Consider the following 57671-nt stretch of genomic DNA (forward strand, 5'->3'; position numbering starts at 1 on the left):
CCGCACCCACCCCATACGACAACGTCAGCCTTCAAGACCACAACCAGGTCTTGAAGGCCGACGTCACGCCCGGCCCCGAATTAACCAACAGCGTCCCGTGTGGTTCCGGGGCCTTCGGTTGCCGTCGCGGTGGCTACGCCGGAGGCAGCTTGTCCAGCTGGGCCTGGATCCGGGCGATGTCCTCCTCCGCCTTGGCCAGCCGCGTGCGGATCTTCTCCACCACGTGGTCCGGGGCCTTCGCGAGGAACGCCTCGTTGCCGAGCTTGGCGGTCGCCTGGGCCTTCTCCTTCTCGGCGGCGGCCAGGTCCTTCGCCAGCCGCTTCCGCTCCGCCGCCACGTCGATCGTGCCGGAGAGGTCGAGCGCGACCTCGGCGCCCGCGACCGGCAGGGTCGCCGTGGCGGTGAAGGAGTCGCCCTCCGGCTGCAGACGCAGCAGCTGGCGGATGGCCGCCTCGTGCGCCACGAACGGCGTGCCGTCGAGGGCCAGCCGCGCCGGAACCCGCTGACCGGGCTGCAGACCCTGGTCGGCGCGGAAGCGGCGGACCTCGGTGATGACGGACTGGAGGCTCTCGATCTCCCGCTCGGCGCCGGCGTCCCGGAACCCGCTGTCCTTGGGCCACTCGGCGATCACGATCGACTCGCCGCCCGTCAGCGTCGTCCACAGCGTCTCCGTGACGAAGGGGACGACCGGGTGCAGCAGCCTCAGCGTGACGTCGAGGACCTCGCCCAGGACGCGCTTGGAGACCTCGGCCGCCTCGCCGCCCGCCTGGAACGTGGTCTTGGACAGCTCGACGTACCAGTCGAAGACCTCGTCCCACGCGAAGTGGAAGAGGGCGTCGGACAGCTTGGCGAACTGGAAGTCGTCGTAGTAGGCGTCGACTTCGGCGACGACGGAGTTGAGCCGGGAGAGGATCCAGCGGTCCGTCGCCGACATCTTCGACGGATCCGGTAGCGGGCCCTCGACCGTGGCGCCGTTCATCAGCGCGAAGCGCGTGGCGTTCCAGATCTTGTTGGCGAAGTTGCGGGAGCCCTGGACCCAGTCCTCGCCGATCGGGACGTCGACACCCGGGTTGGCGCCGCGGGCCAGGGTGAAGCGCAGCGCGTCGGAGCCGTACTTGTCCATCCAGTCCAGCGGGTTGACCGCGTTGCCGAAGGACTTCGACATCTTCTTGCCGAACTGGTCGCGGACCATGCCGTGCAGGGCGATGGTGTGGAACGGCGGGGTGCCGTCCATCGCGTACAGGCCGAACATCATCATCCGGGCGACCCAGAAGAAGAGGATGTCGTAGCCGGTGACCAGGACGGAGTTCGGATAGAACTTCTTCAGGCTCTCGGTCTGCTCGGGCCAGCCCAGCGTGGAGAAGGGCCACAGGCCGGAAGAGAACCAGGTGTCGAGGACGTCAGTGTCCTGGTGCCAGCCCTCGCCGGTCGGCGGCTCCTCGTCCGGTCCGACGCAGACGACCTCGCCGTTGGGCCCGTACCAGACCGGGATCCGGTGCCCCCACCACAACTGCCGCGAGATGCACCAGTCGTGGAGGTTGTCGACCCAGTCGAAGTACCGCTTCTCCATCTCCTGCGGATGGATCTTGACCTTGCCCTCGCGGACCGCGTCGCCCGCGGCCTTGGCGAGCGGGCCGACCTTGACCCACCACTGCAATGACAGGCGCGGCTCGATCGTGGTCTTGCAGCGCGAGCAGTGGCCGACCGAGTGGACGTATGGATGCTTCTCGGCGACGATCCGGCCCTCGGCGCGCAGGGCCGCGACGATCGTGGAGCGGGCCTCGAAGCGGTCCAGGCCCTGGAAGGGGCCGTGCGCGGTGATGACGCCGTGCTCGTCCATCACCGTGATGGCCGGCAGGCCGTGCCTCTGCCCGATCTCGAAGTCGTTCGGGTCGTGCGCCGGGGTGACCTTGACGGCACCGGTGCCGAACTCGGGGTCGACGTGCTCGTCCGCGACGACCGGGATGGAGCGGTCGGTGAGCGGGAGCTTGACGAGCTTGCCGACGAGGTGCTTGTACCGCTCGTCGTCGGGGTGAACGGCGACGGCGGTGTCACCGAGCATGGTCTCGGCACGGGTGGTGGCAACGACGATGGAGTCCTCCCCCTCGCCGTACCTCATCGACACGAGCTCACCGTCGTCGTCCTGGTACTCCACCTCGATGTCCGAGATGGCGGTCAGACAGCGCGGGCACCAGTTGATGATGCGCTCGGCGCGGTAGATCAGCCCGTCGTCGTAGAGCCGCTTGAAGATGGTCTGGACGGCCTGCGAGAGCCCCTCGTCCATGGTGAAGCGCTCGCGCGACCAGGCGACGCCGTCACCGAGGCGGCGCATCTGCCCGGAGATCTGTCCGCCGGACTCGGCCTTCCACTGCCAGACGCGCTCGACGAAGGCCTCACGGCCGAGGTCGTGCCGGGACTTGCCCTCCTTGGCGAGCTCGCGCTCGACGACGTTCTGCGTGGCGATGCCGGCGTGGTCCATGCCGGGCTGCCACAGCGTCTCGTAGCCCTGCATGCGCTTGCGGCGCGTGAGGGCGTCGATGAGGGTGTGCTCGAAGGCGTGCCCCAGGTGGAGCGAGCCCGTGACGTTCGGCGGCGGGATGACGATGGTGTACGGCGGCTTGTCGCTCTTCTCGTCCGCCTCGAAGTAACCCCGCTCCACCCAGCGCTCGTACAGCGGCCCCTCTACGTCGGCCGGCGCGTACTGGGTCGGCAGTTCGGTGGTGGGCGCTGGTGGCTGCTGCTGAGCGTTCTCGGTCACGGGCTCAGTTTAGAGGCGTCACGGTGCCGTCCCGAAACGCGTTTGTTCTGTAACGGTGCGCGCCCCGATGCCGAGCGCTCCCTGTGCCTGCGCCAGGATGTCAGGAAGACATAAGCATGGAGGGGAACCAGAAATGAGCTACAACCAGCCGGGCCCGTACGGCGGGCAGCCTCAGCAGCCCGGACCCTACGGCCAGCCGGGCCCTTACGGCCAGCCGCCGCAGGCTCCCCAGCCCGGCTACGGCTACCCCCAGCAGGCTCCTCCCGCCCAGCCCGGCTACGGCTACCCGCAGCAGCCTCCGCAGGGCGTCCCGCCCCAGCCGAACCCGTACGGCCAGCAGCCCCCGTACGGCCAGCAGCCCTACGGCGCTCCGCCGCCCCCGGCTCCCGGCGGCGGCAAGAAGAAGACAGGCCTGATCATCGGCGCGGTGGCGGTCGTGGCGGCGATCGCGGTGGGGGCGTACTTCGTGATCGGGGGCGGCGGCTCCTCGGACGTCGCGGACGACGGCCCGCACAAGCTGGTGCCCCCGGCAACGGTCGGCGAGTACGAGAAGGCGGGCGACGGCTCGACCTCCAACGACGGCGGCCCGGCCGGCACCAACACCGCGGCCAAGCTGCAGAAGATCGGCATCGAGAACGGTCATGTGGTGAGGGCGTCGTACTCCACCGGTGGGACCACGGGCCTCGGCAAGGCGATGGCGCTCAACGGCGCCTACGGGAAGATCAGCGATCCCGAGGGCGCGATCGACCAGGGCTTCGCCAACTCCCACAAGAACTCGCAGAACACCGGCGACAACGTGGGCGAGAAGGAGACGGTCACCTGGAAGGGCAGCCCGGAGAGCGTCCAGCCGGACGGCCTCGACGGAGCCGTCATGAAGTGCCAGATCGCCACCATCGCGGAGGGCAAGGACAGCGTCGACATGCCGGTCTGCATCTGGGCCGACCACAGCACCTACGGCGTGGTCAACGGCCTCGACCTGGCCGCCGCCAAGACCGGTGGCGGCTTCTCCCAGGACGACGTGGCCGCCTTCGCCGCCAAGCTGCGCTCCGCGGCGCGCGTCAAGGCCTGACGTCGTACACCCCAACGGTGAAGGGGCCCCGGCCGGTTGGCCGGGGCCCCTTCATATGTCTGCGTGTCGGCGGCTATGCCGTCTTCTGCTCGCCCGGTCCCCGCCCCCGCGCGTCGCGCGGGATCAGAGTCGGGTTCACGTTGGAGTGGACGACGTCCGCCGTGATGACGACCCTGGCCACGTCCTTGCGGGACGGGACCTCGTACATCACCGACATCAGGACCTCTTCCATGATGGCGCGGAGGCCACGGGCGCCGGTCTGGCGCAGGATCGCCTGGTCGGCGATGGCTTCGAGGGCCTCGCGTTCGAAGTCCAGTTCCACGCCGTCGAGTTCGAAGAGGCGCTGGTACTGCTTCACCAACGCGTTGCGCGGCTCGACCAGGATCTTGAGCAACGCCTCGCGGTCGAGGTTGTGGACCGACGTGATGACCGGGAGGCGGCCGATGAACTCCGGGATCATGCCGAACTTGACCAGGTCCTCCGGCATGACCTCCTCGAAGGAGTCCTTGGACTCCAGTTCCCGCTTGGAGCGGATCTGCGCGCCGAAGCCGATGCCCTTCGCGCCCGCCCGCGCCTCGATGATCTTCTCCAGCCCCGCGAAGGCACCGCCCACGATGAACAGGACGTTCGTCGTGTCGATCTGGATGAACTCCTGATGCGGGTGTTTGCGGCCGCCCTGGGGCGGGACCGACGCCGTGGTCCCTTCGAGGATCTTGAGCAGGGCCTGCTGTACGCCCTCGCCGCTCACGTCGCGCGTGATCGACGGGTTTTCACTCTTCCGGGCGACCTTGTCGATCTCGTCGATGTAGATGATCCCGGTCTCGGCCTTCTTGACGTCGTAGTCGGCGGCCTGGATCAGCTTCAGCAGGATGTTCTCGACGTCCTCGCCGACGTACCCCGCCTCCGTCAGCGCCGTCGCGTCGGCGATGGCGAACGGGACGTTCAGCATGCGGGCCAGGGTCTGGGCGAGGAGGGTCTTGCCCGAGCCGGTGGGGCCGAGCAGCAGGATGTTGGACTTGGCCAGCTCGATGCCGTCGTCGCGGCCCTGCGAGCCGCTGTTCTCGCCGGCCTGGACCCGCTTGTAGTGGTTGTACACCGCGACGGACAGGGCTTTCTTCGCGGCCTCCTGGCCGACTACGTATCCCTCGAGGAACTCGTAGATCTCGCGGGGCTTGGGGAGCTCCTCCCAGCGCACCTCGCTGGTCTCCGCGAGCTCTTCCTCGATGATCTCGTTGCAGAGATCGATGCACTCGTCGCAGATGTACACACCGGGCCCTGCGATGAGCTTCTTGACCTGCTTCTGGCTCTTTCCGCAGAACGAGCACTTGAGCAGATCGCCGCCGTCACCGATGCGTGCCACGGTGTGCTTCCCCTTCGCCTGGGAGACGCCTAGGTCGAGCGGCTCCTGGTGCTGCCTTATGTCCGACGGTACCTTGCCGGGCCCCCGGTTCGGGCCCCCCTTGGCACGGTTCACTTTGACGTGCACCGTGCCAAGGAGCGGCAGACGACGCCGCTTCCGCGTCAGCGGAGGGCGGCGTTGTCCATCTTCCGCGTGGTGATGATCTGGTCGATCAGGCCGTACGACAGCGCGTCCTCGGCCGTGAGGATCTTGTCGCGCTCGATGTCCTCGCGGATCTTCTCGATCGGCTGGGTGGAGTGCTTGGCCAGCATCTCCTCCAGCTGCGTGCGCATCCGGAGGATCTCGTTGGCGGCGATCTCCAGGTCGGAGACCTGGCCGCGGCCGGTCTCGCTGTACGGCTGGTGGATCAGCACGCGGGCGTTCGGCAGGGCCATGCGCTTGCCCTTGGTGCCGGCGGCCAGCAGGACGGCGGCGGCGGAGGCGGCCTGGCCCATGCAGACCGTCTGGATGTCCGGCTTCACGTACTGCATCGTGTCGTAGATGGCCGTCAGCGCCGTGAAGGAGCCGCCGGGGCTGTTGATGTAGACCGAGATGTCCCGGTCGGGGTCCATCGACTCCAGGCACAGCAGCTGGGCCATGACGTCGTTGGCGGAGGCGTCGTCGATCTGGACGCCGAGGAAGATCACGCGCTCCTCGAAGAGCTTCGCGTACGGGTCGTACTCGCGGATGCCCTGGGAGGTGCGCTCGACGAAGCGCGGGATGACGTAGCGGGACTCGGCCGCGGGGCCGGTGTACTCGGCGCGCATACGGTCGTAGAGGCCGCTGCCGGGGAAGTCGTTCACGGTGTCTCCTGGAAGGGGGCTGGGCGGTCGGCTGAAGGGCTGGCTGGGCTGCCCGGAGGGAACCTCCGTGCGAGCGGCTCACAGGGCCGTGCGGGCCCCGTGGGAGCGGCTCAGGCCCCGGTGCCGCCGCCGCCCGGCATGCCGGCGGCCGAGGTGATGACGTCGTCGATGAGGCCGTACTCCTTGGCTTCGTGGGGGTCGAACCACCGGTCGCGGTCGGAGTCGCGGGTGATCTGCTCGACCGACTGGCCGGTGTGGAAGGCGGTGAGCTCGGCCATGCGCTTCTTGGTGTGCAGCAGCCGCTCGGCATGGATCTTGATGTCCGAGGCCGAGCCGGCCAGGCCGGCGGAGGGCTGGTGGATCAGGATCTCGGCGTTCGGCAGCGCGAAGCGCTTGCCGTGGGTGCCCGCGCTGAGCAGGAACTGGCCCATCGAGGCCGCGAGGCCCATGGCGATCGTCACCACGTCGTTCTTGATGTACTGCATGGTGTCGTAGATCGCCATGCCGGCCGTGATCGAACCGCCGGGGCTGTTGATGTACAGGTAGATGTCCTTGTCCGGGTCGGCGGCAAGGAGCAGCAGCTGTGCGGTGATCTTGTTCGCGATGTCGTCGTCGACCGGCTGGCCGAGGAAGATGATCCGCTCGTTGAGCAGCCGGTTGTAGACCTGGTCGCCGAGGCCACCACCGATGGAAGGCTCGCCGGCGGCGGGGGGCATCAGATTCGTCACGTATCCACCTGCTCGTCTTACGACGGCGCCGGGCCGTCTCACGTGTTCTGCCGGGGCGTGGGACCCCGGTGCGCCACCGTCCGCGGCGGCTTCGGGGACTCCCCTGCCCTCGTATTCAAGGACCCTAACGCGCAGGCCGGGCGGTGCCATCCCGCTTCCGCGGGTGTTCGCCGGGGGCGTAGCGCCGTGGGAGCACTCAAAGGCGTGCGGCTGCGGGTTGTCCATGGCTGAGCGCGCTGTTCCCCGCGGCCCCTATTGCGGTGCTGCCCCTCCGGTCGGTGCTGCCCCTCCGGTCGGTCCGGACGGCAATGGGCCCCGAGGCGTCTCACGCCCCAGAGCCCATCGTACGTACGTCGGAGACGACCCGCAGGGATCAGGCCTCGGCCTTCTCCTCGCCCTCGTCTTCGGCGTCCTCGGCGGAGCCCTTCGCGGCCTCGTCCTCGTCCTCGTCGTTCAGGTCGACGATCTCGCCGTTGGTGTCCTTCACGGTCGCGGCCTCGACCACGACGGCCAGGGCCTTGCCGCGGGCGACCTCGCCGACCAGGAGCGGAACCTGGTTCTGCTGGACGACCGCCTGGGCGAACTGGTCGGGGGACATGCCGGAGGAGGCGGCACGCCGCATGAGGTGCTCGGTGAGCTCCTCCTGGTTGACGCTCAGCTTCTCCTTGGTGACGAGCTCATCGAGCACGAACTGGGTCTTGATGCCCTTGATCGCGGCCTCGCGGGTCTCGTTCTCGAACTCCTCGGCGGTCTTGCCCTGGATCTCCAGGTACTTGTCGAGGGTGAGCCCCATCTGCGCGAGCTGGTGGTGCTCGAGGTTGTGCTTGCGGGTGTTGATCTCGTCCTCGAGCAGCTTCTCGGGGACCGGGACCTCGACCAGCTCGAGCAGCTTGTCCAGGACGCGCTCCTGGGCCTGCGTGGCCTGGTCGTACTGCTTCATGCTCTCCAGGCGCTTGCGGCTGTCGGCCTTCAGCTCCTCGAGGGTGTCGAACTCGGAGGCGAGCTGCGCGAACTCGTCGTCCAGCTCCGGCAGTTCACGCTGGGCCACCTGGGTGACCTTGACGGTGACCTCGGCCTCCTTGCCGGCCGCCGAGCCGCCCTTGAGCTCGGAGGTGAAGGTGGCCTCCTCACCGGCGGACAGGCCCTTCACGGCGTCGTCGATGCCGTCCAGCAGCTCGCCGGAGCCGATGGTGTAGGAGACGCCCTTGGCGATGCCGTCCTCGAGGATCTCGCCCTCGACCTTGGCCTCCAGGTCGATGGTGACGACGTCGCCGTCCTCGGCGGCGCGCTCGACCGGGGTCGTCGAGGCGAAGCGCTCGCGCAGCTGCTCGACCGCCTTCTCGACGTCCTCGTCGGTCACCTCGACGGCGTCGACCTCGACCTCGATGCCGGAGTAGTCCGGGATCTGGATGGTCGGGCGGACGTCGACCTCGGCGGTGAAGTTCAGCGTCTCGCCGTCCTTCAGCTCGGTGATGTCCACCTCGGGCTGGCCCAGCGGGCTCAGCTCGGCCTCGTTGACCGCCTCGGTGTAGAACTTCGGAAGCGCGTCGTTGACCGCCTCCTCCAGGACCGCACCGCGGCCGAACCGCTGGTCGATGACGCGGGCCGGGATCTTGCCCTTGCGGAAGCCCTTCACCGTGACCTGCTGGTTGATCTTCTTGTACGCCGCGTCGAGGCTGTCCTTGAGCTCCTCGAAGGGCACCTCGACAGTGAGCCGAACCCGGGTCGGGTTCAGGGTCTCCACGGCGCTCTTCACGGTTCGGTCTCCTTGTGGCTGACTTCTTGGTTTCTGCCGGGGCCAAACAGGTCCGGCGGATTTCGCTGCCCGGAGGACTTCAGACGCTGAGACACGGGCGCGCAGCTTGCATAGTAACCGCAGCCGCTCAGCGCCCCAAAAGGCGATCACGCGTGGTGGCGCCGACCGGCGGCCGGCAGGTGGTCGGGGTGGCGGGATTTGAACCCACGGCCTTCCGCTCCCAAAGCGGACGCGCTACCAAGCTGCGCCACACCCCGTTTGGTGCGACACGTAGGGTACATGGCCGCAGGCAGTGCGGCCGCTGCATTTCACGACGCCCGGGCTTGCTGCGGCGCGGGCGCGGAGTGCGGGCGAATGCGGGGTGCGGGCGAACGGGGTGTGCGGCGACGGCGTACGACCCGCTACGATGCCTTCTGTGCCGCGGTCGCCCGACTTGTGGCGCGCGCTGTGTGCGGGCGTAGCTCAATGGTAGAGCCCCAGTCTTCCAAACTGGCTACGCGGGTTCGATTCCCGTCGCCCGCTCTGTACGGCTCAGGGCCGGGTCGGAGGATCATCCTCCGACCCGGCCCTGATCGTTTCCGGGGGCTCTGGTTCAGTCCAGTCGGCCCAGCGTGTCTCCCGCGTGCCCGTCGCGGTCGGCGCCGACGTGCTGGTGGATCAAGGCCGCCGGGTGCGTTCGGCGACGTCGAGCAGGGTGAGGCGGCGGTGGGCGGGGGTGACCTCGTCGGTGGAGGCGGGAAGCAGGGCGAGGCGGCCGTCGGCCTGCCCGGCCGACGTGAACGTGCCGCGCGGCGTGACGGTCCAGAAGGGCCGGGTGCCCGTCACGCGGCCGGTGCGGGTGAGGACGTCCGCGGCCGCGGGGGTCGACGGCGCGGGAGATGCCGCAGTCGATCACGCGGGGGGCGTCCTCGGCCGGCATCACGTTGGCCGGTTTCCGCACCGGCCGGCGCCGGCCGGGCGCCTCGCCGCCGGTCAGAAGCTGATCGAGTTGATGGTCTCCGCTATCGAGTTCAGGAACCGGTTGATGGACGGAGCCATGCCGGTGGACGCGAGGAAGAAGCCGAAGAGCATGGCGACGATGGCCGGCCCGGCCTTGATCGACCCCCCTCTGAGCAACACCACCAGGATGATCGCCAACAGCAGCACCACGGACAGTGAAATGGCCACAACTGATCACACCCTCGGTCGGTCCGCTCTCCCGGCCCGGGGGCGCCAACCCCGCGCACCCCGCCAGAACCATCGTGCCACCAACCCGACTCGCGTATGCGGCGGCTGACGCATCATCGGCCACGACCGTGTGACGGGGTCGCGCAACCGCGGGCCGGGCGCCGTCTCCGGCCGCGCCCCGTACGGCAATTCGGGGGTGCCGCTGCACAGGGCATTGAAAGACATCGTTTCCATGTCCACACATCGCGTTCACAGGTAATTCGATTTGTTGCCGCAGACGCGGCCCCATGCGCCAATTAGTCAGGACGAATCCCGACATTGAGGGTGCATATGACGGGCCTGAGCGGCCTGCACGATGTGTCGACAGTCACCGCGACAGTCACGTCGACTTCGTCAAATCCCGGGTATCCGCAGCGAATAACCAGGAATGACGTCCGGGGTTTTACGAAATCCCACGGACAACGCTAGGGTGCCTCAGATGTTCCACGCTGCCTCGTCCCCCGGCCAGAACAGATCGCCGCTCCCCCCGGCACACTCGCCGGCACCGGGAGTGCCGAGTCCACGCAAGCCCGGCGAGCAGAGCGGCAAGCCGGGCAAGCAGCGCGACGCGTTCTTCGACAACGCCAAGTACCTGGCGATCGTGCTGGTGGCCATGGGCCACGCCTGGGAGCCGCTCAAGGGCGACAGCCGCATCCTCGAGGGCCTGTACACGGTCGTGTACACCTTCCACATGCCGGCGTTCATCATCATCTCCGGCTTCTTCTCCCGCAGCTTCGACGCGCGCCCCGACCGGCTCAAGCGGCTGATCACCGGCGTCGCCGTGCCGTACATCGTCTTCGAGACCGCCTACCCGCTCTTCAAACGCGTCGTCGACCACACCCCCGACCAGGACATCAGCCTCCTCGATCCCTGGTACCTGACCTGGTTCCTGTGCGCGCTGTTCATCTGGCGGCTGACCACCCCCGTCTGGAAGCTGGTGCGTTGGCCGCTGCCGCTCGCGCTCGGCATCGCCATGCTGGCCTCCGCCTCCCCTGAGATCGGCGACGACCTCGACCTCCAGCGCGTCCTGCAGTTCCTCCCCTACTTCGTGCTGGGCCTGTCCATGAAGCCCGAGCACTTCCAGCTGGTGCGCCGCCGCTCGGTGCGGATCCTGTCGGTGCCCGTGTTCGCCGCGGCGCTGGTCGTCGGCTGGTGGGCGGTGCCGCGCATGAACACCGCGTGGTTCTACCACCGCGACGCCGCACAGGAGTTGGGCGCGCCCTGGTGGGTCGGCCCCGTCATGGTGCTGGCGATGTTCGGCTGCTCGCTGCTGCTGACCGCCTGCTTCTTCGCCTGGGTGCCGCGCCGCAGGATGTGGTTCACGGCGCTGGGCGCGGGCACGCTGTACGGCTATCTGCTGCACGGTTTCCTGGTCAAGGCCGGCGACTACCAGGGCTGGTTCGACCACGCCTGGCTGCACCGCCCGCTCGGCGAGATCCTCGTCACCACCCTCGCGGCGGCGGCGGTGACCCTGCTGTGCACGCGGCCCGTGCAGCGGGTCTTCCGGTTCGCGATGGAGCCGAGGATGGAGTGGGCCTTCAAGCAGGACGCGGCCGAACTGGCCCGCGAGCGCCAGAAGACGGAGCAGCGCGAGCGCGAAAAGGTCAGCGTCGGCTTCCTGGGTCCGTGAGACCGAGAAGTGCGCGCATCCGTGCGTACTTCTCGGTCAGTCGTGCACGGGTGGCCTCGTCGAGGACCGCGAGCCGGGCCGGGTCGGCGTTGTGCGCCAGGTCCGCCTCCTTCACCAGCAGCGCGCCGGGCGTGGCGAGGATGCGCCGCGCGTACGCCTCCGGGTCCTCCCCCGCCCGCTTGGTGACCGCCAGCACGATGTCCTTCGTACGGCGGCTCAGCGGGGCCTGGTGCAGCCACTGCTCGGAGAGGGCGTCGTCCTCGACGGAGTCGTGCAGCCAGGCCGCCGCGATCTGGTCCGCGTCGCCGCCGCGGGCGCGCACGCCCTCGGCGACGGCCTGGAGGTGCTCGGCGTAGGGCCGGCCCGCCTTGTCCGTCTGCCCGGCGTGCGCGGCACGGGCGGTGGCTTCCACTTCGGCCGGCAGGAGGGTTCGGGGCGTCTCGGTCACGCGTCCAGTGTGGGTCACGGCGACGGTGCGGCGCAGGCCGGACCTCGGCCCGCCCGGCGCCGGTTCAGCGGACCGTCGGCTGGGCCTCGCGGCAGATCAGCAGCAGTGCCCGGTCGTCGTTGACGTCCTTGGCCACCGCTTCGATGAGGTGCCAGGCGGCTCCGTGGAAGCCGCCGGCGACGTAGCGGTCGGCCTCGCCGGTGAGGCGGTCGATGCCCTCGACGATGTCGCGGTCGGACGTCTCCACCAGGCCGTCGGTGAACAGCATCAGGACGTCACCGGGGCGCAGGGAGCCCTTGACGGGGTCGAACTGGGCGCCGTCGTACACGCCGAGCAGCGGGCCCTCGGCCGCCTTCTCCTCCCAGCGGCCGCTGCCCGCGCTGAGTTGCAGGCCCGGCGGGTGCCCCGCGGAGTACAGCTCGTAGTCGCCGGAGTCCAGGTCCAGGACCAGATGGATCGAGGTGGCGAAGCCCTCCTCCCAGTCCTGGCGCAGCAGATAGCCGTTCGCCGCCGGAAGGAACGCGTGCGGGGGCAGACTGCCCAGCAGGCCGCCGAACGCGCCCGACAGCAGCAGCGCCCGCGAGCCGGCGTCCATGCCCTTGCCCGACACGTCCGTGAGGACGACCTCCAGGGTGCGGCCGCCGTTCGTCCGGGCCGCGACCACGAAGTCGCCGGAGAAGGACTGTCCACCAGCCGGGCGCAGCGCCATCTCGCGGTGCCAGCCGTCGGGCAGCTTCGGCAACTTGCTCTGCACCCGGATGCGTTCGCGCAGGTCGAACAGCATCGTGCCGCCGCGCCGCCAGGGCACGCCGACGCGGCTGCGGAACTGCGCGACCAGCAACCCGAAGAAGCCGCAGGCGGCGACCACCAGCACGACGCCCGGGGTCACCCGGGACGGGCCCTCGGTGTACGGCCCGAGCCGCACCGACTCCACGATGAGCCCCGTGGCCGCCGCCGCGTACAGGCCGAGCAGGCTCGCCGGGCGCAGCAGCAGACCGCCCGCGACGATGGGCAGGACGAGCGCGGCCGGCGAGCACCACACCGAGTTGGCGAGCGTCACGGCCGCGATCAGTGGGATGGTCAGCAGCAGGCCGCCGAGCGCGACCCAGTCCGAGCCGTCCCCGCGGAAGTAGTCGACGCCGGCTCTGCGCACGCCGACGCGGGCCCGGTGCCACTGCTTCTTCAACCGGGCCGTGAACGTCTCGGCTTCCGCGCGCCGCTCTCGTCCTGCTGCCATTAGTTCGGGACCCTATCCATCGGACCAGCTGCTTGGCACGGGAGGCCCCACTTGTCCCCCGTCCGAGGTTCAACTTCACAGTGAACTTCACAGAAAGCCGTCCCGCTGCCACCCGGGAGAAATTCGCTCGCTCGTCCCGCATTGCCCTGATAGGCGTGGCTCATGGCGACTGACCTTGCGAGCGAGCTGAGGGTGCTGCGGCGGGACGACTGGGATGCGTGGTACGACAACCTGATCCGCGCCTTCGGCGGGGTCCCTGAGTCGCCCGAGGAGAGGGAGCTGTGGAATTCCCTCACGGAGCTCGACCGTTCCCTCGGTGCCTGGGACGGAGACGCGTGCGTGGGGACGGCGGGGGCGTTCAGCTTCCGCATGACCGTGCCCGGCGGCGCGCTGGTGCCCGCCGCCGGCGTCACGATGGTCAGCGTGGCCGCCACGCACCGGCGGCGCGGGGTGCTGACCTCGATGATGCGGCGGCAGTTGGACGACGTCCGCTCCTGGGGCGAGCCGCTGGCGGTGCTGACCGCCTCCGAGCCGGCGATCTACGGCCGGTTCGGGTACGCCGCCGCGACCTTCCAGGTCAGCGCCGAGATCGACACGAGCCGGGCCGGACTGTCGGTCCCGGCCGGCACCGACGACGTACGCCTGCGGTACGCGGCGCCCGCCGACGTCCTCGACGCATGCGAGGCGGTGTACGCACAGCTGGTGCCCCGCCGGCCCGGGATGCTGGCCCGGCGGCCCGGCTGGGAGCGGGTGGGGCTGCTCGACCCGGAGAGCGAGCGGGACGGCGCGTCCCCGCTGCAGTGCGTGGTCGCCGAGCAAACCAGGGGGCGCGAAGCGCCTTCGATTGAGGGTGGTGGTGGGAGACGGGCGGGCGGCGAGGTCACGGGGTACGCCCGCTACCGCGTCAAGCTCGGCTGGGGCGTCACCGGGCACGACGGCACGGTGCTCCTCGACGACCTGGCCGCACTCGATCCCGCGACCGACGCGGCGCTGTGGCGCTTCCTGTTCGGCATCGACCTGACGACGACGCTGACCGTGCGGGGGCGGCCGGTCGACGAGTCCTGGCAGTACCTGGTGACCGACATCCGGCGCTGCCGGCCGCGGCTGCGGGACTGTTTGTACGTGCGGCTCGTCGACGTCGGGGCGGCGCTTGCGGCGCGGACGTACCAGGCGCCGGTGGACGTGGTGTTCGAGGTGGAGGACGCGTTCTGCCCCTGGAACGCCGGGCGTTGGCGGCTGAGCGGGGATGCGAAGGGGGCGTCCTGCGAGCGGACGTCGGATGCGGCGGACCTCGCCCTGTCCGTACGCGAGTTGGGCGCGGCGTACCTCGGTGGTGTGTCGCTGGCCTCACTGGCCGCCGCCGGGCGGGTGCGGGAACTGCGGCAGGGGGCGCTGGCGGAGGCGTCGTTGGGGTTCGGGTCGGCGGTGGCGCCGTGGCTGCCGCACGGGTTCTAGGCCGACGTCGGGTTTTCCGACGGCGTCAGGACTTCTGACAGGTCGGGCACCAGAAGAGGTTGCGGGCGGCGAGATCGGCGGTGCGGATCTCGCCGCCGCAGATGTGGCAGGGCTGGTGGGCCCGGCGGTAGACGTAGACCTCGCCGCCGTGGTCGTCGACGCGGGGCGGGCGGCCCATCGCCTCCGGGGTGTGTTCCGGGCGGACGGTGTCGATGCGGTTGGCGCGGACGCCGGCGTGCATGAGCTCGACGAGGTCGGTCCACATCGCGTCCCACTCGGCCGGGGTGATGTCCCTGCCCTGGCGGTAGGGGTCGATACGGTGCCGGAAGAGGACCTCGGCGCGGTAGACGTTGCCGACGCCGGCGATGACCTTCTGGTCCATCAGGAGGGCGGCGATCGTCGTACGGCTGCGGCGGATGCGGGCGTAGGCGGCGGCCGGGTCGGCGTCTGGGCGGAGGGGGTCGGGGCCGAGGCGGTCGTGTATGGCGTTCTTCTCGGCCTCGGTGATCAGTGCGCAGGTCGTGGGGCCACGGAGGTCGACGTACGAGGTGGCGTTGGCGAGGCGGAGGCGGACGGTGTCCGTGGGCGGGGGTGCGGGGGCGTCGCCGAAGGTGACCTTGCCGAAGAGGCCGAGGTGGATGTGGACCCAGTCGCCGTCGCGGAAGCCCAGGAAGAGGTGCTTGCCGTGGGCGTCGGCGGTGTGCAGGGCGGTACCGTCGAGGAGGGCGGCGGCGTCGCTGAACTTGCCCTGGGGGCTGCTGACGGTGACGCGGCCATGGGCGAACCGTGCCGCGTAGTCCTCGGCCAGCCGGTGAATGGTGTGCCCCTCTGGCACGTGCGGTTCCTTTCCCACCCGGTGTCTGACAACTCCTCGGGACTGCTCTAGGCCCCTCTGCCCACCGGCCTGCGCGACTCGGTCGGATGAGGGCTCACCCCACCCTGGGGCTTGGCCCCGGGCCCCGGCGGGAACTCCGTCCCCTGCCCCCCCTTCCCAGGACGACGTCCCGGGGCCCCGGGGGCGGCAGCCCCCGGCGAGGGCGGCACCGGCGCCGGGTGCCCCAAGAGCAACGGCAACCCCAGGCGCGGCCGGCCCCTACTGCTGCGGGTGGTGGGCCGGGATCGGCGGGAGGTCGCCCGTCGTCTCGTACGCCGACAGCATGTCGATGCGGCGGATGTGGCGCTCGTCACCGGAGAAGGGGGTGTTGAGGAAGGTCTCGACGAACTTCGTCGCCTCCGCCAGCGTGTGCATGCGCGCGCCCACCGCCACGACGTTCGCGTTGTTGTGCTGCCGGCCGAGCGACGCGGTCTCCTCGCTCCAGGCCAGGGCCGCCCGCACGCCCTTCACCTTGTTCGCCGCGATCTGCTCGCCGTTGCCGGAGCCGCCGATCACGATGCCGAGGGCGTCGGGGTCCGCGGCCGTGCGCTCCGCGGCGCGCAGGCAGAAGGGCGGGTAGTCGTCCTGGGCGTCGTAGATGTGCGGCCCGCAGTCGACGGGCTCGTGGCCCGCCGCCTTGAGCCACTCGACGAGGTGGTTCTTGAGTTCGAAGCCCGCATGGTCCGAGCCGAGATACACGCGCATGGTCCGAGTGTGACACGGCGGTTTCGGGCCAGCCGTCTCGGGTGGCGTCGTACCACAGGCGCCCGAGGAATGTGAGCCACGTTACAAACCTCAAGGAAACATCAAGTAACGATTCCATTTCGAAGGTTCACGAATTCCTTTGCCTCGGATTCACTGGACCGACTCGTACACCGCTCGTACGGGAAACCGCTCACCCGGCGCAAAGGAAATCCGTCCATGACCTCGCAGACGACCCTGTCGAAGGCTGGAAGCGGCCACGTAAGCCCCGACGGACACGGTTCAGGGCTTCAGGCCGGACTCAAGAACCGCCACCTGTCGATGATCGCCATTGGTGGGGTGATCGGTGCGGGACTGTTCGTCGGTTCCAGCTCCGGCATCGCCACCGCCGGCCCCGGCATCCTCCTCTCCTACGCCCTCGTCGGCATGCTTGTCGTCCTCGTGATGCGCATGCTCGGCGAAATGTCCGCCGCCAACCCGACCTCCGGTTCCTTCTCCGCGCACGCCGACCGCGCGCTCGGCAGCTGGGCCGGGTTCTCCATCGGCTGGCTGTACTGGTTCTTCTGGGTCGTCGTGCTGGCCGTGGAGGCGACCGCCGGCGCCAAGATCCTCGAAGGGTGGATCCCCGCGGTGCCCCAGTGGGGATGGGCCCTCATCGTGATGGTGGTGCTGACCGCCACCAACCTGGTCTCCGTCGGCTCCTACGGCGAGTTCGAGTTCTGGTTCGCCGGGATCAAGGTCGTGGCGATCGGCGCGTTCATCGTCATCGGCGCGCTGGCCGTGTTCGGCGTGCTGCCCGGCGTGCACAGCGACAAGGCGGGGCTCGGCAACCTCACCGGCCACGGCGGCTTCCTGCCCCACGGACCCGGCGCCATCCTCACCGGTGTGCTGCTCGTCGTCTTCTCCTTCATGGGCAGCGAGATCGCGACCCTCGCGGCGGGCGAGTCGGAGGACCCGCAGCGCGCCGTCACCAAGTCGACCAACAGCATCATCTGGCGCATCGCCGTCTTCTACCTCGGCTCGATCCTCGTCGTCGTCTCCCTGCTCCCCTGGAACGACAAGTCGATCACCGAGAAGGGCTCCTACGTCGCCGCCCTGGACTCCCTCGGAATCGCGCACGCCGGTCAGATCATGAACTTCATCGTGCTGACCTCGGTGCTGTCCTGTCTCAACTCCGGCCTCTACACGGCCTCCCGCATGGCGTTCTCGCTCGGCGAGCGCGGTGACGCGCCCAAGGCCTTCGCACGGACCAACAGCCGGGGTGTGCCGATGGCCGCGATCATCGTGTCGGTCGTCTTCGGCTTCGTGGCCGTGTTCTTCAACTACAAGTTCCCGGACTCCGTCTTCCTCTTCCTCGTCAACTCCTCCGGCGCGGTCGCCCTGTTCGTCTGGCTGGTGATCTGCTTCTCGCAGCTGCGCATGCGGAGGATCATCCAGGCCGAGGCGCCGGAGAAGCTGATCGTGAAGATGTGGCTGTACCCGTACCTGACCTGGGCGACGGCCGCGCTCATCGTGTTCGTCCTCGGCTACATGCTGACCGACACCGAGCACGACGGCCGCGAGACCATGCTGCTGTCGCTGCTGGTCGCGGCGATCGTGCTGGTGATCGCCGTGGTCAAGCAGAAGCTCGGCGGCCGGGTCGCGGTGCGGGCCGAGGCGGAGAAGGTCTCGGTCGGCTGACGCAGGCCGTCCACCGGACTCGAGGGAGCCCTTCGGGGCTCCCTCTTCTTTTTGCCCCGGCGCTCACAGGATCGTGAAGCCGTCCCTGACCCGGTCGTACGTGGTCAACGCGTGCGGCTACGTGACGTCCTGCCGCTGGGCGCGGCCGGCGCGGCGCTGATCGCGGCGGGCGCGGCCGGGCTGTGGTGGTCGCAGCGGCGGCCGCGGGAGCGGCAGGGCTGAGCCGGGGCCGGGAGACGGGGCGGCCGGGGTGCGGGAGCCACCCCGGCCGCCCCCGAAAACCTGACGGTATGCGTCAGGAAATACGAGCACGATGAGGGCCATGAACTTCGCCGGCAACACCGCAGAACTGCTCGTCCTCCGCCCCGGCGACACCGGCTACCAGGAGGAACTCGCCGGTTTCCAGCTCGGGTTCACCCAGCGGCCCGCCGTGGTCTTCGCCGCCTCCCGCGCAGACGACGTGATCGCCGCCGTGCGGTACGCGGCCGGTGCGGGGCTGCCGGTCGGCGTCCAGGCCACCGGGCACGGGCTGCCCGGTACGGCGGAGGGCGGCGTGCTCGTGACCACCAGGCGCATGGACGGGGTGACCGTCGATCCCGGGGCCCGTACCGTCCGCGTCCAGGCGGGCGTGCGCTGGGGACAGGTCGTGTAGCCGTACGGGCTGGCGCGCCTCAACGGCTCCGCGCCGGGTGTGGGTGCCGTGTCGTACACCCTGGGCGGCGGACTCGGCATCCTGGCCCGCGAGTTCGGGTACGCCGCCGACCATGTGCGCTCGCTCGACGTCGTCACGGCCGACGGGCAGCTGCGGCACGTCACCCGGGAATCGGAGCCCGAGCTGTACTGGGGGCTGCTCGGCGGCGGACACACCCTCGGCGTCGTCACCGAGCTGGAGATCGGCCTCGTACCCGTGGCCCGGCTGTACGGCGGCTCGCTCGCCCTCGACGGGCGCGAGGTCGACCCGGCGGCCGTCCTGCGGGCGTACGAGGAGTGGACGCTACCGTGCCGGACGGGCTGACCTCGTCCTTCGCCGCCGTACCGTACCCGGACGTCCCGGGGCTGCCGCCGCACCTGCGCGGCCGGTACGTCATCTCGGTGCGGGTCGCGTACACGGGTGCCGACGGTGACGAAATCGTCGCGCCGCTGCGGGAGATCGGGCCGGTGCTCGCCGACTCGTTGCGCGAGATGCCGTACGCCGAGAGCCACACGATCCACAGCGACCCGGACTTCCCGCACGTTTACTACGGGGACAGCGCGGTGCTGCGCGGCCTGGACGTGGGGCGGGGCGCCGAGCTGCTGGCCCGTACCGGGCCGGACGCGCCCGCCATGTGCGTCGTGCAGGTCAACCACCTGGGCGGCGCACTGGCCGAGTCCGCGCCGAACGCGGTGCCGTACCGCGAAGGGCGGTACCTGGTACGGCTGTTGACCATGGGTGAGCGGGAGAAGGCCCGTGAGTTGCTGGACCCCGCCTTCGCGGTGGTCGCCCCGGACACGATCGGCCGGGCGCTCAACTTCGCCTTCGGGGCGGGTGACCGGGGCGAGGGGCTGTACGACGCCGGGACGCGCGCGAGGCTCGCCGGGCTGAAGTCGCAGTACGACCCGGCGAACCTCTTCCGCAGGAACTACGGCGTCAGCGCCGGATGAGCTTCCAGGCGGTGGGCAGCGCGCCCATCGCCAGGGCGGCCTTCAGCGCGTCGCCGATCAGGAACGGGGTCAGGCCGGCCGCGATCGCCGCGGACGCGGACATGCCGGTGGCCAGGGCCAGGTAGGGCACGCCGACGGCGTAGATGATCGCCTCGCCGAGCAGCATCGTGCCCGCCATGCGCCAGGCGGAGCGGTCGGCGCCGCGGCGGGCCAGGGCGCCGACGACGGTGGAGGCGAGCAGCATGCCGAGGATGTAGCCGAACGACGGCGCGGCCGCGCCGGAGCTGCCGCCCGCGAACCACGGCACGCCCGCGATGCCCGCGAGCGCGTACAGCGCGAGGGAGAGAAAGCCGCGGCCCGCGCCGAGCGTGGTGCCGACGAGCAGGGCGGCGAAGGTCTGGCCGGTCACCGGCACCGGGGAGCCCGGCACGGGCACGGAGATCTGGGCGGCGAGGCCGGTGAGCGCGGCACCGCCGAGCACGAGCGCGATGTCCCGGACACGGGACGCAGGCAGCAGGTCGGCGAGGACCTGCCCGGTACGGGCGGGGGCGGCGGCAGCGGTGCTCATGGGGACTCCGCGGGGCTGAGGGCAGTTCGGAACAGGGTGACGCTATCCCAGCGCCCGCGAGCCGATCACCGTCAGCGCTCGACAAAGGGCGCAACAGGGGCTTGGTGGGCTCCGCACAAAGAGTGCGGGTTACACGTGACGGGGCGTGATGCCGGTCACTGAGGTGGAGTGGTTTCACCTACGGGGACCGGGCGGGCCCCCTCTGTAGGGTTTCGCCAAACGGGTCGTTTGCCTGTGCCGGTGCCGTCTCGCCCGTCGGTCACCACCTGGGCAGCGGTGGGCCGTTTTGCTAGCTTCGAGCGCATGGTTGCCCAGGCCCGGAACTTCTCGTCGCGTCGTTACGTCGACCTGCGACGCCAGGGCACGGCCACCTGTCGCCGCCCGGTGTAGGGGCGGGCTCCGGCACGCCCCGACTCACAGGACGGCGCAGTGTCGGACCCGTTCCCCAGGGAGATCTCCCATGCCCCGTACCGCGGCACCCACCCTGATGTCCCCCATCCCCCGTGTCGCCGACCGCGACCGGCGCCGGACCAGCGCCAGCGTCGTGCTGCGGTCGGTGCTGGAGCACGGGCCGGTGGCGCGCAGCACCATCGCCCGGCTGACCGGGCTGTCCCCGGCCTCCGTGACGGACTACTGCGCCCGGTTCGCCGAGCTCGGGCTCATCCGCGAGGCCGCCGCGCCCCGGCGGTCCAACGGGGTGGGGCGGCCGCACGTGCCCGTCGATCTGGACGACTCACGCTTCCTGGTGGGCGGGGTGCACGTGGCGGTGCCGTACACCACGGTCGCGCTGCTCGATCTGCGCGGCCGGGTGGTGGCCGAGCGGCGGCTGAAGCACACGCGCACCGAGCCCTCCCCCGTGCTCGCCCGGGCCGCCGACGGCCTGGGGGAGTTGCTGGCCGACGCCGCGGGCAGCGCGCCCCTCGGCGTCGGGTTCGCGGCCGGTGGCTGGGTGGAGCGGGACTCCGGCACCGTCGTCGAACACCCGCTGCTGGGCTGGCGGGACGTACCGGTGCGGGAGGTGCTCGGCGCCCGCACCGGACTGCCGGTCCACGTCGACGGGCATGCGCGGGCGCTGGTCAACGCGGAGCGCCTGTTCGGACGGGCGCGGGGCAGCCGGAACGTGCTGCACCTGTTCGTCGGCAACGTGGTCGACGCGGCCTTCGCCACGAACGACGAGGTGCACCACGGGCCGAGGTCCCAGGCGGGGGCGATCGCGCACCTGCCGTTGCGGGGCGGCACCGAGCCCTGCGACTGCGGACGTGTCGGCTGCCTCCAGGTCGAGCTGAGCGAGCGGACGCTGTGCCGGCGGGCGCGGGAGGCCGGGGTGATCGACGGGGCAAATCCGATGGACGTGGTGGCCGCCGCGGCCGCCGGTGACGCGGCGGCCGTACGGCTGCTGGTGGAGCGGGCCCGGATGACGGGGCGGGCGGCGGGGCTGCTGTCGGACGTGCTCAATCCGGAGACGGTGGTCGTCACCGAGGTCGGAATCATTCACCGGGAGGACTGTCTGACCGCGATGCGGGGAGCGGTCGGGCCCGACCGGGCGGCGGATGTCGTGCCGATCAGTTTTCCGGATTCCGTACTCGCCGTGGCGGGCGGATCGGTGGCCCTGGACGTGCTCTACCGGGATCCGTTGGGTGTGTCACCTGAGCTGAATTAATTCAGAAACTCCGAATGTTGACAGGGGTTGTGCGGGGCCGGGAACATCCTGTTGATGAGCCCGCTGACGAGCTGTCGCATCCTTTGTTGCTGACACGTTGACGCGCCCCGGAGCGCCTTTCCCCTCCGGCTCTCTTTCCTGCGTGAATTCCCTTCCCTGGCTTTCTCCTGCCCGCAATTTCGCACGCTTTCCTGCCTTGTGAACCCAGGGAGTCCTCCCATGCCCGTGTCCGGTGTCGACCGGCGTCTTTTCCTCTCCTCGGTACTCGGCGTCGCCGCCGCGGCGGCCGGACTGAGCGGCTGCGCCGGATCCAGTGCCGCCGCCGCCAAGTCGTCCGCAGGCCTGGCCGCCCCGCTCGCCGACAAGGTCCCGGCGGGTACGAGCCTGAAGATCACCTCGTACCAGGACGCCCAGCAGTTGCAGCTCAAGCTGGCCGGTCTGCCCGAGTTGCCGTTCACCGTGTCGAGCTGGCTGAACATCGGGGCCGGTCCCGACGTCATCAACGCCTTCCGCGCCAAGTCCCTGGACCTGGCGAACAACGCGGGCATTCCGCCGATCCAGGCGCACTACCAGGGATTCGACGCGAAGATCGTCGCGATCGACATCACCCGCAAGCTCAACTACCTCTTCGCCACCAAGCCCGGCAGCGACATCCGCACGGTCCAGGACTTCAAGGGCAGGAAGCTGGCGTTCTCGCAGGGCCAGGCCCAGGGCGTCGTTCTGCTGCGGGCGTTGAAGACAGCCGGACTGAAGTACGACGAGGTGAAGCTGGTCCCGCTGACCAGCAACCAGTTCCTCACCGCCCTGCAGTCCGGTCAGGTGGACGTGGCGCCGCTCGGCAACAGCCAGGTGCCGGCGTACCTGAAGCAGTACGGGTCCAAGGGCGCCCACACCATCCCCACCGACGTCGTGGACCTGCTCAACCTGCTGTGGGCGCCGACCTCCGTGCTCGCCGACTCCGCGAAGGCCGCCGCCGTCGCCGCCTACATCCCGCAGTGGGCCAAGGGCCAGGTGTGGCGGTACGAGCACCCCGACGTCTGGAACAGGGAGTTCTACGTCAAGACGCGCCGCGCCAACCACTGGCACACCGACGTCACCTTCGTCCTCAACCCGCCGCAGGCCAGCACCCTGCGCAGCATCACCGTCCCGCCGTACGGCGGCGAGACCCTGATCGCGAACGCCGCGGCCGCCTACCGCGACCTGCCCGAGCCGCTGCGCCGCCGGCGAGCGCGGGCTGTTCATTGGCGGGTTCGCGCAGCGGATCGTAGGCCTGTCGGTGCCTGAGTCCCGCACGCTGCTGGACCTGCTCCAGTCGTACGTCACCCGCCCGGAGAACATCCTGCGCTGGCGCTGGTCCCCGGTCCGGCATCACCCAGCACTACGCCATCGACAACTACGACGGCCTGCCGCGCCGCCTGAACCGGGTGACGGTCGCCAGTGACGTGCCGGTCGGCATCGAGGGCAAGGAGAGCTACTCGATCGAGGGGGACGCCTCGCACTACACGACCGTCGCCGGGTAACCGGAACATCACGCTCCGCACTGCGGACGTCCGGATGGTGAGCAGTCTCTCCGCCGGAGCGGAGAGACTGCCCAGACTGTGGGGGTTTTTGCCCATCTCCCGTACTGGACGAGCCGCGCCATGCCCAGCAACACCACCTCCCCCAAGCTCTCGGCTCCGCTCGAGCAGGGGGGACCCCCATCGCCGCCCCCCGGGGCGGACGACGTCTCCCTGTCCCACGGCCTGAAGCAGCGCCACCTGTCGATGATCGCCCTCGGCGGCGTCATCGGCGCCGGCCTGTTCGTCGGCTCCGGCGCGGGCATCGCCGCCGCCGGTCCCTCGATCGTCGTCGCCTACACCCTCTCCGGCCTCCTGGTGATGCTGGTGATGCGGATGCTCGGCGAGATGTCGGCCGCGTACCCGTCGTCGGGCTCCTTCTCCGCACACGCCGAGCGGGCGCTCGGCCCCTGGGCGGGCTTCACCGCGGGCTGGTCCTTCTGGGTCCTGCTGTGCACGGCCGTCGGCCTGGAGGGCATCGGCGCCGCGAAGATCGTCACCGGCTGGCTGCCGGGTACGCCCGAGTGGGCGTGGGTGGCGCTGTTCATGGTGGTCTTCTGCGCCGCCAACCTCGCCGCGGTGAAGAACTTCGGCGAGTTCGAGTTCTGGTTCGCGGCGCTCAAGGTCGGAGCGATCACGCTGTTCCTGGTCCTCGGCGTGCTGGCCATCGCCGGCGTGCTGCCCGGCACCGACTCGCCGGGGACGAGCAACCTCACGCACTTCCTCCCCCATGGCGGCGAGGGCCTGGTGATCGGGTTGCTCGCGTCGGTGTTCGCCTACGGCGGCCTGGAGACGGTCACCATCGCGGCGGCCGAGTCGGAGAACCCGGTCAAGGGCGTGGCGAGCGCCGTGCGCACCGCGATGTGGCGCATCGCGCTGTTCTACATCGGCTCCATGGCGGTCATCGTCACCGTGGTCCCCTGGGACTCGAAGGAGATCGTCGAGAAGGGCCCGTACGTCGCCGCCCTCGACCACCTCGGCATCCCGGGCGCCGGGCAGCTGATGAACGTGGTGGTGCTGGTCGCGCTGCTGAGCGCGATGAACGCCAACATCTACGGCTCCTCACGCATCGCCTACTCCCTGGTGCAGCGCGGCCAGGGCCCGAAGGCGCTGGCCAGGGTCTCCGGCGGCGTCCCGCGGATCGCCGTCCTGGTGTCGTGCGTCTTCGGCTTCGCGTGCGTGCTGCTCAGCTACTGGCGGCCGAACGACGTCTTCCCCTGGCTGCTGAACATGATCGGCGCGGTGATCCTGGTGGTCTGGATCTTCATCGCCGTCTCGCAGCTGCGGCTGCGGCGCAGGCTCGAACGGGAGACACCGGAGAAGCTGGTCGTGCGGATGTGGGCGTTCCCGTGGCTGACGTGGGTCGCGATGGCCGGCATGGCCGCGATCTTCGTCCTGATGGCCCGGGAGGCCGACACGCGGGTGCAGCTGTACTCGACGGGCGGCATGACGCTGTTCCTGGCGGCGGTGGGATACGTCTGGCAGCGAACGCGCGCCAGGAGCTGACGCACCACACCTGCCTCGGGAAGGCCCTCACGTGGGACACGTGAGGGCCTTCTTGTTGCTCGGGTCCACCTTGTAGTTGCAAGCCTTTTGCAATAAAAGGTCGGAGGGGACCCGCCATGCCCGTCTACACGCTGCCTGAACTGCCGTACGACTACACCGCGCTCGCCCCCGTGATCAGCCCCGAGATCATCGAGCTGCACCACGACAAGCACCACGCGGCCTATGTGAAGGGCGCCAACGACACGCTGGAGCAGCTGGCGGAGGCACGGAACAAGAAGCAGTGGGGATCGGTCAACGGCCTGGAGAAGAACCTGGCCTTCCACCTCTCCGGGCACATCCTGCACTCGATCTACTGGCACAACATGACCGGTGACGGCGGCGGCGAGCCGCTGGAGAAGGACGGCGTGGGCGAGCCTGCAGACGCGATCGCCGAGTCCTTCGGCTCCTTCGCCGCCTTCAAGGCGCAGCTGTCCAAAGCCGCCGCGACCACGCAGGGGTCGGGCTGGGGCGTACTCGCCCACGAACCGCTCAGCGGGCGGCTGATCGTCGAGCAGGTCTACGACCACCAGGGCAACGTCGGCCAGGACTCGACGCCGATCCTGGTCGTCGACGCCTGAGAGCACGCCCTCTACCTGCAGTACCGCAACCAGAAGGTGGACTTCACCGAGGCCATGTGGCAGGTCGTGGACTGGCAGGACCTGGCGAAGCGCTACGCGGCCGCCAAGTCCCGCGCAGACGTGCTGCTGCTCGCGCCGTAAGGCGTCCCGGAGCGTCCTGCCTCGTGATCGTCGACTGGCACGTGCTGCTGCTCGCGCCGTAAGGCGTCCCGGAGCGTCCTGCCTCGTGATCGTCTTCCCGTCCTTCACGCGGGCAGGCGGAAAGAAGGAAGGGCCCCTGCGAGACCGGCCCGCAGGGGCCCTTTCCCTCCATCGCGGGACATGTCCGAAAAGTCGCCCTGGTGTGACGCATTCCGGACTGCCCCGATCGTCGCGGGTGCCCCTACGCTCCCGATGCGGTCACCGCCGCACCGCCCCATCGGGAGGCCATCGTGATGGACGACAAGTACTGCCCCACCTGCCCCGGCAACAAGCCCCAGCGGTTCCGGCCGGCCACGAAGAAAGAGCTGGAGTACGTCGCGGCTCACGGCGGGGGCAAGGACACGCCCAGCTTCTGGCGCTGCGGCAACGACGGCTGCCTGTGGGTGCAGCCCTACTTCAACCGCAGCAAAGGCTTCAGCCTGCCGGAATCGTTCAGGTGACCGCGGTCAGAGGTTGCTGAAGTCCGGCCCCACCGTCCGCGTCCGCTTGAGCTCGTAGAACCCGGGGATCGACGCGACCGCGAGGGTGCCGTCCCAGAGGCGGGCCGCCTGCTCGCCCTTGGGGGCGGGGGTGACGACCGGGCCGAAGAAGGCGATCTGCTCGCCGTCGGGGCCGGGGACCGCGATGACCGGGGTGCCGACGTCCTGGCCGACCTTGTCGATGCCTTCCTTGTGGGAGGCGCGCAGTTCGGCGTCGAACTCGAAGTCCTCCTGGTCGGCGTACTCGATGAGGTCGGCGGGCAGGCCCACCTCGTCCAGCGCGGCCGCGATGGCCTCGCGGGTCGGACCCTCGCCCCGGTTGTGGAAGCGGGTGCCGAGCGCGGTGTAGAGCGGGCCGAGGACGTCCTCGCCGTGCTTCTGCCAGGCCGCGGTCACCACGCGCACCGGGGCCCACGCCTCGGTGGTCAGCAGCTCACGGTACGACTCGGGCAGCTCGTCCAGCTTGGGCTCGTTGAGCACGGCCAGGCTCATGATGTGCCAGCGGACCTCGATGTCCCGTACCTTCTCCACTTCCAGCACCCACCGGGACGTCATCCAGGCCCAGGGGCACAGCGGGTCGAACCAGAAGTCGACGGGGGTCTTGCCGGACGCGGTCGCGGTCTCGGACATGGCTCTCCTTGGAATACGGCCCATGCGGTCTTTGAACGGGCAACATCGCCCTCCCCCGTCCCATTCCCGGGTGCCCGGTGTCAGGGGCGCATGGCAGGATCGGTCCTGTTCCATCGTGTCCGACATCCGAGACGTGCTGAGGGAGTGCCGCCCGTGCCCGGTGAGAATCTGTCCCGCGACGAGGCCCGGGAACGGGCCGCCCTGCTGTCGGTCGAGGGCTACGAGGTGTTCCTCGACCTGCGTTCCGCGGTGGGCGAGTCCGCCGCCGGCGAGGACAGCGCGGACGGGCCGCGGACCTTCCGCTCGGTGACCACGATCCGCTTCCGCTGCGCCGAGCCCGGCGCCTCGAGCTTCGCGGACCTGATCGCACCGGCCGTCACGGCCGTCTCGCTCAACGGCAAGGACCTCGACCCGGGCGAGGTCTTCGACGGCTCCCGCATCCGGCTTGAGGACCTCGCCGCCGACAACGAGCTGGTCGTCGATGCGCAGTGCGCCTATTCGCGCACCGGGGAGGGCCTGCACCGCTTCGTCGACCCCGAGGACGGGGAGGTGTACCTCTACACCCAGTACGAGCCGGCCGACTCCCGCCGTGTCTTCGCGAACTTCGAGCAGCCGGACCTCAAGGCCCCGTTCCGCTTCGAGGTGCGGGCGCCGGAGGGCTGGACGGTGTGGAGCAACGGGGTCGGTGAACTGCACGACGGGGTCTGGCGGTTCGCGGAGACGAAACCGATCTCGACGTACATCACCTGCGTGGTGGCGGGCCCGTACCACTACGTGACGGACACCTACGAGCGGGTCCTCGCGGACGGCACGCGGCTGGAGATCCCGCTCGGCGCCCTGTGCCGCAAGGGCCTGGCGAAGCACTTCGACGCCGACGACGTCTTCCTGGTCACCAAGCAGGGCCTGGACTTCTTCCACGACCACTTCGACTACCCGTACCCGTTCGGCAAGTACGACCAGGCGTTCGTGCCCGAGTACAACCTCGGCGCGATGGAGAACCCGGGCCTGGTGACGTTCCGGGAGGAGTACATCTTCCGCGGGAAGGTGACGCAGGCCTCCTACGAGGGCCGGGCGAATGTCGTGCTGCACGAGATGGCGCACATGTGGTTCGGCGACCTGGTCACCATGGAGTGGTGGGACGACCTGTGGCTGAAGGAGTCCTTCGCCGACTTCATGGGCGCGTTCGCGCTGGTCGGCGCGACCCGCTTCAAGGACGGCTGGATCACCTTTGCCAACCGCCGCAAGGCGTGGGCGTACCGCGCGGACCAGCTGCCCTCCACGCACCCGATCACCGCGGACATCCGCGACCTGCAGGACGCCAAGCTGAACTTCGACGGCATCACGTACGCCAAGGGCGCGTCGGTGCTGAAGCAGCTGGTGGCGTACGTCGGCCAGGACGCGTTTCTGGAGGGCGCGCGGCGCTACTTCAAGCGGCACGCGTACGGCAACACGCGCCTCGGTGACCTGCTCGCGGTGCTGGAGGAGACCAGCGGCCGCGACATGGGCGCGTGGGCGCGGGCGTGGCTGCAGACCGCCGGGGTCAATTCGCTGACGCCGCAGGTCCTGCTCGGCCCGGAGGGCCGGATCACCGAGCTGGCGGTGCTCCAGGAGGCGCCGGAGACGCATCCGGAGCTGCGGCCGCACCGGGTGGCGGTGGGCCTGTACCGGCGGACGGACGAGGGGGCACTGGAGCGGTACGCGCGGGCCGAGGCGGACGTCGACGGCCCGCGGACGGTCGTGGCGGAACTGGCCGGTGCGGACGCCCCCGAGCTGGTCCTGGTCAACGACGACGACCTGACGTACTGCAAGACCCGCTTCGACGACACCTCCCTGGCCACGCTGCGGGAGCACCTCGGCGCCCTCACCGACCCGCTCGCCCGCGCGCTGTGCTGGTCGGTGCTGTGGAACCTGACGCGGGACGCGCTGCTGCCGGCGCGGGACTTCATCGACCTGGTGCTGCGGTTCGCGGGCCGCGAGTCCGACATCGGCGTGCTGCAGATGCTGCACGCGTGGGCCGGCTCGGCGCTGGTCCACTATGTCGCCCCCGAGTGGCGGGAGACGGGCGAGCGGATGCTGGCCAAGGGCGCGCTGCGCGAGCTGCGGCAGGCCGAGCCGGGCAGCGAGCACCAGCTGGCCTGGGCCCGCTTCTTCGCGACGGTGGCGTCGGCCCCGGCCGATCTGGAGCTGTTGCAGGGCCTGTTGGCGGGCACGGCGGAGATCGCCGGACTGGACGTCGACCAGGAGCTGCGCTGGGCGTTCCTGGAGCCGCTGGCGGCGCACGGGGTCGCGGACGAAAAGGTGCTCGCGGACGAACTGGCCCGGGACGACACCGCCTCCGGCAAGCGCCACCAGGTCCGCTGCCTGGCCGCGCGCCCCTCGGCCGCCGTCAAGGCGCAGGCGTGGGCGCAGGTCGTGGAGTCGGACGCCCTCTCGAACGCACTGGTCGAGGCGACGATCGCGGGCTTCGTGCAGTCGTCGCAGCGGGAGCTGCTCGCGCCGTACGCGCCGAAGTACTTCGCGGCGATCGAGCGGGTGTGGGCGGAGCGGTCGATCCAGATCGGGATGGACATCGTGCGGGGTCTGTTCCCGTCGCTGCAGGACTTCCAGGAGACCCTGGACGCGACGGACGCGTGGCTGGCCGCCCACGAGGGGGCCGCTCCCGCCCTGCGCCGCCTGGTGCTGGAGGCACGGGACGACCTGGCGCGGGCGCTGCGGGCGCAGGCGTGCGACGCGGCGGCGGCCGGTGCGGCCGATCGCTAGACCACACCTTTGGCCAAAGCTCCGGCCTTCGGTAACCGTTACGGAATTCAGGCAATAGACCCCGTAACCCCTGGCCCCCACCCGAACGGACCAGGTGCTTTCGGCACCCGAACACGCGTGCTTTAGGGCGGCCTTGTCCGGGTTCGTCGACGGGCGTGTAACAGCGGTTAGAGGGTGGATCGGGCGCGGGAACTCCCGGGGCATGAACCACAACACCCCGCTCTCCCCCCGCCCCCTCCGCCACCTCGCCAAGGTGCACCGCCGGGTCCTGACCGCCGCCCAGCTGCGCGCGCACGGCGTCTCGGCCGCCGAGAGGGACGAGCAGTGCCGCCCCGGCGGACCCTGGCAGCAGATCCTCCCGGGCGTCTTCCTGCTCCACCCGGGCCCGCCGACCAGCGAGGAGCGGCTGCACGCGGTGCTCATGTACGCGACACGCGGACCGCTCCCGCAGACGGCACCCGGGGTGCCGACCCAGCCGACCGCGCAGGAGCCGCACCGGCCGGTGTACGCGGAGGTGATGATCACCGGCCTGGCGGCCCTGACCCTCCACGGCTTCGCCTCCGCACCTGCCCTGCTGTCGCTGGAGAAGATCGACATCCTGGTGCCCCGCATGCGCCGGCTGCGCTCGACGGGCTGTGCGCGGATCGTCCGCACGGCCGCCCTGCCCACCCCCGAGCCGGTCACCGGCCTTCCGGTGGCGCCGGTGCCGCGGGTTTTGGCGGACGCGGTGGCCGAACTGGCGGACGCGGGCGTGGTACGGCGGCTGCTGACGGAGGCGGTGCGCGGCGGCCACTGCGAACCGGCGGCCGTGGTGAAGGAGTTGACCCAGGCCCGGCTGCTGAGCCGGCCGCACGTGGTGGACGCGGTGGACTCGCTGCTGGCCGAGGGGCGCGCGATCGCGGAGAACCGCCTGTACCGGATGGTCCGGGAGTACGGCCTGCCCGACCCGGTGTGGAACGTGGATCTACGCCTGCCGGGCGGCCCCCACCTGGGCGGTCTGGACGCGTACTGGCCGGAACAGGCGGTGGCGGTGGAGCTGGACACCCGCGCTCCGCGCCAAGGCCACCGGCAGGACGACGACGCCCTGTGGTCGGAGTACACCCGCAAGCGTGAGCACCTGGAGCGCCTCGGCATCACGGTCGTCCACATCACGCCCAAAAAGCTCCGCGACGCGATGGAGCAACAGGCGACGGTGGTCCGCACGGCGCTGATGGCGGCGGTCGACAGGGATCCGGCCGCGTACGTCGTGGTGCTCCCGCGGTAGTGACCCGGGGAGGCATCAGGAGGGGAGAGGAGGGGCCACCGGTGCTGCCGGCGGCCCCTCCTCGTGCGTCGGCCGGTGACCCGCACCTACGTGCCGCAGAACTCCGCCTCGATCACCGCGCCGCTGTCGCCCGTCCAGTCGGCGTTGAAGTTGAAGGAGAGAGCGTGGTGGCCGTCGGCCGTCGTCACCGCGGAGGACGTCGAGCCGTGGATGCCTCCGTCGTGGCCCCAGACGTGGACGCCGCAGGAGAGGGTGTGGTCGATGAGACCGAGGCCGTATGCGGAGTTCGGGACGCCGTCGATCTCCACCGTGGTCTTCATTTCCTTCAGCTGGTGCGGCGGCAGCAGCCCGCCGCGGAGCAGGGCCGTGTAGAAGCGGTTCAGATCGGCCGAGTCCGAGATCATCTCGCCCGCGGAGGACGCCAGCGAGGGGTTGAGGTCCGTGACGTCGTACGTCGGGCCCGTCGTCGTCTCCGCCAGTTTCGAGTAGGCGCGGCGGCTGGGGTGAGGGACCGTGACCCTCGTGCCGGGGAGGGACGTGGCCTTCAGGTGCAGGGGGTCGATGATGCGCCTGCGGATCTCCTCCGTGTACGCGTGGCCCGTCACCCGCTCGATCACCATGCCGGCCAGGACGTAGTTGGTGTTGGAGTAGTTCCAGGACGTACCCGGTGCGAAGTCCGGCTTGTGGGACATGGCGGCCTCCACCAGGGCCTCGGGCTTCAGCGTGTCGTAGCGGTGGCGGAAGAAGCCGTCCTTCAGGAAGTGGGTACGGGCGAAGGTCTCGTCGGCCGTGTAGTTGTAGATGCCGCTCGTGTGGTTCAGCAGTTGGCGGATCGTGATGCGGCGGCCGTCGTGGCCGTGGCCCCTCACCGCCCCGGGCAGCCACTTGTCCACCGTGTCGTCCAGCGACAGCTTGCCCTCCGCCTCCAGCTGGAGCAGCACCGTGGACACGAAGGTCTTGGTGATGCTGCCCACCCGGTACCGGTCGTCCGCGCTGCGCGGCGTGCCCGTCCGCACGTTGCCCAAGCCCGCCGTCGCCGACCAGGTGCCCCTGCCGTCCTGCGCGGTCGCCGTCACCCCGGGCACGCCGTCCCCGACCGCGGCCCGGACGGCCGCGCGGGTCGCCTCGTGGTGGCCGCCTCCGGCGGGAACCGCCGCCAGCGCCGGCCCCGCCGGCACCGCGGAGAGGACCACGGCCGCCGCTCCCACCAGTGCCGTTCGTACCGTCATCGCCTTCCCCCTTCTCGTCGTCGAGCTCGGTCGCGGGGGACTCGGGCGGTGTCCGCGAAGGTTGCGCCACAGTCTGCCAGTTGAGTGAGTTTCGGTCCTTTGCCGGCCGGCCCTCAGCCCTTCTTCAGCACGAGCTCCGTGTTGCGGTCCGCCGCGTTGCCCGCCAGCGTCTTGTTGGCGCCCGGAGCGTTGAAGGACAGTTCGCGGTAGAGGGCTGCCAGGCCGGTCTGGCTGAGGTCGGCGAAATCCGTGCGGTGCGGGGCTGCAGACTCCACCAGCGTGGTGAAGACCGACAACGTGCCGTCCTTGTTGTCCACCAGCTCGATGACGCGGGCGAGTTGGGGGTAGTCGACGTGCGAGGCGGTGGAGATCTCCCAGAAGGAGCGGCCACCGGGCGCGGAGTGCGGGGTGATGACGTTCTTGTGGATGTGGCCGTTCACCCAGGCGAGCACGTTGCTGTGGCTGCCCAGGAGGGCGATGACCTCGGAGCCGTTGTGCCGGCGTTCGCCGGGGCGGGCCGGGTCGGGGCGGGTGTTGGTCATCGTCTTGCTGGTGTGGTGGCTGAAGACCACCGCGTACGAGTCCTTGTTGTCGCGGAGGGTCTTGTCGAGCCACTTCAACTGGGCAGTCCCGATGGACCCTTCGTAGTGCCCGCCCGGGTCGGTGGTGTCGAGACTGATGCCGATGACGTCGTCGGCGATGCGGAAGCTGTAGTACTGGGTGCCCGCGTCGAGGTTGGCGGAGGAGTAGCCGTGGCCGACCGGGCCCAGCCCGGTGTAGGCCGGGTCCAGGTGCGCCTTGAGGTAGTCGGCGGGGGTGTACGGGGCCCGCTTCTCGTCGGGGGTGACCGAGCGCATGTCCCGGGCGTGGGCCTTGAGCAGTTCGCGGAACTGCACGCCCTTGGGGTCCTTGGCGTTCTTGATGGCGGTCTGCAGCTTCCTGGCCTCCGAGGCCGACAGGCTCATCAGCTTCTTGCCGCCGATCGCGTACTCGGCGAGGTAGGGGTCGCCGTGCGCGTAGCAGCCGAGCGGCAGGGCGTCGTGGTTGCCGACGGTGGAGTACCAGGGAAGGTTGAGGCCGGGGCTGCGCACCTCGCGGATCGCGGCGGCCAGGAAGCCGTGCAGATGCGGGAAGCCGAGCTGCTTGTCGGCGTCGCGCAGGGGCGAGTCGGGCTGCCAGTACAGCTTGAGCCCGCTGTTCTGGACGCCCTCGTAGTGCCGCGGGTCGCCGGAGTTGGGCGTGATGCGCCCACCGCTCATGATCTTCATGAACCACTCCAGCTCGGAATGGGCGTTGTTGTCCGTGTTGTCGCCGGTGGTCATCACGAAGTGGAGCGGGGCGCCGGTGACGGGGGCGCCCCGCAGCGCGTTGACCCGCTCGACGAGCGAGACGGCGCCCGGCACGGTGAGCGCCTCGTGCGGCCGCCAGGCGTGCTGGTCGGTGGAGCGCAGGTACTCCAGGCGGAGCGGGTGCTGGCTGTCCATCAGGTGCAGGTCGGTGAACTGCACGAACGCGGCGAGCGCGGTACGGCGGCCGGCCCGGCCCGACTTGGGCGCCGCCAGCTCGCTGCGCACCACGCGCTTCCAGCCGGGGCCGTCGCCGAGCCGGCGGTAGCCGGAGCCGGTGCGCGGGGCGGCGACGGAGGCGAGGGTGGTGCCCTTGGTGTACGGAGCGAGCGGGGCGGCCGGCGCCATGGGGGTCCCCCCGGTCGAGCGCGTTCGGGACTGGGGGAGGGACGACGCGATCGGCGCCTCGCCGGAGCCGGAGCCGGAGGCGGAGGTTCCGTCGGCGGTGGCGGCCTGGCTGTCGGTGGGCCGCAGGGCGTATCCGACGCCCACGGAGAGGGACACCGCGCCGGCGGCGGCGAGGACGGTACGGCGGTTGACCCCCAGCGCGGAGCTGGTGACAGAGCGTATGCGCGACATGGCGCGATCTCCCCGGGTGCGAAACGCGTCGGCAGTGGTCGCGGGCGGTCGCTGACGCGAACGTCCCGCTCGTACCGGATGCTTGGCACCGGGAGTGACCTGCGCGTGAACGCGGCGGCAACGCGCAGCGCCGATCACCGTACGTCGATCTTGGACTACCCTGTGCGTCCACGACCGCTCGTCGGACGGCCGGGGCGCGGTTACTGCTCGTTCATCTTTCGGGGTACGGGAGCTATTCCTCCGGGAGTGCCACCCGCGCCGCGGGAGGCCGCTCGCGCCACAGCGTGAGAGCCACGCCGACCAGGCCGACCCGGGCGAGCGAGGGCACCTCGCCCAGCGGGTGCCAGGCCGCCATGTCGGTCGAGCCGTTGGTCTCGTGGCGCAGCTCGCCGCCCACGACCCGGCCCTCGTAGACGAGCCGTACGCCGTGGTGGTCGACGGAGCGGCCGAAGCGGCGCGGGAAGCGGCGGCGGACGGAGTCCACGCCGAGCAGGCCGGTGACCTCGACGCGGTAGCCGGTCTCCTCCTCCAGCTCCCGCAGGACGGTGTCGTGGGGGTCCTCGCCGTGTTCCATGCCGCCGCCGGGCAGCGTCCACTCGGGTGCGCCGCGCTTGTCACGGCCGCGGGCGAGCAGGAGCCGTCCGTCACGGACGCAGACGGCGTAGGCCGCCACCCTCAAGTTCTGACGCACACAGGGACGTTAACCCGCCGGGTCCGGGTTGGCAGGTGAGTACGCGGGAGCGGACCAGCGCAACAGCACCTGGAGGCGGGCAGCGCCCGCGCTGCTCGGCGATCGAGCGGACCGGCACGTCGGCGTAGAAGCGCAGGACCAGGACCTGCCGCTGGGGGTCGGGCAGCTCGTCCAGGCCCTGGGCGACGGCGAGGGAGAGCAGGTGGGTGTCCTCGCCGGAGGCGTGCTCGGGCTGCCGCAGCGCGGCGAGGCGCTCCCCGAGCTTCCCCCACTGCCCAAGGGCGTGGGGGTGCCCCCACCTGGCGGCGCGTGGCCCGGTGCCAGTCCATCGCCAGGTGGGAGGCGACGACCGCGGCCCACGCCGAGACGTCGCGCGGCGCCTCCATGCCGTTCGCCGCCCGCTCCAGCAACCGCAGGCGGACCTGCTGCACCCGGACCTGCTGCACCCCGTCCAGCAGTCCGCCTGCGGCACCCCGTCCAGCAGTCCGCCTGCGGCACTCCGCCGAGCGCGAGCACCGCCCGCACCCGGCGCTCCTGGGCCGCGTCCAGCGGATCGTCCAGCGGATCGTCCGCACCGGGGTCCGCCCCCTGGCCACGGCGCACCCTTCTGCGCAGCACAAGCGACCCCCTCACCGCGTTTCTTCTACGACGCCGCAGCCGCCGGAAACGTTCGGCTCCGTTTCCCGGTTCGAGGCAGAGGCGTACGTCACACCGCCGTATGCGCCGGCAGCGGGCGGGCAGGCACGAGGCAGCACAGCTTGCGGCACGGAGGCCTCACCGAGCGAATTTCTGCAGCTCACCCGGTGTGGACGCCGGAGGACCGCATCCGTGCGCCGGGTCGGCTCGTCCCATTCCTCGGGCACGCCGCGCAAAGAATTGGACACGTGGGCCGGGGTCGGCCGCATGATGGAAAGGCCTCGGCCGAGAACACGCACGTACAGAACACGCAGAGGGAGTCACCGTGAGGGTCGGAATCGTCGGAGCCACCGGTCAGGTCGGCACGGTCATGCGCAGGATCCTCGCGGAGCGGAACTTTCCCCTGGACGAGCTGCGCCTGTTCGCCTCGGCCCGCTCGGCGGGGACGGTCCTCGACGGCGTGACGGTGGAGGACGCGGCGACGGCCGAATACACCGGCCTGGACATCGTGCTGTTCTCGGCGGGCGGCGCGACCTCGAAGGCGCTGGCCGAGAAGGTCGCCTCGCAGGGCGCGGTCGTGATCGACAACTCCTCGGCCTGGCGCAGGGACCCGGACGTACCGCTGGTGGTGTCCGAGGTGAACCCGCACGCGGTCGTGAACCGCCCCAAGGGCATCATCGCCAACCCGAACTGCACGACGATGGCCGCGATGCCGGTCCTGAAGCCGCTGCACGCGGAGGCGGGCCTCGAGGCGCTGGTCGTGGCGACGTACCAGGCGGTGTCCGGCTCAGGCCTCGCGGGCGTCGCGGAGCTGCACGGCCAGACCCAGAAGGTGGTCGCCGACGCCGACAAGCTGACCCACGACGGCGAGGCGGTCGACTTCCCCGAGCCGGCCGTCTACAAGCGCCCCATCGCCTTCAACGTGCTCCCCTTCGCGGGCAACCTCGTCGACGACGGGCTGAACGAGACCGACGAGGAGCAGAAGCTCCGCAACGAGTCCCGCAAGATCCTCGAGATCCCGGACCTGAAGGTCTCCGGCACCTGCGTCCGCGTCCCGGTCTTCTCCGGCCACTCCCTCCAGGTCAACGCCCGGTTCGCGCGCCCGCTGTCGCCGGAGCGCGCCACGGAGCTGCTGGCCGACGCCCCCGGCGTGGTCCTCACCGACATCCCGACCCCGCTCCAGGCGGCCGGCAAGGACCCGTCGTACGTCGGCCGCATCCGCCGCGACGAGACCGTGGACAACGGCCTCGCCCTGTTCGTCTCCAACGACAACCTCCGCAAGGGCGCGGCTCTGAACGCCGTCCAGATCGCGGAGCTGGTGGCGGCGGAACCGCGGGGCTAGTCCCTGCGCACCTCGTAGAGGAAACACCCGTACTCGACGGCCCGGACGTGCACGAGCGCCACGTCCGGGTCGTCGAACGCGTCGTGAAAGGCCGCACGGAACTCCTCGGGCCGCTCCACGAGCCGACCGCCGAGGATCCTGCCGTCGGCGGAGTAGCGGCGGACGGCGCGGTGCGCGTTCGTGAACGGGTGGGCACTCCCGTCGCCCGGGCCCGCGCACTCCTCGGCGTGGATGAACACGGGTCCCTGCTCGTCGTACGCCCCGGGATCGGCGCCCGTCTGCGCCGCCCAGCGCCGCAGGGGCGCATACGACACGAGGGCAATCCGCTCGCCCGCCTCACTCCGGCGCAGACAGCAGCGAAGGGGCGCGCCGCCTTCGCCGTCGGTGACGGGGACCATCGGCCGCCCGGCGTCATCGAGAGCGCGCAGTTGCCGCAGGACCGCCGGGGGGATGGGCCGGGCGGTGTACGTCGTCGTGTCCGCAGTCGTGTCCGCAGTCGTGTCGGTCGTCATGCGTCCAGGCTTGCCCCCGCCGACTCCGTTCACCGGCGGGATCCGGACATCGCTTTCCGTGGACGTCACATGGAAGGATGGCGCAATCCACACATCACGAGGAGATGACCGCGTGCCTGGCACAAACCTGACTCGCGAAGAGGCGCAGCAGCGGGCGCAGCTGCTCACCGTTGACTCGTACGAGATCGATCTCGACCTCTCCGGCGCGCAGGAGGGCGGTACCTACCGGTCCGTGACCACGGTGCGCTTCGACGTCGCCGAAAGCGGCGCCGAGTCCTTCATCGACCTGGTGGCCCCGACCGTCCACGAGGTGACGCTCAACGGCGACCCCCTCGACCCCGCCGAGGTCTTCAAGGACTCGCGTATCGCCCTGCCGGGCCTGCTGGAGGGCCGCAACGTCCTCCGCGTCGTCGCCGACTGCGCGTACACCAACACCGGCGAGGGCCTGCACCGCTTCGTCGACCCCGTCGACAACCAGGCGTACCTCTACACCCAGTTCGAGGTTCCGGACGCCCGCCGGGTCTTCGCCTCCTTCGAGCAGCCGGACCTGAAGGCCACCTTCCAGTTCACCGTGAAGGCACCGGAGGGCTGGACGGTCGTGTCCAACTCGCCCACCCCGCAGCCCCAGGACAACGTCTGGGTGTTCGCGCCGACGCCGCGCATCTCTACGTACGTCACCGCGCTCGTCGCCGGCCCGTACCACTCCGTCCACAGCGTGTACGAGAAGGACGGGCAGAGCGTGCCGCTCGGCATCTACTGCCGGCCCTCCCTCGCCGAGTACCTCGACTCGGACGCCATCTTCGAGGTGACCCGGCAGGGCTTCGACTGGTTCCAGGAGAAGTTCGACTACGCCTACCCGTTCGAGAAGTACGACCAGCTGTTCGTGCCGGAGTTCAACGCGGGCGCGATGGAGAACGCGGGCGCGGTCACCATCCGCGACCAGTACGTCTTCCGGTCCAAGGTGACCGACGCGGCGTACGAGGTGCGCGCGGAGACCATCCTGCACGAGCTGGCCCACATGTGGTTCGGCGACCTGGTCACCATGGAGTGGTGGAACGACCTGTGGCTGAACGAGTCGTTCGCCACCTACACCTCCATCGCCTGCCAGGCCTACGCGCCCGGGTCGCGCTGGCCGCACGCGTGGACCACCTTCGCCAACTCCATGAAGACGTGGGCGTACCGGCAGGACCAGCTGCCGTCCACCCATCCGATCATGGCCGAGATCCGCGACCTGGACGACGTCCTCGTCAACTTCGACGGCATCACGTACGCCAAGGGCGCCTCCGTCCTGAAGCAGCTGGTCGCGTACGTCGGCATGGACGAGTTCTTCCGGGGCGTGCAGGCGTACTTCAAGCGGCACGCCTATGGCAACACGCGCCTGATCGACCTGCTGGGCGCCCTGGAGGAGACCTCCGGCCGCGATTTGAAGACCTGGTCGAAGAAGTGGCTGGAGACAGCGGGCATCAACATCCTCCGCCCGGCGATCGAGACGGACCATGACGGCGCCGACGGTGTCATCACCTCCTTCGCCATCCGTCAGGAGGCCCCCGCTCTGCCCGCCGGCGCGAAGGGCGAGCCGACCCTGCGCCCGCACCGGATCGCGGTCGGCCTGTACGACCTCGACGACGCGAGCGGCAAGCTGGTGCGCACCGAGCGCGTCGAGCTGGACGTCGACGGCGAGCTGACCGCCGTACCGCAGCTGGTCGGCAAGCGCCGCCCGGCGGTGATCCTGCTCAACGACGACGACCTGTCGTACGCGAAGGTCCGCCTGGACGAGCAGTCGCTCGCCTTCGTCACCGAGCACATCGGCGACTTCGAGTCGTCCCTCCCCCGCGCCCTGTGCTGGGCGTCGGCGTGGGACATGACCCGGGACGGGGAGCTCGCGACCCGCGACTACCTGTCCCTGGTGCTGTCCGGCATCGGCAAGGAGTCCGACATCGGTGTCGTGCAGTCGCTGCACCGCCAGGTGAAGCTGGCCATCGACGTGTACGCCGACCCGGCCGCCCGCGAGGCCCTGCTCACCCGCTGGACCGAGGCCACGCTGGCCCACCTGCGCACGGCCGAGCCGGGCAGCGACCACCAGCTGGCGTGGGCGCGCGCCTTCGCGGCGACGGCCCGTACACCGGAGCAGCTGGACCTGCTGGAGGCCCTGCTGGACGGTTCGCAGACGATCGAGGGCCTGGTCGTCGACACGGAGCTGCGCTGGGCGTTCGTGCAGCGGCTGGCGGCGGTCGGGCGGTTCGACGAGGCGGAGATCGCGGGCGAGTACGAGCGCGACAAGACGGCGGCCGGCGAGCGCCACGCGGCCACCGCCCGCGCCGCCCGTCCGACGCCGGAGGCCAAGGCGGAGGCCTGGGCGTCGGTCGTGGAGAGCGACAAGCTTCCGAACGCCGTCCAGGAGGCGGTCATCGCGGGCTTCGTCCAGACCGACCAGCGGGAGCTGCTGGCGCCGTACACGGACAGGTACTTCGAGGTGGTCAAGGACATCTGGGAGTCCCGCTCCCACGAGATGGCCCAGCAGATCGCGGTCGGCCTCTACCCGTCCATCCAGGTGTCCGAGGACACCCTGCGCAAGACGGACGAGTGGCTGGCCTCCGCCGAGCCGAGCGCGGCCCTGCGCCGGCTCGTCCTGGAGTCCCGGGCGGGCGTCGAACGCGCCCTGAAGGCCCAGGCGGCGGACGCGGCGGCGGCCGAGTAGTTCCTCTTGTACCGACGGGGGGCGCCCGGTGCTCGACCGGGCGCCCCTTCTCATCCTGTCCGGGGGAGGACGTCGGCACGCGGGTCCTTTCGCTGGTAGGTGATCGCGGCCGGATCTACCGTCGCAGCGCCTGACTCGTCAGGTCCGTCGGATCTTTTCGAGCATTCCTTTCGGAGGAACCGAAGGATCGTGCCGGTACGCGGGCCGGGCCGGCCGGGCGCACCCCGAGCTGCCCCGCCACCGTCGCCCCGAACGCCAGTGCCATGCCGGCCAGTTGGACGGGGGTGAGGGCCTGTCCGAGCGCGGCCCAGCCGACCACGGCGGCGGTGAGCGGCGACAGCGGGCCGAGGAAGGTGACCTGGGTAGCGGTGAGCCGGCCGATGCCGCGGAACCAGAGCCAGTACGCGACCGCGGTGTTGGCCAGGGCGAGGTAGGCGTAGCCGCCGACGGCCCGGGCGTCCGGCGCGGGCGCACCTTCGGCCAGGAAGGCGAGGGGCGCGATCAGCAGGCCGCCGGCGGTCAGCTGCCAGCCGGTGAGCGCGAGCGGACCCACGCCGGCCGGGCGGCCCCATTTCTTGGTCAGCACCGTGCCGGTGGACATCGAGGCGGTCGAGGCGAGGGCGGCCAGGACGCCCACGGGGTCAAGAACCCCGGCGGCCTTCAGTACGACGAGGCTGACGCCGAACGCGGCCGCGATCCCGGCGAGCAGTGCCCGCGCCGTCGGCCGCTGCCCCGCAGCAGCGCGGAGAGGCCCACGACGAACAGCGGGCCGACCGAGCCGACGACGGCCGCCATGCCCCCGGGCAGCCGGTAGGCGGACAGGAAGAGGAGGGGGAAGAAGGCGCCGATGTTGAGTGCGCCCAGGGCCGCCGACTTCCACCACCAGGCGCCCTTCGGCAGCACCCGGGCCAGGGCGATCAGCAGGAGCCCGGCAGGCAGGGCGCGCAACAGGGCCGTGAACAGCGGGCGGTCGGGCGGGAGGAGTTCGGTGGTGACGGCGTAGGTGGTGCCCCAGGAGACGGGGGCCAGGGCGGTGACGGCTATGAGGACTGTGCGACTGGCGACCATGGGACGCACCCTTCGAAGCGGGACCGGCGGTTGCCGGACCCAGGTGGCTCGAGCGAAAAGTAGCTTAGCTCTAAGCTACTTTCCGTCAAGCCACTTTCTTGCGGGTGACCGTAGCGGCGGCGGATACTCCAGCCATGAGTGCACGCCCGGAACAGCGCAAGGACGCCGTCGACGCGATCATCGACCAGTGGGCGGCCGTGCGACCCGACCTCGACACCACGGCGATGGAGGTCTTCGGGCGGATCTTCCGGCTCTCGCGGGCGATGGGCGACCGGATGGAGAAGGCCTACGCGCCGTTCGGGATCTCCCGCGGCGAGTTCGACGTCCTCGCGACGCTGCGCCGCACCGGCGCCCCGTACACGCTCTCGCCCCGGCAGCTCTCGGCGACGCTCATGCTCACCACCGGCGGTATGACCGGCCGCCTCGACAAGCTGGAACGCGCGGGACTGCTGCGCCGCTCCCCCGACCCGCACGACCGCCGCGGCCTGCAGGTGACGCTGACCGACAAGGGCCTGCGGCTCATCGACGAGGCGGTCGTCGCGGGCCTCGCCGTCCAGACGGAGGCCCTGTCCACCCTCGACGACGAGCAGACCGGCCAACTGGCCGACCTGTTGCGAGAGTTGCTGACGGGGACCCAGGGCTCCCCGCAGTAGCCCGACCGCCACGGAGCCGTTCCGTCCACCCCGGCCGCCCATCTGTGGACGAAGTTCACCGACCGCATCGCCGCGTCGGAAGAAAGCCGATCGTTCCCTTCTGGAGCTGCTGCTCACCGGTGTACACACCGAACGGACATTCTTTTCGAACACTGCCACGCGTCCGGGAAATTCACGTCTGACGCCCCCCGGCGGGCGGCTGCTCAGCCTACGTGGGCCGCTACCGCGGACTCGATCGCGGCCGGGTCGGCCGAGTCCGCCGCCCAGGCCACGTAGCCGTCGGGGCGGACCAGCAGGGCCGTACGGCGGTCGCTTGCCCAGCGTGACGCGGTCAGCCGGTCGGCGCGGTCCCGGCCGACCTCGTACTCCTGCGGAGCGATGAGCACGAACCGGCCGCCGCGCAGGGCCTCGTAGAGGCGGCCGCCGCCGGCGAGGGCGACGTCCGGGACGCGGGTGCCGACGAGACGGTGGGAGCCGCGAGGAGAGGCGTACCGGTAGCCGATGCCGGTGATCTGGCCGACCGCCCTGCGACGGGCCGGGGCGACCGTGGTGAGGACGGTGGTGAGCGCGGCGCGCAGGGCCAGCGTCCAGGGGCGCTTGGCCATGGCGAGGCGGACGATGCCGCCGCTGCTGCGCAGCACCGCCTTGCCGACCGGGTGGCGCTCGGCCTGGTAGGTGTCGAGGAGCGCCCCGGGGGCGTGGCCGGTGACGACCTGGGCGAGCTTCCAGCTGAGGTTGGCCGCGTCCTGCAGGCCGGTGTTCATACCCTGGCCGCCGGCCGGGGTGTGGACGTGGGCGGCGTCGCCGGCGAGGAAGACGCGGCCGACCCGGTAGGCGGGCGCCTGGCGCTCGTCGCTGTGGAAGCGGGACATCCAGCGGGCGTCGTGCATGCCGAAGTCGCGGCCGAGGGCGAGCCGGGCGATCTCCTTGACCTCGTCCAGGCCGACGGGCTCGCTGTCGGAGACGTTGCGGCCGCGGTTCCAGCCGATGACCCGGTAGTAGCCGTCGCCGAAGGGCGCGATGAAGGCGAAGGCGTCGCCGACGGCGTTGACGGTGAGCAGCGCCTCGGGCTGCTCGGCGAGCAGCACGTCCGCGAGGACGACGGAACGGATCACCGAGTGCCCCGGGAAGGGCAGCCCGATCGCGTTGCGCACGGCGCTGCGCATCCCGTCTGTGCCGACGACGTACGCGGCCCGCAACGACTCCGGCCGCCCGCCGGTCCTACGGACCTCGACCGTCACACCGTCGGCGTCCTGGGCCAGCCCGGTCACCTCGGTCTCGTACCGGAAGTCCACGCCGGCCTCGACCGCGCGGCGCTCCAGGACCTTCTCCACCTCGGACTGCGGGAGGACGAGCAGGTGGTTGAACCGGGAGGGGAGGTGCGCGAGGTCGATGCTGAGCCGGCCGAAGAGCCGGAGCCGGTCGAGGGGGCGGCCGACGGCCTCCAGGTCGTCAGCGAGGGCGCGGGCGTCGAGCTGCTCGAGGGTGCGGGCGTGCAGGACGAAGGCGCGGGACAGGTTGCTGATCTTGTGCGGCCGCTTTTCGAGGAGGGTGACGGGGACGCCGGCGGTGGCGAGGTCACCGGCCAGAAGGAGGCCGGTGGGGCCGGCGCCGACGATGATCACTGGGGTGGGGATGGGAGTGTGGGCGGGGGTGCCAGTGCTGCCGGTCATGAGGGCCTCCTGGATGCCAGCATTCGTTGGCGAACGCTCGTTGGTCAACACTTGTTGGCCAACGTTCGTTGGCAAACGTAGGCCCGAGCCCTGGACTTGTCAACGCCTGTTGGCCTACATTTGTTGGCATGCCTGAAGGAAACTCCCCCGCACCCGCCCCCACGCGCCGCTCCGACGCCACCCGCACCGCCATCCTCGACGCCGCGCGCGAGCGCTTCGCCGCCGACGGGTACGAGCGGGCCACCATCCGCGCGATCGCCAAGGACGCGAACATCGATCCGTCGATGGTGATGCGGTACTACGGCAACAAGGAGCGCCTGTTCGCGGCGGCCGTCTCCCTCGACCTGCGGCTGCCGGACCTGGCCGCACTGCCGCGCGAGGAGGTGGGGCGGACGCTGGTGTCGCACTTCATCGCCCTGTGGGAGGAGAACGGGGAGCTCACGGCGATCCTGCGGGTCAGCGCCACCAATGCGGCCGGGGCCGAGCGTATGCAGGGCGTGTTCCGGGACCAACTGCTGCCGGTCGCCCGGCAGGTGTGCCCCGACCCCGAGCAGGTCCCGGCAAGATCCGCGCTGTGCGCGGCGCAACTGCTGGGGCTCGCGCTCACCCGCTACGTGCTGCGGTTCCCGCCGGCCGTGGCGCTGACACGCGAGGAGATCGTGGCGTGGCTGGCGCCCACGGTGCAGCGGTACCTGACCGCGCCGAGCCCGTGACAGACGCGCCCCGGAAACACGCCCGAGCCGTGAGACACGTCGAGGGCGCCGGCCTCGCCCACGCATGGCAGTGTGCGTACATACGGCGGGGTCGGCGCCCTCGGCGGGAGCCTGCGGTGGGCGGCCCGGTGCGGGCGGCCCCGTGTCAGAAGGTGCCGGTCGGCCTTCTCAGAAGGTTCCGTCAGACCTTCTCAGGACGTTCCGGTCAGGCCTTCGCCTTGACGTTGATGTTGCGGCTGGTGCCCTGCTGCTTGGCCCGGGACTTGTCCAGCACGACGACCAGGCCCGCGATGATCACGAACAGGGCCAGCGGGACGCCGACGAAGAGACCCAGCGTCTGGATGACGCTCAGGCCCGTGCCGGGGTCGTCGCCGTCGTCGCGGGTCAGCGCGAGCGCGGGGGACGACATGAGCAGCATCATCAGCGTCGTACCGGCGGCCAGGGCGCCGGCGCGCAGGGCGTTCTTCTTGTCCACGGTGCAAAAGTAGCAAACGCCCGAACGGGCCGCGCGCCCGGGGTGCCGTACGGGGCACCGGGAACCCTCTCCCGAGCCGTCCACGGCACCTCCACGGTCAACCATCCCCGCCCTTCGCCCCGCGCACCCCCGCCCGCAACACGTCCGTCAGCGCGTGGAGCCGGGGCGACGCGGCCAGTTCCTCCAGTGTCACGGGGCGGCCGTCCGCGTCGGCGAGGGGCAGGCGCCAGTTCGGGTACTGGTCCCACGTGCCGGGGAGGTTCTGCGGGCGGCGGTCGCCGACGGCGTCCGGGAGCCAGACGCCGATCATGCGGGCCGGGGTGCGCAGCAGGAAGCGGTGGACGGCCTGGATCTCGGCCTCCTCCGAGGACATGCACAGGCCGCCGCTCGTGCCCTGCAGCAGGCCCAGTTCCGTCAGCAGCGACAACCACTCGCCCGTGTCCGCGGCCGCCTCCGCGCGCTCCTCCTCCAGCGGGCGGGTGAGCAGGCCGAGGCGGTGGCGCAGTTCGACGTGCTCGCCGGTGAGGCGGGCCGCGGTGGGCGGCAGGTCGTGGGTGGTGGCGGTGGCGAGGCAGTCGGCGCGCCAGCGTTCGGGGGGCAGGGGCCGGCCGTCGCCCTCCCAGTCCCGCTCGAACCACAGCACCGAGGTGCCGAGCACCCCACGCCGGTTCAGCGTCTCGCGCACCCCGGGCTCGACGGTCCCCAGGTCCTCGCCGATCACCACGGCCCCGGCCCGCGAGGCCTCCAGCACCAGGATCGCGAGCATGGCCTCGGCGTCGTAGCGGACGTACGTGCCCTCCGTCGGCGGCCGGCCCTGCGGGATCCACCACAGCCGGAACAGGCCCATGACGTGGTCGATGCGCAGGGCGCCGGCATAGCGGAACAGGGCGCGCAGCAGGCGGCGGAAGGGCGCATAGCCGGACTCGGCCAGGCGGTCGGGGCGCCACGGCGGCAGGCCCCAGTCCTGGCCCCGCGCATTGAAGGCGTCCGGCGGGGCGCCGACCGACATGTCGGCCGCGACGTACTCCTGTTGCGCCCAGGCGTCGGCCCCGGCGGGGTGCACGCCCACCGCGAGGTCGTGCACGACCCCGATCGGCATGCCCGCCTCGCGCGCCGTGCGCTGGGCGGCGGTGAGCTGGGCGTCGGTGAGCCAGGCGAGGCGGGAGTGGAAGTCGACCCGGTCCATCAGCTCGGCGCGGGCGCGGGCGGTCTCGGCGGACCGCGGATCCCGGAGCCCCGCGGGCCACCTGTGCCAGTCGGAGCCGTGCACCTCGGCCAGGGCGTACCAGGTGGCGTGGTCCTCCAGGGCCTCGCCCTCCTCGGCGAGGAAGTCGGCGTAGGCGGCGCGGCGGGTAGGGCCGAGCGGCACCTGACGCAGCAGCTCCAGCGCCTCCCGCTTGAGTTCCCACACCGCGTCCCGGTCGATCAGCGCGCCCTTGTCGAGGACGGCGGCGCGCAGCCGCTCGGCCCGCTCCTGCAGCGTCCGCAGGCGTTCGCGCTCCTCGACGTACGCGAACTCGGGGATGTCCTCGACGCGCAGGTGCACCGGGTCGGGGAAGCGGCGCGAGGAGGGGCGGTAGGGGGACGGGTCGGCGGGGGCGCCGGGCACCGCCGCGTGCAACGGGTTGACCTGCACGAACCCGGCGTCCAGCGCCCGCCCGGCCCATGCGCTCAGCTCGGCGAGGTCACCCAGGTCGCCCATGCCCCAGGAGCGGTGCGACAGGAGGGAGTAGAGCTGGACGAGCAGCCCGTACGAACGTCCCGACGGCGTGGGCAGCCGGGCCGGGGCGACGACCAGGTGCGCCTGCTGGGTCCGGCCGTCGGGGGCGGTGGCCGTCAGCCGGTGCACGCCGGTCGGGAGGCGGTCGGCGGCGGCGCGGGTCTCGCCCTGCTCGGTCTCGATGCGCAACCGGGTGCCCGGCGGCAGCCCGGCCAGGGCGGCGGGCGCACCCTCGCTCGGGCCGGGCGTGTCACCGGTCCACCACACCACGGTCGGCGGCAGCAGCCGTTCCCCGAGCTCCCGTTCGCGGGCGGTGAGTGCGGCGCGGGCGGCCTCGGGGGTGCTCGCGTCGACGTCGAGGGCGGCCAGGGCGGCGACGACCGCGGCGGCGGAGGCCGTGACCGTACGGCCCGGGGAGGGGCTGTAGGACGTGGCGACGCCGTGCAGCTCGGCGAGCCGGGTCAGGTCCTCGGTGGGAAGTTCGGCCGGCCGCGGCGCCGTCATCTACAGCTCCGCACTGCAGGGGTCCGGGTCGGACAGGGGTGCCCCCTGCTCGAGCGCGGCAGCGAGCTCGGCGGAGGACTCGCTGGTCAGGGGCGCGGCCTCGGCGAGCGGCGGCTCGCTGGTCAGCGGCTCGGCATCGGGCAGCGGTGGCTCGCTGGTCAGCGGGGCCTCGGTGCAGGGGCCCTCCGCGCTGAAGACGCACAGGTGGGGGTCGGCGGGCGGCTCCGCCGTGCGTTTGGACAGGGCCGAGAGCAGAAGGTGTGCCGGTGCGGCCACGGGGGCCTCCTTGTCGAGTACGGCATCCAGCGGATTACCGCAGCCCTACCCAGTGCGCGCGACGGCAGACGCACACAAACGAACTACGTGCTTCTGGTCACATTCCGCGCTCTCCAGGTTGGGGCAAACGCGGCACATTGGCCACTCCCGTTGACACCTCACCGCGCGGATGGTGGGCTCGATGTTCTTCGACGTTCTTCGACGTTCTTCGACGTTCTTCGACACTGCCATGGGGATGGCCGACGACGAGGAGGGGGTCCGTGCAGCTTCGGCGCGGGAAGGGGGCGGCCGCCCTCGCGTTCGCCGTCGTCGCCGGATCCCTGGCGGCCGCTCCCGCGGCCGACGCGGCTCCGCCGGTCCCCGGTACCGCGACCACGAATCCGGAGCAGCCCTCCGCCGCCTCCCCCGACGTCGCCGTCTGGCCCCGCCCCCAGTCCCTGCGCACCACCGGCGGCACGGTCGCGGTCCCTGAGCAGGTCGCCCTGATCACCGACGCCACGGCGGACCCGTACGCCCTCGACGCCCTGTGCGCGCTGCTGCGCAAGGCCGGGGCTCGGAAGATCACGACGGCCGGTGAAGCGGACTCCGCCCCGGCGGGCGCCCTGGTCGTGCGGGCGCGCACCGAGCAGCCGCACCGCGATCCGCGCCACGCGCTCCCCTCCGGCGGCTATCTCCTCACCGTCGGCCACGGCGGCATGAGCCTCACCGGCGCCGGCGAGGACGGCCTGTTCCACGCCGTGCAGACGCTGCGTCAACTGGTCCGCCCCGACGGTACGGTCCCGGGCGTCGTCGTCCGTGACTGGCCGGGCACCGCCGTGCGCGGCACCACCGAGGGCTTCTACGGCACCCCGTGGACGCAGGAGCAGCGGCTCGCGCAGCTGGACTTCATGGGCCGGACCAAGCAGAACCGGTATCTGTACGCTCCCGGCGACGACCTCTACCGGCAGGAGCGCTGGCGCGAGCCGTACCCGGCCGGGCAGCGGGCGGCGTTCCGGGAGCTGGCCGAGCGGGCGCGCCGCAACCACGTCACGCTCGCCTGGGCGGTGGCCCCGGGCCAGTCCCTGTGCTTCGCGTCGGACGCCGACGTACGGGCGCTGACGCGCAAGCTGGACGCGATGTGGGCGCTCGGCTTCCGGGCCTTCCAACTGCAGTTCCAGGACGTCAGCTACAGCGAGTGGCACTGCGGCGCGGACGCGGACCGGTTCGGGTCCGGGCCGGACGCGGCGGCGCGGGCGCAGGCACGGGTGGCGAACGCGGTGGCCCGGTACCTGGCGGAACGTCACCCCGGTGCCGCCCCGCTGTCGTTGATGCCGACCGAGTTCTACGAGGACGGCGCGACGCCGTACCGGCGGGCACTGGCGACCGCGCTGGACCAGGGCGTCCAGGTCGCGTGGACGGGTGTGGGCGTGGTGCCCCGGACCATCACCGGGCGCGAACTGGCCGAGGCCAAGGAGGTGTTCGGACATCCGCTGGTCACCATGGACAACTACCCGGTCAACGACTACGCCGAGGACCGCATCTTCCTCGGCCCCTACACCGGCCGCGAACCGGCCGTCGCGAGCGGCTCGGCCGCGCTCCTCGCCAACGCGATGGGGCAGGCGGAGGCCTCCCGCATCCCGCTGTTCACGGCCGCCGACTACGCCTGGAACCCCCGCGACTACCGCCCCCAGGAGTCCTGGCGTGCGGCGGTCGCCGACCTCGCGGCGGGCGACGGGCGGCGCGCGGAGGCGCTCTCGGCGCTCGCCGGGAACGACGCGTCCTCGGTCCTCGGCGGCACCGAGTCGGCGTATCTGCGGCCCCTGATCGCGGACCTCTGGCAGGCGCGCACGACGACGGACCGCGCCGCGTACGACACCGCCGAGCGGCGGCTGCGCGCCGCCTTCACGGTGCTGCGCGAGACGCCGCAACGTCTGGCGGGCGACAGCGGCCTGGCCGCCGAAGTCGCCCCGTGGTCCGCGCAGTTGGCCCGCTACGGCGAGGCGGGCGCGGCGGTGCTCGACATGCTGCGCGCCCAGCGCACCGGCGACGCGGCGGCCGCCTGGGCCGCGTACCGGACGCTCGGCCGGCTGCGCGTCGACCTCGGGCACGGCGGGGTGACCGTGGGCAAGGGCGTGCTGGACCCTTTCCTCGACCGGGCCGAGCAGGCCTACGAGGCCTGGGCGGGCCTGGCGCACGAACCGGCCGTGAACCGGGGCGATGCCGGGGACGGCCGCACGCTCCGCTTCCCGCGCGCCCGTGCCCTGGCCTCCGTGACGGTACTGACGGACCCCGGGACCAGCGGAGACGTCGAGGCACACGTCCCGGGGAAGGGCTGGCGCCGCATCGGGACGCTGCGGGAGACGGGCGCGACGGAGCTCACGGTCCCCCGGCGGCCGACGACCGGCACCGGCACCCACCCGACGACCGGCACCCACCCGACGACCCGCACCGGCACTGGCACCGGCACCGGCACCGGCTCCCACCGGGCGACCGGCGAGCCCCCCGCCGGACAAGGGCCCTGGCTCACCACCGAGGATCCCGTGGACGCCGTCCGCGTGGCCGGCCCCGCCCCCTCCCGCGTACGCCACCTGGTTCCGTGGTTCGCCGACTCGCCCGCCGCGGACCTGGAGTTGTCGCGCACGAGCACGGACGCGGAGATCGGCGGAACCGAGCGGCTGACGGCCCGGCTGGCCTCTCTGCGCCCGGCCGAGGTCAGCGGCAAGGTCACCGTCGAGGCCCCCGAGGGCATCGAGGTCCGCGTCCCGGCCGCCTCCCTGACGCTGCAGCGGGGCACGACGACGGAGGTACCCGTCGAGGTGACCGTGCCACCGACCTCGCCGTCGCGGCCGTACGACGTCCGCATCTCCTTCGCGGGCGTGACCCGTACGCTCACCGTCCGCGCCTTCCCGCGCACCGCGGGCCCCGACCTGGCCCGCACCGGCACCGCGAGCTCGTCCGGCGACGAGACGCCCGACTTCCCGGCGTCGGCGGCGAACGACGGCGACCCGGGCACGCGCTGGTCCTCGCCCGTCGACGACGGCGCGTGGTGGCAGGTGGAGCTGGCCCGCCCGGTACGGCTCGGCCAGGTGGTCCTCCACTGGCAGGACGCGCACCCGTCCGCGTATCGCGTCCAGGTCTCCGCGGACGGCCGCCGCTGGCGCACCGCCGCCACCGTGAAGGACAGCCGGGGCGGCCGCGAGGTCCTGCGGATGGACCAGCGCGACGTGCGGTACGTGCGGGTGCAGGGCGAGAAGCGGGCCACGCAGTACGGCTATTCGCTGTGGTCGGTGGAGGCGTACGCGGTCGTGGACTGAGCCGCGGGCGGCTCGCGCCGAGGTCTTCCGCCGATCATTTCGCCGATCATTATCGCCGATCATTTCGCCGATCATTTTCGGCGCTCACTATTCACTCAGTACATGTATTGAGTACATACTGATCTCCATGAGTACCCGCCACATCCTGCTGGGGCTGCTCGCCGGAGGGCCGAGCCACGGCTACGACCTCAAGCGACGCCACGACGACCACTTTCCGCAGGCCCGCCCGCTGGCCTACGGGCAGGTGTACACGACCCTGCAGCGGCTGGTCCGTGACGGCCTCGCGGAGGTGGAGGGGACCGACTCCGACGGCGGCCCCGAGCGGACGCTGTACCGCATCACCGCGGAGGGCTCCCGCGAACTGGCCGCCTGGGCCGGGGAGATCACACCGCCCGCGCCCTTCGTGACGAACGAGATCTTCGCCAAGGTCGTCGTCGCGATCCTCACCGGCGGCGACCCGGCCGCCCATCTGCGGGCGCAGCGGGCCGCCCACATGGAGCGGATGCGGGAGCTGACGGCGGTCAAGACCGCCCCGGGCGCCGACCTGACGACCGTGCTCTCCGCGGACTACGCCCTCAACCACCTCGACGCCGACCTGCGCTGGATGACCACCACCCAGGCCCGGCTCACCAATCTGACCGCGGAGGTCGACCGAGCATGACCACCCACCCGGCGCCCCTTCTGGTGGCCCGAGACCTCGTCAAGGCCCACGGCAGGACCCCGGCGCTGCGCGGCGCCGGCCTGGAGCTGCGCGGCGGCGAGATCGTCGCCGTGACCGGCGCCAGTGGCAGCGGGAAGTCCACGCTGCTGCACTGCCTCGCGGGCATCGTCCGCCCGGACGGGGGCTCGGTGACCTACGGCGAAGAGCGCCTGGACACCCTGCCCGAGCACCGCCTCGCCGAGCTGCGCCGCACCGACTTCGGCGTGGTCTTCCAGTTCGGCCAGCTGATCCCCGAGCTGACGGCCCTCGACAACGTGGCGCTGCCGCTGATGCTGGCCGGGACCGCGCGCCGGGACGCCCAGAAGCGGGCCGGCGCGTGGCTGGAGCGGTTCGGCGTTCAGGGGCAGGAGACGCTGCGCCCCGGGGAGTTGAGCGGCGGCCAGGCCCAGCGGGTGGCGCTGGCGCGGGCGCTGGTGACCGGCCCGAAGGTCGTCTTCGCGGACGAGCCGACGGGGGCGCTGGACTCCCTGGCGACCGAGCAGGTGATGACGGCCCTGGTGCACGCCGCCCGCGAGTCGGGTGCCGCGGTGCTGCTGATCACGCACGACGCCCAGGTGGCGGCGTACGCCGACCGCGAGGTGCGGCTGCAGGACGGCGTGACGGCTCCGCTGGGGGTGACCGCATGAGGTCCGATCTGCGGCTGGCCTGGCTGCTCGTCCAGGGGTCCGACCGGCGCGAGTGGTGGCGGATCGCCCTCACGGCGGTGGGGGCGCTGTGCGCGACGGGGCTGGGCCTCGCCGCTGCCGTCCTGGCCTCGATCCGTGGGTACTTCCGCGTGTCCCTGGGCAACGGTCTGCTGGACGAGCCCGGCGAGCGCTCCGGCGTCATCGTCACCCTGCTGCTCCTGCTGGTTCCGGTGCTCGGCTTCCTCGGCCAGTGCACCCGCATCGGCGCGGTGCACCGCGACCGGCGGATGGCCGCGCTGCGGCTGGCCGGCGCGACCCCGGGCCGGGTCCGGCGGATCGCCGCGCTCGAGACGGGGCTGGCCTGCCTGCTGGGCTCGGCACTCGCCACCGCCGTCTCGGTGCTCGTCCTGCTGGGTCTGTGGCAGCGGCCGACCGCGCTCGCCTGGACCGGAATCGCCCTGATCGCGGTGGCCGTGCCGGTGCTGGGCACGGCGGCCGGGGTGCTGGCGCTGCGCCGGGTGGTGGCCTCGCCGCTCGGCTGGGTGCGGCGGACCCGGCCGCGGACGGGACGCGGGCCGGGGCTGCTGTTCCTGGGCGCGCTGCTGGTCGTGGTCGTGGCGGCACCGGTCGCCGTGGCGAGTACGTCCGCGCGCGTGCTCGGCCCGGGCTCCGGGACCGTGCCGCTCACCGTGTTCGGGGCACTCCTGGCGGTCGGCGCGGGCTCGGTGTGGTTCGCGGGCGCCACGTCCGCGCTGACCGGGCGGCAGCTCGCGGCCCGGACCGGGTCGCCCGCGGTGCTGATCGCGGCGGAGCGGCTGCGGGACGACCCGTGGGCGGCGGCCCGCACCCACGCGGCGGTGCTGCTGGTGACGGTCGTGGGAACCGGGTTCGTGGGCGTCCGGCAGGTGCTGCTCGACGAGCTGCGCGAGATGCGGCGCGTGAACCAGCTCGGGATGGACATGTCCTTCTATACGACAGGGCTGAACCTCACGGCCGCCGCCATCCTGGTCGCCCTCGTGATCGTCCTTACCGGGCTCGCGGTCGGCACCGCCGAGTCCCTCGCCACCCGCCGCCGGGGCCTGGCCGCGCAGGTCGCCGCCGGGGTGCCGCGGGCGGTGCTCGCCCGGGCACTGCTGCTGGAGACCGCGCTGCCGCTGGCCCCGGCCGTCCTGACGGCAGGCGCCGGAGGCCTGGCGATCGGCATCGGGTACGGGCGGATCGCCTCCGAGGCGCACGCCGGCTGGTCCGTACCGTACGCGGCGCTGCTGGTGCCCGCCGGCGTGTACGCCGCCTGTCTGCTGGCCGCGGCCGCCTCACTGCCGCTGCTGCGCCGCTCGGTGCGCCCGACGGAGCTGCGGTACGCGTGAGCGTCCGGTCCCGGGGGCACGGGGGACCCCCGGGACCGGAGCAGCCCTCCGGTGACACGCGGGGGACCCCTCCGGACCAGAGCAGCCCTCCGGTGACACGCGGGGGACCCCTCCGGACCAGAGCAGCCCTCCGGTGACACGGGGGACCCCCGGACCGGAGCGGCACTCCGGCCGAGGCGGGCAGCCCCTGGCCCAGGCAATACGAAAGCCCGGACGGTCAGGCGGAAATGCCGTCGATCCGGGCCAGGGCGTCGTCCGCGCCGTACGGCTGCAAGTACGGCAGCCAGCGCGGATCCCTATGGCCGGTGCCGATGATGCGCCAGGCCAGGCCGGTGGGCGGAGCGGGTTTGTGACGCAGCCGCCAGCCCAGCTCGACGAGGTGGCGGTCGGCCTTGACGTGGTTGCAGCGGCGGCAGGAGGCCACCACGTTGTCCCAGACGTGCTTGCCACCGCGGGAGCGCGGAATGACGTGGTCGACGCTGGTTGCGACGCCACCGCAGTACATGCACCGGCCCCCGTCGCGCGCGAACAGCGCCCTTCGGGTCAGAGGAACGGGTCCCCGATAGGGAACCCGGACGAATCGCTTGAGCCGGACCACGCTGGGTGCGGGGAATTTGACGGTTGCGCTGTGCATAAAGGCGCCGGACTCCTCGAGGCAGACTGCCTTGTTCTCAAGGACGAGGACGAGCGCGCGGCGGAGCGGTACGACGCCGAGCGGCTCGTACGACGCGTTGAGGACCAGGACATGCGGCACGGATGCCTCCTTGTACGCCGGCGGCGCGTGGCTCGCGCCGGGACGATCTGCAGCCAGTCTCCCCTCATGCCTGGTGGAAGCGCCACCATGTCCCGGTAACGGGCTGGGAGTGTTTTCGACCACACCTGATGCATCCCCCACTCGGCGACTCGTTCACACGGCCTGTTCAGAGGCGAGTGAGCACCGTCTCTCCTTCGAACAACGCGGGAATCCACACACCGCGCCCCGTTAATGTGGTGGTTCTGCCCGTCCGGTGACCTTACCGTGACCTCGACGATACTGACCGCTGCGCCGGAGGGCGGACGCACCTGGAGGTATCTGCCGTGTCCTTGCCCGCCGTCCTACTGGCCGCCGGTCCGTCGCCGTCGCCGTCCCCTTCGGAGACGACGACCCCGACGGTCCCCACGCTCCAGGACGCCCAGCAGAGCGCGACGAACGCCGCCAGCTGGGTCGAGCAGAACTGGTCCACGTGGCTGGCGATCGGCCTTCGGGTCCTGCTGATCCTGGTGATCGCGGCGGTGCTGAGAGTGGTGGTCCGGCGGGCGATCACCAAGCTGATAGACCGCATGAACCGCACCGTGCAGGCGGTGGACGGCACCGCGCTCGGTGGTCTGCTGGTCAACGCCGAGCGCCGCCGACAGCGCTCGCAGGCGATCGGCTCGGTGCTGCGCTCCGTGGCGAGCTTCCTGATCATGGGCACCGCGGCCCTGATGGTCCTGGCCACGTTCCAGATCAATCTGGCCCCGCTGCTGGCCTCGGCCGGTGTCGCCGGTGTGGCGATCGGTTTCGGCGCCCGCAACCTGGTCACGGACTTCCTCTCCGGCGTCTTCATGATCCTGGAGGACCAGTACGGCGTCGGCGACACGATCGACGCGGGCGTCGCCTCGGGCGAGGTGATCGAGGTCGGTCTGCGGGTGACCAAGCTGCGCGGCGACAAGGGTGAGATCTGGTACGTCCGCAACGGCGAGGTCAAGCGCATCGGCAACCTCTCGCAGGGCTGGGCGACGGCCGGCGTCGACGTGACCGTCAAGGCGTCCGAGGACCTGGACAGGGTCAAGGCCACGCTGGACAAGGTCGCCGAGAAGATGAGCAAGGAAGAGCCCTGGAACGAGTTCCTGTGGGGCCCCGTCGAGGTCCTCGGCCTGGACAGCGTCCTGCTGGACTCCATGGTCGTCCGCGTCTCCGCCAAGACCATGCCCGGCAAGGCCCTCACCGTCGAGCGCGAGCTGCGCTGGCGCATCAAGCGCGCCTTCGACGCGGCCGACATCCGCATCGTCGGCGGCGCCACGGCCCCGGCGGAGGAGGACGAGGCCCCGGACCCGACGGCGGCGGTCGCGGCCCCCTCGGCGTTCTCCAACACCGCGTCCCCGCAGGCGGAGGCGGCGGCACCCATCGCGCCGCAGCGGCCGGCGCCGAAGTAGCCCGCCCCGCCGAGCCGACGACGCAGCACCGCGCCGCGCCCCCGCGCCCCCGCGCCCCCGCAGGTAACGAGTCTGTTGCCGCGGGGGCGCCGTCTATTGACGCCCGCTTCGTCCCGGGCTTACGTTCCTCCCACCCGAATAGGAAACTTTCCTAACAGTGATCTAGGAAGGCCCGCGACCCGCCGTGGACTTCCAGGTGATCATGTTGAGAAGCTGGGCAGTTGAAGGGCAGGTGTCGAGACACATGGCAGGAACCGCCGGAACGCCGGGCACCCCGCGCGTCCTGCGCGCCATGAACGACCGCGCCGCCCTCGACCTCCTGCTGGAGCACGGACCGCTGTCGCGCACCCGGATCGGCAAGCTCACCGGCCTGTCCAAGCCGACCGCCTCCCAGCTCCTGGCCCGCCTGGAGGCCGCGGGGCTGGTCCTGGCCACCGGCACCAGTGAGGGCCGCCCGGGCCCCAACGCCCAGCTGTACGCGGTCAACCCGGCCGCCGCGTACGCCGCCGGCCTGGACGTCACCCCCGACCGCATCCGCGCCGCCGTCGCCGACATCACCGGCCGCACGGTCGGCGAGTACGAGCTGCCCACCCCCGGAAGGCGCCCTGCCCAGCCCGTCGTCCGGCAGGTCACCGACGCCCTCGACGGCGCGGTGAAGGCGGCGGGGCTGGCCCGGGACGACATCCACCGCCTCGTCATCGGCACCCCGGGCGCTTTCGACCCCAACACCGGCCGGCTGCGCTACGCCTCCCACCTGCCCGGCTGGCACTCCCCCACCCTGCTCGACGAACTCGCGGCCGCCCTGCCGATGCCGGTCGAGTACGAGAACGACGTGAACCTCGTCGCCATCGCCGAGCAGCGCCTCGGCGCGGCCCGCGGCCACCGGGACTTCGTCCTGTTGTGGAACCAGGAGGGCCTCGGCGCCGCGCTGGTTCTCGGCGGCCGGCTGCACCGCGGCTGGACCGGCGGCGCCGGCGAGGTCGGCTTCCTGCCGGTTCCGGGTACCCCCCTGGTCCGCCAGGTGACCAAGGCCAACAGCGGCGGCTACCAGGAGCTCGCCGGTTCGCAGGCGCTGCCGAAGCTGGCCCGGGAGCTCGGCATCACGGACGTGCCGACGGGCCCGTACGCCGAGGCCGCCGCCACCCTGGTCGCGCAGGCCGCCGACCACGCCACCGGCCCTCACCACCAGCTCCTGGAGACGTACGCGACCCGGCTCGCCACCGGTCTCGCCTCCCTCGTCTCCGTCATCGACCCCGAACTCGTCGTCCTCAGCGGCGCCTCGCTCACCGCCGGCGGCGAGGTGCTGCGCGCCCTTGTCCAGGCCGAGCTGGAGGAGCTGGCCGCCTCCCGGCCTCACCTCGTCGTCGGCGATGTCCGTGAACACCCCGTGCTGCGCGGCGCGTTGGAAAGTGCCCTCGCGGCCACCCGCGACGAGGTCTTCGACACCTCGCGCTGACCCGCCGTACCCGACCTCCCCTTCCCTCACCGCCCCGAGCCCGCCCCAGGGAGATCCAGCCATGCCCGAAGTATCCCGAAAAGCGGCCATCGCTCTCGCCGCCTCCGCCTCCATAGCCCTCCTCGCCACCGCCTGTACCGGCCAGTCGGGCTCCGGCGCGACCGACGACGCGTCGAAGGACACGACCATCAACTTCTGGCACGCGTGGAGCGCGCCGAACGAGGTCAAGGCCGTGACGTCACTGATTGCCGGCTTCGCGAAGGCGCACCCCAACATCCACGTCAACGTCGTCGGCAACATGACCGACGACAAGATCAACCAGGCGCTGCGCACCGGCGGCGACAAGGCGCCGGACGTGATCTCCTCCTTCACCACCAACAACGTGGGCAAGTTCTGCTCCTCGGGCGCGCTGGTGGACCTCAACCCATTCTTCAAGAAGTCGGGCATCGAACCGGAGACAACGTTTCCGAAGGCGATGAACGAGTACACCCAGTTCGACGGCAACCGCTGCACGGTGCCGCTGCTGGGCGACGCGTACGGCCTCTACTACAACAAGACGGCTTTCGCGAAAGCCGGCATCAAGAGCCCGCCGAAGACCTGGTCCGAATTCGAGACGGACGCCAAGAAGCTGACGATCCCCCAGGGCGACAGCTACCAGCAGCTCGGCTTCATGCCGGACTACCACGGCTGGGAGTCGACGACCGAGCACTATTTCGCGCAGTTCTCGCCGACGTACTTCGACTCCAGCGGCAAGTCGAACCTCGCCAAGGACCCCGCCTTCCAGGCCGGTTTCAAGCTCCAGAAGAGGCTCGTCGACGAACTCGGCGGCTACCGGAAGCTGGAGAAGTACCGCGCCACGCTCGGCGACGAGTGGGGCCCCAAGCACCCCTTCCACACCGGTCAGGTCGCCATGCAACTCGACGGCGAGTGGCGGCTGGGCATGGCCGTGGACGCCAAGCCGAAGTTCGACATCGGCGTCGCCCCGCTGCCCGTCCCCGACGACCAGGCCGACCAGTACGGCAAGGGCTACATCACCGGCACCATCGCCGGCATCGCCGCCACCAGCCACAAGCAGAACGCGGCCTGGGAGCTGGTGAAGTACATGACCACGAACACCGACGCGGTGGTCGGCTTCGCCAACGACATCCACAACGTGCCGTCCACGCTGGCCGCCCTGAAGTCCCCGAAGCTGAAGTACGACCCGCGCTTCAAGACGTTCCTGGACATCGCAGCCGACCCGAACTCGACCACGACTCCCGCGTCGATCAACGGCGGCCAGTACCTGGTGACG

The 57671-nt window shown here is 71.2% G+C and carries 42 protein-coding genes, 2 tRNA genes and 6 pseudogenes (1 of these 50 running past the window's edge); 25 read left to right on the forward strand and 25 right to left on the reverse strand.

Features of this window, described 5'->3' with window-relative positions; translation table 11 throughout:
* Window positions 1-133: 133 nt before the first annotated feature.
* Complete coding sequence (locus ABZV31_RS30950) at window positions 134-2758, reverse strand: valine--tRNA ligase (protein ID WP_355900204.1); 2625 nt, start codon at window positions 2756-2758, stop codon at window positions 134-136.
* Between the two features lie 133 nt (window positions 2759-2891).
* Here ABZV31_RS30950 and ABZV31_RS30955 point away from each other — a divergent pair, with 133 nt between their 5' ends.
* On the forward strand, window positions 2892-3827 hold the full coding sequence (locus ABZV31_RS30955; RefSeq protein WP_355900205.1) for a hypothetical protein: 936 nt from the start codon (window positions 2892-2894) through the stop codon (window positions 3825-3827).
* 73 nt (window positions 3828-3900) lie between these two features.
* On the opposite strand, the gene clpX is transcribed toward ABZV31_RS30955, so the two are convergent.
* From clpX to ABZV31_RS30980, 5 genes are all read right to left on the reverse strand, one after another.
* Window positions 3901-5187 (reverse strand): ATP-dependent Clp protease ATP-binding subunit ClpX, encoded by a 1287-nt coding sequence (gene clpX, locus ABZV31_RS30960; RefSeq protein WP_355900206.1) that lies wholly within the window; start codon window positions 5185-5187, stop codon window positions 3901-3903.
* A gap of 161 nt (window positions 5188-5348) precedes the next feature.
* A complete protein-coding gene (locus tag ABZV31_RS30965) occupies window positions 5349-6029 on the reverse strand; it encodes an ATP-dependent Clp protease proteolytic subunit (protein WP_355900207.1) in 681 nt (226 codons plus the stop codon).
* A 110-nt stretch (window positions 6030-6139) separates the two neighbouring features.
* Window positions 6140-6745, reverse strand: a complete 606-nt coding sequence (locus ABZV31_RS30970) for an ATP-dependent Clp protease proteolytic subunit (RefSeq protein WP_355900264.1) — start codon at window positions 6743-6745, stop codon at window positions 6140-6142.
* Between the two features lie 385 nt (window positions 6746-7130).
* Window positions 7131-8513: a trigger factor gene (tig, locus tag ABZV31_RS30975; RefSeq protein WP_355900208.1), complete on the reverse strand. Its 1383-nt coding sequence runs from the start codon at window positions 8511-8513 to the stop codon at window positions 7131-7133.
* 180 nt (window positions 8514-8693) lie between these two features.
* Window positions 8694-8770: transfer RNA gene (locus ABZV31_RS30980), tRNA-Pro, on the reverse strand.
* A gap of 194 nt (window positions 8771-8964) precedes the next feature.
* Between ABZV31_RS30980 and ABZV31_RS30985 the strand changes: the two genes are divergently transcribed.
* A tRNA-Gly gene (locus tag ABZV31_RS30985) sits at window positions 8965-9035 on the forward strand.
* Window positions 9036-9170: 135 nt separating this feature from the next.
* On the opposite strand, the gene ABZV31_RS30990 is transcribed toward ABZV31_RS30985, so the two are convergent.
* Entirely contained in the window at window positions 9171-9338 is a 168-nt protein-coding gene (locus ABZV31_RS30990) for a hypothetical protein (RefSeq protein ID WP_355900209.1), read from the reverse strand.
* A 147-nt stretch (window positions 9339-9485) separates the two neighbouring features.
* Entirely contained in the window at window positions 9486-9680 is a 195-nt protein-coding gene (locus tag ABZV31_RS30995; RefSeq protein ID WP_355900210.1) for a hypothetical protein, read from the reverse strand.
* A gap of 550 nt (window positions 9681-10230) precedes the next feature.
* On the opposite strand from ABZV31_RS30995, the gene ABZV31_RS31000 reads away from it, so the two are divergent.
* Window positions 10231-11349 carry an acyltransferase family protein gene (locus tag ABZV31_RS31000; protein ID WP_355900211.1) on the forward strand — a complete coding sequence of 373 codons (1119 nt, stop codon included), beginning with the start codon at window positions 10231-10233 and terminating at the stop codon, window positions 11347-11349.
* Here ABZV31_RS31000 and ABZV31_RS31005 read toward each other — a convergent pair.
* Window positions 11324-11797, reverse strand: a complete 474-nt coding sequence (locus ABZV31_RS31005) for an HD domain-containing protein (RefSeq protein WP_355900212.1) — start codon at window positions 11795-11797, stop codon at window positions 11324-11326. The genes ABZV31_RS31000 and ABZV31_RS31005 overlap by 26 nt on opposite strands.
* Before the next feature lie 64 nt (window positions 11798-11861).
* On the reverse strand, window positions 11862-13034 hold the full coding sequence (locus tag ABZV31_RS31010; RefSeq protein ID WP_355900213.1) for a PP2C family protein-serine/threonine phosphatase: 1173 nt from the start codon (window positions 13032-13034) through the stop codon (window positions 11862-11864).
* Between the two features lie 162 nt (window positions 13035-13196).
* On the opposite strand from ABZV31_RS31010, the gene ABZV31_RS31015 reads away from it, so the two are divergent.
* The gene (locus ABZV31_RS31015) at window positions 13197-14489 is read left to right on the forward strand and encodes a GNAT family N-acetyltransferase (protein WP_355900214.1); all 1293 of its coding nucleotides are present in this window, start codon (window positions 13197-13199) and stop codon (window positions 14487-14489) included.
* A gap of 25 nt (window positions 14490-14514) precedes the next feature.
* On the opposite strand, the gene ABZV31_RS31020 is transcribed toward ABZV31_RS31015, so the two are convergent.
* Together ABZV31_RS31020 and ABZV31_RS31025 are read right to left on the reverse strand one after the other, a co-directional pair.
* Window positions 14515-15324, reverse strand: coding sequence for a DNA-formamidopyrimidine glycosylase family protein (locus ABZV31_RS31020; RefSeq protein ID WP_355900215.1), 810 nt, complete (start codon window positions 15322-15324; stop codon window positions 14515-14517).
* A gap of 258 nt (window positions 15325-15582) precedes the next feature.
* Window positions 15583-16068: a ribose-5-phosphate isomerase gene (locus ABZV31_RS31025; RefSeq protein WP_355900216.1), complete on the reverse strand. Its 486-nt coding sequence runs from the start codon at window positions 16066-16068 to the stop codon at window positions 15583-15585.
* A gap of 216 nt (window positions 16069-16284) precedes the next feature.
* Between ABZV31_RS31025 and ABZV31_RS31030 the strand changes: the two genes are divergently transcribed.
* On the forward strand, window positions 16285-17745 hold the full coding sequence (locus ABZV31_RS31030) for an amino acid permease (RefSeq protein WP_355900217.1): 1461 nt from the start codon (window positions 16285-16287) through the stop codon (window positions 17743-17745).
* A 322-nt stretch (window positions 17746-18067) separates the two neighbouring features.
* Window positions 18068-19386: pseudogene (locus ABZV31_RS31035) on the forward strand (FAD-binding oxidoreductase).
* Here ABZV31_RS31035 and ABZV31_RS31040 read toward each other — a convergent pair.
* Complete coding sequence (locus ABZV31_RS31040; RefSeq protein WP_355900218.1) at window positions 19373-19954, reverse strand: biotin transporter BioY; 582 nt, start codon at window positions 19952-19954, stop codon at window positions 19373-19375. The pseudogene ABZV31_RS31035 and the gene ABZV31_RS31040 sit on opposite strands and share 14 nt — an antisense overlap.
* A gap of 460 nt (window positions 19955-20414) precedes the next feature.
* Here ABZV31_RS31040 and ABZV31_RS31045 point away from each other — a divergent pair, with 460 nt between their 5' ends.
* The 6 genes and pseudogenes from ABZV31_RS31045 (at window position 20415) to ABZV31_RS31070 (ending at window position 25934) form a co-directional block, all read left to right on the forward strand.
* Entirely contained in the window at window positions 20415-21614 is a 1200-nt protein-coding gene (locus ABZV31_RS31045; protein WP_355900219.1) for an ROK family protein, read from the forward strand.
* Window positions 21615-21833: 219 nt separating this feature from the next.
* A pseudogene (locus ABZV31_RS31050) lies at window positions 21834-22682 on the forward strand (ABC transporter substrate-binding protein); the annotation flags it as partial.
* Window positions 22683-23134, forward strand: a pseudogene (locus ABZV31_RS31055) (TauD/TfdA family dioxygenase); the annotation flags it as partial.
* Window positions 23135-23254: 120 nt separating this feature from the next.
* A complete protein-coding gene (locus ABZV31_RS31060) occupies window positions 23255-24676 on the forward strand; it encodes an amino acid permease (protein WP_355900220.1) in 1422 nt (473 codons plus the stop codon).
* Window positions 24677-24792: 116 nt separating this feature from the next.
* Window positions 24793-25434, forward strand: a pseudogene (locus ABZV31_RS31065) (superoxide dismutase).
* A gap of 293 nt (window positions 25435-25727) precedes the next feature.
* Window positions 25728-25934, forward strand: a complete 207-nt coding sequence (locus tag ABZV31_RS31070; protein ID WP_355900221.1) for a hypothetical protein — start codon at window positions 25728-25730, stop codon at window positions 25932-25934.
* A gap of 6 nt (window positions 25935-25940) precedes the next feature.
* Here ABZV31_RS31070 and ABZV31_RS31075 read toward each other — a convergent pair whose 3' ends face one another.
* A complete protein-coding gene (locus tag ABZV31_RS31075; protein WP_355900222.1) occupies window positions 25941-26603 on the reverse strand; it encodes a DsbA family protein in 663 nt (220 codons plus the stop codon).
* Between the two features lie 153 nt (window positions 26604-26756).
* Between ABZV31_RS31075 and pepN (ABZV31_RS31080) the strand changes: the two genes are divergently transcribed.
* Window positions 26757-29363 carry an aminopeptidase N gene (pepN, locus tag ABZV31_RS31080; protein WP_355900223.1) on the forward strand — a complete coding sequence of 869 codons (2607 nt, stop codon included), beginning with the start codon at window positions 26757-26759 and terminating at the stop codon, window positions 29361-29363.
* 202 nt (window positions 29364-29565) lie between these two features.
* Window positions 29566-30627, forward strand: coding sequence for a hypothetical protein (locus ABZV31_RS31085; RefSeq protein ID WP_355900224.1), 1062 nt, complete (start codon window positions 29566-29568; stop codon window positions 30625-30627).
* Between the two features lie 86 nt (window positions 30628-30713).
* Here ABZV31_RS31085 and ABZV31_RS31090 read toward each other — a convergent pair whose 3' ends face one another.
* The 4 genes and pseudogenes from ABZV31_RS31090 to ABZV31_RS31105 all read right to left on the reverse strand — a co-directional run.
* Entirely contained in the window at window positions 30714-31856 is a 1143-nt protein-coding gene (locus ABZV31_RS31090) for a serine hydrolase domain-containing protein (protein ID WP_355900225.1), read from the reverse strand.
* Between the two features lie 113 nt (window positions 31857-31969).
* Window positions 31970-33781: a TIGR03767 family metallophosphoesterase gene (locus ABZV31_RS31095; RefSeq protein WP_355900226.1), complete on the reverse strand. Its 1812-nt coding sequence runs from the start codon at window positions 33779-33781 to the stop codon at window positions 31970-31972.
* A 232-nt stretch (window positions 33782-34013) separates the two neighbouring features.
* A complete protein-coding gene (locus tag ABZV31_RS31100) occupies window positions 34014-34472 on the reverse strand; it encodes an NUDIX hydrolase (RefSeq protein WP_355900227.1) in 459 nt (152 codons plus the stop codon).
* An 85-nt stretch (window positions 34473-34557) separates the two neighbouring features.
* Window positions 34558-35090 (reverse strand): annotated as a pseudogene (locus tag ABZV31_RS31105) (hypothetical protein); the annotation flags it as partial.
* 343 nt (window positions 35091-35433) lie between these two features.
* Between ABZV31_RS31105 and ABZV31_RS31110 the strand changes: the two are divergent.
* A complete protein-coding gene (locus ABZV31_RS31110; protein WP_355900228.1) occupies window positions 35434-36450 on the forward strand; it encodes an aspartate-semialdehyde dehydrogenase in 1017 nt (338 codons plus the stop codon).
* Here the strand turns inward: ABZV31_RS31110 and ABZV31_RS31115 are convergent.
* Window positions 36447-36962, reverse strand: coding sequence for a DUF1203 domain-containing protein (locus tag ABZV31_RS31115; RefSeq protein ID WP_355900229.1), 516 nt, complete (start codon window positions 36960-36962; stop codon window positions 36447-36449). The genes ABZV31_RS31110 and ABZV31_RS31115 overlap by 4 nt on opposite strands.
* 112 nt (window positions 36963-37074) lie before the next feature.
* Here ABZV31_RS31115 and pepN (ABZV31_RS31120) point away from each other — a divergent pair, with 112 nt between their 5' ends.
* On the forward strand, window positions 37075-39660 hold the full coding sequence (gene pepN / locus ABZV31_RS31120) for an aminopeptidase N (RefSeq protein WP_355900230.1): 2586 nt from the start codon (window positions 37075-37077) through the stop codon (window positions 39658-39660).
* 115 nt (window positions 39661-39775) lie between these two features.
* On the opposite strand, the pseudogene ABZV31_RS31125 reads toward pepN (ABZV31_RS31120), so the two are convergent.
* A pseudogene (locus tag ABZV31_RS31125) lies at window positions 39776-40728 on the reverse strand (EamA family transporter).
* A gap of 134 nt (window positions 40729-40862) precedes the next feature.
* Here ABZV31_RS31125 and ABZV31_RS31130 point away from each other — a divergent pair.
* Entirely contained in the window at window positions 40863-41381 is a 519-nt protein-coding gene (locus ABZV31_RS31130; RefSeq protein ID WP_355900231.1) for a MarR family transcriptional regulator, read from the forward strand.
* Between the two features lie 203 nt (window positions 41382-41584).
* Here ABZV31_RS31130 and ABZV31_RS31135 read toward each other — a convergent pair whose 3' ends face one another.
* Complete coding sequence (locus ABZV31_RS31135) at window positions 41585-43054, reverse strand: FAD-dependent monooxygenase (protein ID WP_355900232.1); 1470 nt, start codon at window positions 43052-43054, stop codon at window positions 41585-41587.
* Window positions 43055-43182: 128 nt separating this feature from the next.
* Between ABZV31_RS31135 and ABZV31_RS31140 the strand changes: the two genes are divergently transcribed.
* Window positions 43183-43767: a TetR family transcriptional regulator gene (locus ABZV31_RS31140; protein WP_355900233.1), complete on the forward strand. Its 585-nt coding sequence runs from the start codon at window positions 43183-43185 to the stop codon at window positions 43765-43767.
* Window positions 43768-43972: 205 nt separating this feature from the next.
* Here the strand turns inward: ABZV31_RS31140 and ABZV31_RS31145 are convergent, their stop codons facing one another.
* The 3 genes from ABZV31_RS31145 to ABZV31_RS31155 form a co-directional block, all read right to left on the reverse strand.
* Window positions 43973-44242, reverse strand: coding sequence for a hypothetical protein (locus tag ABZV31_RS31145; RefSeq protein ID WP_355900234.1), 270 nt, complete (start codon window positions 44240-44242; stop codon window positions 43973-43975).
* Between the two features lie 97 nt (window positions 44243-44339).
* The gene (malQ, locus tag ABZV31_RS31150) at window positions 44340-46466 is read right to left on the reverse strand and encodes a 4-alpha-glucanotransferase (RefSeq protein ID WP_355900235.1); all 2127 of its coding nucleotides are present in this window, start codon (window positions 46464-46466) and stop codon (window positions 44340-44342) included.
* Window positions 46467-46742 carry a hypothetical protein gene (locus tag ABZV31_RS31155; RefSeq protein WP_355900236.1) on the reverse strand — a complete coding sequence of 92 codons (276 nt, stop codon included), beginning with the start codon at window positions 46740-46742 and terminating at the stop codon, window positions 46467-46469. It lies immediately after the preceding gene.
* A gap of 260 nt (window positions 46743-47002) precedes the next feature.
* Between ABZV31_RS31155 and ABZV31_RS31160 the strand changes: the two genes are divergently transcribed.
* From ABZV31_RS31160 to ABZV31_RS31175, 4 genes are all read left to right on the forward strand, one after another.
* Window positions 47003-50035 carry a beta-N-acetylglucosaminidase domain-containing protein gene (locus ABZV31_RS31160; RefSeq protein ID WP_355900237.1) on the forward strand — a complete coding sequence of 1011 codons (3033 nt, stop codon included), beginning with the start codon at window positions 47003-47005 and terminating at the stop codon, window positions 50033-50035.
* 127 nt (window positions 50036-50162) lie between these two features.
* Window positions 50163-50696 carry a PadR family transcriptional regulator gene (locus tag ABZV31_RS31165; RefSeq protein WP_355900238.1) on the forward strand — a complete coding sequence of 178 codons (534 nt, stop codon included), beginning with the start codon at window positions 50163-50165 and terminating at the stop codon, window positions 50694-50696.
* Window positions 50693-51382: an ABC transporter ATP-binding protein gene (locus ABZV31_RS31170; RefSeq protein ID WP_355900239.1), complete on the forward strand. Its 690-nt coding sequence runs from the start codon at window positions 50693-50695 to the stop codon at window positions 51380-51382. The genes ABZV31_RS31165 and ABZV31_RS31170 overlap by 4 nt, the downstream gene beginning before the upstream one ends.
* Window positions 51379-52749 carry an FtsX-like permease family protein gene (locus ABZV31_RS31175; RefSeq protein WP_355900240.1) on the forward strand — a complete coding sequence of 457 codons (1371 nt, stop codon included), beginning with the start codon at window positions 51379-51381 and terminating at the stop codon, window positions 52747-52749. The genes ABZV31_RS31170 and ABZV31_RS31175 overlap by 4 nt, the downstream gene beginning before the upstream one ends.
* A gap of 217 nt (window positions 52750-52966) precedes the next feature.
* On the opposite strand, the gene ABZV31_RS31180 is transcribed toward ABZV31_RS31175, so the two are convergent.
* Window positions 52967-53503 (reverse strand): HNH endonuclease, encoded by a 537-nt coding sequence (locus tag ABZV31_RS31180; RefSeq protein ID WP_355900241.1) that lies wholly within the window; start codon window positions 53501-53503, stop codon window positions 52967-52969.
* A gap of 323 nt (window positions 53504-53826) precedes the next feature.
* On the opposite strand from ABZV31_RS31180, the gene ABZV31_RS31185 reads away from it, so the two are divergent.
* The 3 genes from ABZV31_RS31185 to ABZV31_RS31195 form a co-directional block, all read left to right on the forward strand.
* Window positions 53827-54924 carry a mechanosensitive ion channel family protein gene (locus ABZV31_RS31185; RefSeq protein ID WP_355900242.1) on the forward strand — a complete coding sequence of 366 codons (1098 nt, stop codon included), beginning with the start codon at window positions 53827-53829 and terminating at the stop codon, window positions 54922-54924.
* 244 nt (window positions 54925-55168) lie between these two features.
* Window positions 55169-56380 carry an ROK family transcriptional regulator gene (locus ABZV31_RS31190; RefSeq protein ID WP_355900243.1) on the forward strand — a complete coding sequence of 404 codons (1212 nt, stop codon included), beginning with the start codon at window positions 55169-55171 and terminating at the stop codon, window positions 56378-56380.
* 61 nt (window positions 56381-56441) lie between these two features.
* Window positions 56442-57671, forward strand: partial view of an ABC transporter substrate-binding protein gene (locus ABZV31_RS31195; protein ID WP_355900244.1) — the 5' portion only. 108 nt of this gene lie beyond the right edge of the window; 1230 of the gene's 1338 nt are visible here — the first part of the coding sequence; the start codon lies at window positions 56442-56444; the stop codon falls past the right edge of the window.

The organism is Streptomyces sp. NPDC005202 (assembly GCF_040608235.1).
Lineage (GTDB): Bacteria > Actinomycetota > Actinomycetes > Streptomycetales > Streptomycetaceae > Streptomyces.

What these genes read in the sequence shown, in the direction of transcription:
- ABZV31_RS30955 (WP_355900205.1), top strand. Translation starts at nt 2,892, where the DNA reads ATGAGCTACAACCAGCCGGGCCCGTACGGCGGGCAGCCTCAGCAGCCC.
- ABZV31_RS30970 (WP_355900264.1), bottom strand. Translation starts at nt 6,745, where the DNA reads ATGCCCCCCGCCGCCGGCGAGCCTTCCATCGGTGGTGGCCTCGGCGAC.
- ABZV31_RS31010 (WP_355900213.1), bottom strand. Translation starts at nt 13,034, where the DNA reads ATGGCAGCAGGACGAGAGCGGCGCGCGGAAGCCGAGACGTTCACGGCC.
- ABZV31_RS31015 (WP_355900214.1), top strand. Translation starts at nt 13,197, where the DNA reads ATGGCGACTGACCTTGCGAGCGAGCTGAGGGTGCTGCGGCGGGACGAC.
- ABZV31_RS31025 (WP_355900216.1), bottom strand. Translation starts at nt 16,068, where the DNA reads ATGCGCGTGTATCTCGGCTCGGACCATGCGGGCTTCGAACTCAAGAAC.
- ABZV31_RS31030 (WP_355900217.1), top strand. Translation starts at nt 16,285, where the DNA reads ATGACCTCGCAGACGACCCTGTCGAAGGCTGGAAGCGGCCACGTAAGC.
- ABZV31_RS31040 (WP_355900218.1), bottom strand. Translation starts at nt 19,954, where the DNA reads ATGAGCACCGCTGCCGCCGCCCCCGCCCGTACCGGGCAGGTCCTCGCC.
- ABZV31_RS31045 (WP_355900219.1), top strand. Translation starts at nt 20,415, where the DNA reads ATGCCCCGTACCGCGGCACCCACCCTGATGTCCCCCATCCCCCGTGTC.
- ABZV31_RS31060 (WP_355900220.1), top strand. Translation starts at nt 23,255, where the DNA reads ATGCCCAGCAACACCACCTCCCCCAAGCTCTCGGCTCCGCTCGAGCAG.
- ABZV31_RS31070 (WP_355900221.1), top strand. Translation starts at nt 25,728, where the DNA reads ATGGACGACAAGTACTGCCCCACCTGCCCCGGCAACAAGCCCCAGCGG.
- ABZV31_RS31075 (WP_355900222.1), bottom strand. Translation starts at nt 26,603, where the DNA reads ATGTCCGAGACCGCGACCGCGTCCGGCAAGACCCCCGTCGACTTCTGG.
- ABZV31_RS31085 (WP_355900224.1), top strand. Translation starts at nt 29,566, where the DNA reads ATGAACCACAACACCCCGCTCTCCCCCCGCCCCCTCCGCCACCTCGCC.
- ABZV31_RS31090 (WP_355900225.1), bottom strand. Translation starts at nt 31,856, where the DNA reads ATGACGGTACGAACGGCACTGGTGGGAGCGGCGGCCGTGGTCCTCTCC.
- ABZV31_RS31095 (WP_355900226.1), bottom strand. Translation starts at nt 33,781, where the DNA reads ATGTCGCGCATACGCTCTGTCACCAGCTCCGCGCTGGGGGTCAACCGC.
- ABZV31_RS31115 (WP_355900229.1), bottom strand. Translation starts at nt 36,962, where the DNA reads ATGACGACCGACACGACTGCGGACACGACTGCGGACACGACGACGTAC.
- ABZV31_RS31130 (WP_355900231.1), top strand. Translation starts at nt 40,863, where the DNA reads ATGAGTGCACGCCCGGAACAGCGCAAGGACGCCGTCGACGCGATCATC.
- ABZV31_RS31135 (WP_355900232.1), bottom strand. Translation starts at nt 43,054, where the DNA reads ATGACCGGCAGCACTGGCACCCCCGCCCACACTCCCATCCCCACCCCA.
- ABZV31_RS31140 (WP_355900233.1), top strand. Translation starts at nt 43,183, where the DNA reads ATGCCTGAAGGAAACTCCCCCGCACCCGCCCCCACGCGCCGCTCCGAC.
- malQ (WP_355900235.1), bottom strand. Translation starts at nt 46,466, where the DNA reads ATGACGGCGCCGCGGCCGGCCGAACTTCCCACCGAGGACCTGACCCGG.
- ABZV31_RS31165 (WP_355900238.1), top strand. Translation starts at nt 50,163, where the DNA reads ATGAGTACCCGCCACATCCTGCTGGGGCTGCTCGCCGGAGGGCCGAGC.
- ABZV31_RS31170 (WP_355900239.1), top strand. Translation starts at nt 50,693, where the DNA reads ATGACCACCCACCCGGCGCCCCTTCTGGTGGCCCGAGACCTCGTCAAG.
- ABZV31_RS31175 (WP_355900240.1), top strand. Translation starts at nt 51,379, where the DNA reads ATGAGGTCCGATCTGCGGCTGGCCTGGCTGCTCGTCCAGGGGTCCGAC.
- ABZV31_RS31190 (WP_355900243.1), top strand. Translation starts at nt 55,169, where the DNA reads ATGGCAGGAACCGCCGGAACGCCGGGCACCCCGCGCGTCCTGCGCGCC.